The sequence below is a fragment of the Pseudomonas sp. 1152_12 genome (assembly GCF_052850675.1).
The window spans coordinates 1-57201 of sequence record NZ_VXCW01000018.1 but is presented as its reverse complement, the minus strand read 5'-3'; the positions used below and the strand labels follow the sequence as shown (position 1 = coordinate 57201).

At 59.4% G+C, this 57201-nt stretch carries 51 protein-coding genes (1 of these 51 only partly in view); 24 read left to right on the top strand and 27 right to left on the bottom strand.

All coding sequences use genetic code 11. The features are described from left to right. The 4 genes from FW764_RS25575 to rpsU form a co-directional block, all read right to left on the bottom strand. Positions 1 to 2791, bottom strand: the 5' portion of a protein-coding gene (locus tag FW764_RS25575; protein ID WP_446436312.1) for an EAL domain-containing protein. Its footprint begins 953 nt before the window's first position; the window shows 2791 of its 3744 coding nt (coding positions 1-2791); its start codon is at positions 2789 to 2791; the stop codon falls past the left edge of the window. A gap of 135 nt (positions 2792 to 2926) precedes the next feature. Then, the gene (gene rpoD / locus FW764_RS25570; protein ID WP_446436311.1) at positions 2927 to 4777 is read right to left on the bottom strand and encodes an RNA polymerase sigma factor RpoD; all 1851 of its coding nucleotides are present in this window, start codon (positions 4775 to 4777) and stop codon (positions 2927 to 2929) included. Between the two features lie 67 nt (positions 4778 to 4844). Further along, the gene (dnaG, locus tag FW764_RS25565; protein WP_446436310.1) at positions 4845 to 6815 is read right to left on the bottom strand and encodes a DNA primase; all 1971 of its coding nucleotides are present in this window, start codon (positions 6813 to 6815) and stop codon (positions 4845 to 4847) included. Positions 6816 to 7258: 443 nt separating this feature from the next. Then, positions 7259 to 7474 (bottom strand): 30S ribosomal protein S21, encoded by a 216-nt coding sequence (gene rpsU / locus FW764_RS25560; RefSeq protein ID WP_002551877.1) that lies wholly within the window; start codon positions 7472 to 7474, stop codon positions 7259 to 7261. Between the two features lie 203 nt (positions 7475 to 7677). Between rpsU and tsaD the strand changes: the two genes are divergently transcribed. Then, positions 7678 to 8703, top strand: coding sequence for a tRNA (adenosine(37)-N6)-threonylcarbamoyltransferase complex transferase subunit TsaD (tsaD, locus tag FW764_RS25555; protein WP_083356477.1), 1026 nt, complete (start codon positions 7678 to 7680; stop codon positions 8701 to 8703). A gap of 32 nt (positions 8704 to 8735) precedes the next feature. Here tsaD and plsY read toward each other — a convergent pair whose 3' ends face one another. Beyond that, on the bottom strand, positions 8736 to 9305 hold the full coding sequence (gene plsY / locus FW764_RS25550) for a glycerol-3-phosphate 1-O-acyltransferase PlsY (protein WP_446436309.1): 570 nt from the start codon (positions 9303 to 9305) through the stop codon (positions 8736 to 8738). Positions 9306 to 9377: 72 nt separating this feature from the next. Between plsY and folB the strand changes: the two genes are divergently transcribed. Together folB and folK are read left to right on the top strand one after the other, a co-directional pair. Further along, on the top strand, positions 9378 to 9731 hold the full coding sequence (gene folB / locus FW764_RS25545) for a dihydroneopterin aldolase (protein ID WP_446436308.1): 354 nt from the start codon (positions 9378 to 9380) through the stop codon (positions 9729 to 9731). Continuing rightward, the gene (folK, locus tag FW764_RS25540; protein WP_446436307.1) at positions 9722 to 10240 is read left to right on the top strand and encodes a 2-amino-4-hydroxy-6-hydroxymethyldihydropteridine diphosphokinase; all 519 of its coding nucleotides are present in this window, start codon (positions 9722 to 9724) and stop codon (positions 10238 to 10240) included. The genes folB and folK overlap by 10 nt, the downstream gene beginning before the upstream one ends. A gap of 31 nt (positions 10241 to 10271) precedes the next feature. Here the strand turns inward: folK and FW764_RS25535 are convergent, their stop codons facing one another. The 11 genes from FW764_RS25535 to FW764_RS25485 form a co-directional block, all read right to left on the bottom strand. Next, the gene (locus tag FW764_RS25535; RefSeq protein WP_446436306.1) at positions 10272 to 11501 is read right to left on the bottom strand and encodes a multifunctional CCA addition/repair protein; all 1230 of its coding nucleotides are present in this window, start codon (positions 11499 to 11501) and stop codon (positions 10272 to 10274) included. A gap of 63 nt (positions 11502 to 11564) precedes the next feature. Beyond that, positions 11565 to 13130 carry a SpoVR family protein gene (locus FW764_RS25530; protein WP_446436305.1) on the bottom strand — a complete coding sequence of 522 codons (1566 nt, stop codon included), beginning with the start codon at positions 13128 to 13130 and terminating at the stop codon, positions 11565 to 11567. Continuing rightward, positions 13127 to 14398: a YeaH/YhbH family protein gene (locus FW764_RS25525; RefSeq protein WP_003194735.1), complete on the bottom strand. Its 1272-nt coding sequence runs from the start codon at positions 14396 to 14398 to the stop codon at positions 13127 to 13129. Before FW764_RS25525 ends, FW764_RS25530 begins: the two co-directional genes overlap by 4 nt. A gap of 113 nt (positions 14399 to 14511) precedes the next feature. Next, positions 14512 to 16434, bottom strand: a complete 1923-nt coding sequence (locus tag FW764_RS25520) for a PrkA family serine protein kinase (RefSeq protein WP_003194732.1) — start codon at positions 16432 to 16434, stop codon at positions 14512 to 14514. A gap of 285 nt (positions 16435 to 16719) precedes the next feature. Further along, on the bottom strand, positions 16720 to 17049 hold the full coding sequence (gene glpE, locus FW764_RS25515) for a thiosulfate sulfurtransferase GlpE (RefSeq protein WP_446436304.1): 330 nt from the start codon (positions 17047 to 17049) through the stop codon (positions 16720 to 16722). Positions 17050 to 17058: 9 nt separating this feature from the next. Further along, complete coding sequence (locus FW764_RS25510) at positions 17059 to 17907, bottom strand: symmetrical bis(5'-nucleosyl)-tetraphosphatase (RefSeq protein ID WP_446436303.1); 849 nt, start codon at positions 17905 to 17907, stop codon at positions 17059 to 17061. Beyond that, the gene (gene apaG, locus FW764_RS25505) at positions 17907 to 18287 is read right to left on the bottom strand and encodes a Co2+/Mg2+ efflux protein ApaG (RefSeq protein WP_446436302.1); all 381 of its coding nucleotides are present in this window, start codon (positions 18285 to 18287) and stop codon (positions 17907 to 17909) included. Before apaG ends, FW764_RS25510 begins: the two co-directional genes overlap by 1 nt. A 106-nt stretch (positions 18288 to 18393) precedes the next feature. After that, a complete protein-coding gene (gene rsmA, locus FW764_RS25500) occupies positions 18394 to 19206 on the bottom strand; it encodes a 16S rRNA (adenine(1518)-N(6)/adenine(1519)-N(6))-dimethyltransferase RsmA (RefSeq protein ID WP_099585669.1) in 813 nt (270 codons plus the stop codon). Next, complete coding sequence (pdxA, locus tag FW764_RS25495; protein ID WP_446436301.1) at positions 19203 to 20192, bottom strand: 4-hydroxythreonine-4-phosphate dehydrogenase PdxA; 990 nt, start codon at positions 20190 to 20192, stop codon at positions 19203 to 19205. Before pdxA ends, rsmA begins: the two co-directional genes overlap by 4 nt. Continuing rightward, complete coding sequence (locus FW764_RS25490; protein WP_446436300.1) at positions 20189 to 21523, bottom strand: peptidylprolyl isomerase; 1335 nt, start codon at positions 21521 to 21523, stop codon at positions 20189 to 20191. The genes pdxA and FW764_RS25490 overlap by 4 nt, the downstream gene beginning before the upstream one ends. Continuing rightward, positions 21504 to 24347, bottom strand: coding sequence for an LPS-assembly protein LptD (locus FW764_RS25485; RefSeq protein ID WP_446436299.1), 2844 nt, complete (start codon positions 24345 to 24347; stop codon positions 21504 to 21506). Before FW764_RS25485 ends, FW764_RS25490 begins: the two co-directional genes overlap by 20 nt. 130 nt (positions 24348 to 24477) lie before the next feature. Here FW764_RS25485 and FW764_RS25480 point away from each other — a divergent pair, with 130 nt between their 5' ends. Genes FW764_RS25480 through FW764_RS25470 form a run of 3 tightly spaced genes read left to right on the top strand, consistent with a single transcriptional unit; the run spans position 24478 to position 26943 of the window. Further along, positions 24478 to 25503 (top strand): aminoglycoside phosphotransferase family protein, encoded by a 1026-nt coding sequence (locus FW764_RS25480; protein WP_446436298.1) that lies wholly within the window; start codon positions 24478 to 24480, stop codon positions 25501 to 25503. Continuing rightward, positions 25500 to 26174, top strand: coding sequence for an N-acetylmuramate alpha-1-phosphate uridylyltransferase MurU (gene murU / locus FW764_RS25475; RefSeq protein ID WP_446436297.1), 675 nt, complete (start codon positions 25500 to 25502; stop codon positions 26172 to 26174). Before FW764_RS25480 ends, murU begins: the two co-directional genes overlap by 4 nt. A 1-nt stretch (position 26175) precedes the next feature. Continuing rightward, positions 26176 to 26943 carry a TerB family tellurite resistance protein gene (locus tag FW764_RS25470; protein WP_446436296.1) on the top strand — a complete coding sequence of 256 codons (768 nt, stop codon included), beginning with the start codon at positions 26176 to 26178 and terminating at the stop codon, positions 26941 to 26943. 154 nt (positions 26944 to 27097) lie between these two features. Here FW764_RS25470 and FW764_RS25465 read toward each other — a convergent pair whose 3' ends face one another. Then, positions 27098 to 28072 (bottom strand): alpha/beta hydrolase family protein, encoded by a 975-nt coding sequence (locus FW764_RS25465; RefSeq protein ID WP_446436295.1) that lies wholly within the window; start codon positions 28070 to 28072, stop codon positions 27098 to 27100. Positions 28073 to 28149: 77 nt separating this feature from the next. Between FW764_RS25465 and FW764_RS25460 the strand changes: the two genes are divergently transcribed. From FW764_RS25460 to trpE, 10 genes are all read left to right on the top strand, one after another. Then, a complete protein-coding gene (locus FW764_RS25460; RefSeq protein ID WP_446436294.1) occupies positions 28150 to 30144 on the top strand; it encodes a histidine kinase in 1995 nt (664 codons plus the stop codon). Positions 30145 to 30162: 18 nt separating this feature from the next. Further along, complete coding sequence (locus tag FW764_RS25455) at positions 30163 to 30792, top strand: response regulator (RefSeq protein ID WP_446436293.1); 630 nt, start codon at positions 30163 to 30165, stop codon at positions 30790 to 30792. A 282-nt stretch (positions 30793 to 31074) separates the two neighbouring features. Then, entirely contained in the window at positions 31075 to 32187 is a 1113-nt protein-coding gene (locus FW764_RS25450; RefSeq protein ID WP_446436292.1) for an ABC transporter ATP-binding protein, read from the top strand. A gap of 43 nt (positions 32188 to 32230) precedes the next feature. Next, positions 32231 to 33271, top strand: a complete 1041-nt coding sequence (locus FW764_RS25445) for an ABC transporter substrate-binding protein (RefSeq protein ID WP_446436291.1) — start codon at positions 32231 to 32233, stop codon at positions 33269 to 33271. Positions 33272 to 33353: 82 nt separating this feature from the next. Continuing rightward, a complete protein-coding gene (locus FW764_RS25440; RefSeq protein ID WP_446436290.1) occupies positions 33354 to 34601 on the top strand; it encodes an ABC transporter permease in 1248 nt (415 codons plus the stop codon). Between the two features lie 12 nt (positions 34602 to 34613). Continuing rightward, positions 34614 to 35438 (top strand): ABC transporter permease, encoded by an 825-nt coding sequence (locus FW764_RS25435; protein WP_446436289.1) that lies wholly within the window; start codon positions 34614 to 34616, stop codon positions 35436 to 35438. 140 nt (positions 35439 to 35578) lie between these two features. After that, on the top strand, positions 35579 to 36727 hold the full coding sequence (locus FW764_RS25430; protein WP_446436288.1) for an iron-containing alcohol dehydrogenase: 1149 nt from the start codon (positions 35579 to 35581) through the stop codon (positions 36725 to 36727). 84 nt (positions 36728 to 36811) lie between these two features. Then, on the top strand, positions 36812 to 37486 hold the full coding sequence (gene rpe, locus FW764_RS25425) for a ribulose-phosphate 3-epimerase (RefSeq protein ID WP_446436287.1): 675 nt from the start codon (positions 36812 to 36814) through the stop codon (positions 37484 to 37486). Continuing rightward, a complete protein-coding gene (locus tag FW764_RS25420; RefSeq protein ID WP_446436286.1) occupies positions 37483 to 38301 on the top strand; it encodes a phosphoglycolate phosphatase in 819 nt (272 codons plus the stop codon). Before rpe ends, FW764_RS25420 begins: the two co-directional genes overlap by 4 nt. Before the next feature lie 68 nt (positions 38302 to 38369). After that, positions 38370 to 39851, top strand: a complete 1482-nt coding sequence (gene trpE, locus FW764_RS25415) for an anthranilate synthase component I (RefSeq protein ID WP_446436285.1) — start codon at positions 38370 to 38372, stop codon at positions 39849 to 39851. Positions 39852 to 39926: 75 nt separating this feature from the next. On the opposite strand, the gene estP is transcribed toward trpE, so the two are convergent. After that, positions 39927 to 41852, bottom strand: a complete 1926-nt coding sequence (estP, locus tag FW764_RS25410) for an esterase EstP (RefSeq protein ID WP_446436284.1) — start codon at positions 41850 to 41852, stop codon at positions 39927 to 39929. A gap of 421 nt (positions 41853 to 42273) precedes the next feature. Between estP and FW764_RS25405 the strand changes: the two genes are divergently transcribed. From FW764_RS25405 to FW764_RS25390, 4 genes are all read left to right on the top strand, one after another. Then, positions 42274 to 42867 carry an aminodeoxychorismate/anthranilate synthase component II gene (locus FW764_RS25405; RefSeq protein ID WP_446436283.1) on the top strand — a complete coding sequence of 198 codons (594 nt, stop codon included), beginning with the start codon at positions 42274 to 42276 and terminating at the stop codon, positions 42865 to 42867. A 9-nt stretch (positions 42868 to 42876) separates the two neighbouring features. Next, positions 42877 to 43926, top strand: a complete 1050-nt coding sequence (trpD, locus tag FW764_RS25400; protein ID WP_083356503.1) for an anthranilate phosphoribosyltransferase — start codon at positions 42877 to 42879, stop codon at positions 43924 to 43926. Beyond that, on the top strand, positions 43923 to 44759 hold the full coding sequence (gene trpC / locus FW764_RS25395; protein WP_446436282.1) for an indole-3-glycerol phosphate synthase TrpC: 837 nt from the start codon (positions 43923 to 43925) through the stop codon (positions 44757 to 44759). The genes trpD and trpC overlap by 4 nt, the downstream gene beginning before the upstream one ends. A gap of 144 nt (positions 44760 to 44903) precedes the next feature. Next, entirely contained in the window at positions 44904 to 45599 is a 696-nt protein-coding gene (locus FW764_RS25390; protein WP_446436281.1) for a lipoate--protein ligase family protein, read from the top strand. On the opposite strand, the gene crp is transcribed toward FW764_RS25390, so the two are convergent. After that, positions 45596 to 46240 (bottom strand): cAMP-activated global transcriptional regulator CRP, encoded by a 645-nt coding sequence (gene crp, locus FW764_RS25385; RefSeq protein WP_083356506.1) that lies wholly within the window; start codon positions 46238 to 46240, stop codon positions 45596 to 45598. The two genes, FW764_RS25390 and crp, sit on opposite strands and share 4 nt — an antisense overlap. 247 nt (positions 46241 to 46487) lie before the next feature. Here crp and FW764_RS25380 point away from each other — a divergent pair, with 247 nt between their 5' ends. Then, entirely contained in the window at positions 46488 to 46910 is a 423-nt protein-coding gene (locus FW764_RS25380; RefSeq protein ID WP_003194686.1) for an OsmC family protein, read from the top strand. 66 nt (positions 46911 to 46976) lie between these two features. Here FW764_RS25380 and coq7 read toward each other — a convergent pair whose 3' ends face one another. From coq7 to hemJ, 6 genes are all read right to left on the bottom strand, one after another. Beyond that, on the bottom strand, positions 46977 to 47624 hold the full coding sequence (gene coq7 / locus FW764_RS25375) for a 2-polyprenyl-3-methyl-6-methoxy-1,4-benzoquinone monooxygenase (protein ID WP_446436280.1): 648 nt from the start codon (positions 47622 to 47624) through the stop codon (positions 46977 to 46979). Between the two features lie 116 nt (positions 47625 to 47740). Further along, the gene (locus tag FW764_RS25370) at positions 47741 to 48079 is read right to left on the bottom strand and encodes a histidine triad nucleotide-binding protein (protein ID WP_446436279.1); all 339 of its coding nucleotides are present in this window, start codon (positions 48077 to 48079) and stop codon (positions 47741 to 47743) included. 46 nt (positions 48080 to 48125) lie between these two features. Further along, the gene (locus FW764_RS25365) at positions 48126 to 48914 is read right to left on the bottom strand and encodes an SDR family NAD(P)-dependent oxidoreductase (RefSeq protein ID WP_446436278.1); all 789 of its coding nucleotides are present in this window, start codon (positions 48912 to 48914) and stop codon (positions 48126 to 48128) included. 63 nt (positions 48915 to 48977) lie between these two features. After that, positions 48978 to 49943, bottom strand: a complete 966-nt coding sequence (locus tag FW764_RS25360) for a DUF805 domain-containing protein (protein ID WP_446436277.1) — start codon at positions 49941 to 49943, stop codon at positions 48978 to 48980. 65 nt (positions 49944 to 50008) lie between these two features. Next, a complete protein-coding gene (locus FW764_RS25355; protein WP_446436276.1) occupies positions 50009 to 50971 on the bottom strand; it encodes an NAD(P)H-dependent flavin oxidoreductase in 963 nt (320 codons plus the stop codon). 24 nt (positions 50972 to 50995) lie between these two features. Then, a complete protein-coding gene (gene hemJ / locus FW764_RS25350; RefSeq protein WP_446436275.1) occupies positions 50996 to 51424 on the bottom strand; it encodes a protoporphyrinogen oxidase HemJ in 429 nt (142 codons plus the stop codon). A 136-nt stretch (positions 51425 to 51560) separates the two neighbouring features. Between hemJ and argC the strand changes: the two genes are divergently transcribed. Then, positions 51561 to 52595 (top strand): N-acetyl-gamma-glutamyl-phosphate reductase, encoded by a 1035-nt coding sequence (gene argC / locus FW764_RS25345; RefSeq protein ID WP_446436274.1) that lies wholly within the window; start codon positions 51561 to 51563, stop codon positions 52593 to 52595. A gap of 164 nt (positions 52596 to 52759) precedes the next feature. Beyond that, on the top strand, positions 52760 to 53110 hold the full coding sequence (erpA, locus tag FW764_RS25340; RefSeq protein ID WP_003176443.1) for an iron-sulfur cluster insertion protein ErpA: 351 nt from the start codon (positions 52760 to 52762) through the stop codon (positions 53108 to 53110). A 76-nt stretch (positions 53111 to 53186) separates the two neighbouring features. Here erpA and FW764_RS25335 read toward each other — a convergent pair whose 3' ends face one another. Beyond that, the gene (locus FW764_RS25335; protein ID WP_446436273.1) at positions 53187 to 54278 is read right to left on the bottom strand and encodes an anhydro-N-acetylmuramic acid kinase; all 1092 of its coding nucleotides are present in this window, start codon (positions 54276 to 54278) and stop codon (positions 53187 to 53189) included. 3 nt (positions 54279 to 54281) lie between these two features. Continuing rightward, positions 54282 to 55682, bottom strand: coding sequence for a peptidoglycan DD-metalloendopeptidase family protein (locus tag FW764_RS25330; protein WP_446436272.1), 1401 nt, complete (start codon positions 55680 to 55682; stop codon positions 54282 to 54284). Between the two features lie 209 nt (positions 55683 to 55891). On the opposite strand from FW764_RS25330, the gene tyrS reads away from it, so the two are divergent. Beyond that, positions 55892 to 57091 carry a tyrosine--tRNA ligase gene (tyrS, locus tag FW764_RS25325; protein WP_446436271.1) on the top strand — a complete coding sequence of 400 codons (1200 nt, stop codon included), beginning with the start codon at positions 55892 to 55894 and terminating at the stop codon, positions 57089 to 57091. Positions 57092 to 57201: the final 110 nt, after the last annotated feature.

Below are 57201 nucleotides of genomic sequence, written 5' to 3'. Positions count from 1 at the left end.
TACTGGCGCTGATAAAGAACTCGTGCTCGCCAGCCTGGAACGGTGGGGTAAAACAGGCGAGAAGTTTATTGGCGAGGTGTTCGGCATCGTTGGCGTGTTGCAGGCCGGGCAGCAAGATGATGAATTCGTCGCCACCCAGGCGGGCCACGGTGTCGACGTCGCGTAGTTGCTCCTTGAGGCGCACGGCGATGTCCTTGAGTAGCAGGTCGCCGACGGGGTGGCCGAGGCTGTCGTTGATGTGTTTGAAGCGGTCGAGGTCCAGGAACAGCACCGCACCTTGGTTGCCACTTTCCTGCTGGCCATTAAGTGCCGCTTGCAAGCGGCTTTCAAACAGCGTGCGGTTGGGTAGGCCGGTCAGTGGATCATGATGTGCCTGGTAGTCGAGGCGCGCCTGGGCATGTTTGAGGCTGGAGATGTCGGCAAACACGGCGACAAAGTGGGTGATCAGTTGCTCGCGGTTGCGCACGGCACTGATGGTCAGCCAGCTGGGGTATAACTCGCCGTTCTTGCGACGGTTGCAGATCTCGCCCTGCCAGTGGCCCTGGGCTGTCAACTGGTGCCACATGGCCGCATAGAACGCGCTGTCATGCTGGCCGGAGGCGAGCAGGCGCGGCGTACTGCCGAGCGCTTCGGCTTCGCTGTAGCCGGTGATTTCGCTGAAGGCGCGGTTGACGGCGCTGATGTTTTGCCGGGTGTCGGTGATCAATACGCCTTCGGCCGTGCTTTCGAACACCGTCGCGGCCTGTTGCAGCTTTTCCTGCATGAATTGGCGTTCGGTGATGTCTCGGGCAATGGTCAGCATGCAATCTTCATCGCCGATGGGCAGTAGGCGGCTGGACACTTCGCAGAGGCGAATTTGGCCGTCGTTGCGGCGTATGTGGCAGACGAAATCGCGGACAAACCCGTCGCGTTGCATCAGTTCCAGCATGTGCTTACGTTCGTTGAGGTCGACCCAGATGCCCAGGTCCAAGGTGGATTGGTCGAGCGACGTTGCGCTGGCGAACCCGGTAAGACGGCTGAAGCCGTCATTCACTTCAATCAGCAGCCCATCGCGCTGGCGGCTGAGCAGCAAGCCATCGGGTGAGGCGTGGAAGGCCTTGGCGAATTTCTCTTCGGAGGTTTGCAGCTGTTGCTGGGTTTCCTTGAGCTGGGTGATGTCACGCACCACCACCACCAAGGCCTCGGTGGTGTCGAGTTGGAACGGCTCTGCTGAGATCAATCCGGTAAAGGTTTGGCCGTTGCTGCGCCGAAAAGGCATCTCCAGGTTGCGGATGCTGGTGGTCTGCACCCGTTGCAGCAGGTCGGGGCCGGCGCCTTGAATGCCCCAGATATTCAATTCGGTGGCGGTTTTACCCACGACGTCTGCGGCGCTCAGGCCGATCTGGTCCTCAAACGCTTTGTTAACCTCCAGCAGGCAGCCATCGGACAGGCGCGCAATCACCAGGATGTCCGGGCATTGCTGGAACACCGAGGCAAATTTCTGCTCCGACAGCTGCAAGGCTTCTTCGGTGCGCTTGGCTTCGCTGATATCTATCATCAGGCCGCGCAGTACTGGCTCATGCCCGTGCTCGATGAGGCTGACAATGTCGCGTACCCATAAGCAGCGGCCGTCGGCGGTGATCACCCGATAGTCGACGCTGTAATCACGGTTGGCGCGGGTTTCCTGGTAGCAGTAGGCCTCGGCGCGGGTCAGGTCGCAGGGGTGGATGATGTTGCGCCAGAAGCCTGGAATCAACCAATGCGCGCGCGGGTAGCCGAGCAAGTCTTCGGCATGGGGCGACACGTAGCTGTAGGTGAAATCGGTGATGCTGGCTTCCCAGGCGATGGCGGACAGGCTCTCCACCAGGCCTCGATAGTGGTATTCGCTGCTGCGCAGTTCTTGTTCAAGCGCGACTCGCCGGGAGATTTCCGAGCTGAGCCGGCGATTGATCCTAATCACGATGGCCAGCACCGTGCTTAGCAGCAGCACCGCTGGCAAACCGTACATCAGCAAGTCAGCCCAAAAGGTGCGGTGATCGGTGAGGCTGCCCACCCAGTGTTGCTGGACCGCGTCGGTTTCGTCTGAACTGAGGTCGGCGAGCACCTTGTCCAGGATTCCGACCAGCATTTTCTCATCGCGCGGTACGCCCATCGCCAGCTGATAGCGGTAGGGTGTTTCGCCGCTGACGTATAAGCCATCGAGCTTGAGTTCGCGCAGGCTCCAGACGCTGGAGGCAAGATCACTGATCACGGCATCCACTTCATCGGTTGCCAGCGCCTGTAGTGTCGAGCTGACATTAGGCATGGCCACCAGGTTGAGGTCCGGATGGTGGGTGCGCAGCAATTCGTGAGGCGCGTAGTTTTCTACCACGGCGATCTTCAGGCCGTACAGGTCTTTGAGATTGCGTGGTTTCGCGCCGCCTTCATGCGCGAGGATAACGATAGGGAAGTCGAGATAGGGGCGTGTGAAGGCCAGGAAACCCTGGCGCTCCGGGGTGGACATAATGCCAGGCAGCAGGTCGAGTTGGTTGTTTTTGGCCTGTTCGAGCACGGCGGTCCAGTTGACGGGCTCGATCAGTTTGATCCTCACGCCCAGGCGGTCCTGGATCAGGCGCACGTAGTCGGCGGCCAGGCCTTGATAGCGGCCATTCTCGTCACGGTATTCGAAGGGTGGCCAAGAGGCATCAACCCCCAGGCGCAGCTCCTGATGGTCCGCCAGCCAGCCACGCTCTTCATCGGTGAGAGTCAACGCGCCAGCCGTCGCGGTCCAGGTGAGCAGCGACAGCAGTATCACGGTCGGCAGTCTGGGCATAACGGTCTCGTTATGGCACGGGGAATGTTTCGAGTGTAGACGGGCATTGCGGGGGGAGGGGCGCGCGTGGGCGTTAATCTATAGAAAGTAATCTGTAGAAAGCAAAACCCCCGGCCTGGGCCGGGGGTTCTGGTATCACTCGTCGAGGAAGGAGCGCAGATGCTCGCTTCTCGTCGGGTGGCGCAACTTGCGCAGCGCCTTGGCTTCGATCTGGCGGATCCGCTCACGGGTCACGTCAAACTGCTTACCGACTTCCTCAAGGGTGTGGTCGGTATTCATGTCGATGCCGAAACGCATGCGCAGTACCTTGGCTTCACGGGCAGTGAGGCCGGACAGTACGTCACGCGTCGCTTCTTTAAGGCTCTCAACAGTGGCGACATCGATTGGCGACTGCATGGTCGAGTCTTCGATGAAGTCACCCAGATGGGAGTCTTCGTCATCACCAATCGGCGTTTCCATGGAGATCGGCTCTTTAGCGATCTTCAATACCTTACGGATTTTATCCTCAGGCATTTCCATGCGTTCGCCCAACTCTTCCGGGGTCGGTTCGCGACCCATTTCCTGCAACATCTGCCGGGAAATACGGTTGAGTTTGTTGATCGTCTCGATCATGTGCACCGGAATACGGATGGTGCGGGCCTGGTCGGCGATCGAGCGAGTGATCGCCTGACGGATCCACCAGGTGGCATACGTCGAGAACTTGTAACCGCGACGGTATTCGAACTTGTCCACAGCCTTCATCAAGCCGATGTTGCCTTCCTGGATCAGATCGAGGAATTGCAGGCCGCGGTTGGTGTACTTCTTGGCGATGGAGATCACCAGACGCAAGTTCGCTTCAACCATCTCTTTCTTCGCGCGGCGGGCCTTGGCCTCACCGATCGACATGCGACGGTTGATGTCCTTGATCTCGGCAATCGTCAGACCGGTTTCAGTCTGCAATGCGGTCAGCTTCTGCTGGCAACGAATGATGTCCGGCTGCAGACGACCAATGGCTTCAGCGTATTTCGCCTTGCCTTTGGCCAGTGCATCGGTCCAGCTTTCGTCAACTTCGTTGCCCGGGAACTGGCGCAGGAAGTCAGTACGCGGCATGCGCGCATCACGTACACAGAGCTGCATGATTGCGCGCTCTTGGGCACGCAGACGCTCAAGGGCACTGCGAACACGCTCAACCAGGCCTTCGAATTGCTTCGGCACCAGTTTGATTGGCATGAACAGCTCAGCCAGGGCTACCAGCTCGGCGATTGCCAGCTTGTTGCCACGACCGTGCTTTTTCAGAGCCTTGCGGGTGATTTCCATTTGATCGGAAACCGCACCGAAGCGCTGGGCAGCGACGATTGGATCGGGGCCGCTTTCAACTTCATCTTCGTCGTCGGTGCTGGCTTCAGCATCGTCGTCGTCAGTCTCGTCGTCGGCTTTAACAGCCTTCGGATCAACTGGCGGCGGTACTTCGGCGGCAGGCGGCGCAATGCCATCGTCCGGGTCGATGTAACCGCTCAGGACGTCGGACAGGCGACCGCCTTCGGTGGTGACGCGGGTGTACTCGGACAGAATATGGTCAACCGTGCCTGGGAAGTGCGCAATTGCGCCCATCACTTCACGGATGCCTTCTTCGATACGCTTGGCGATTTCAATTTCGCCTTCGCGTGTCAGCAACTCGACCGTACCCATTTCACGCATATACATGCGCACAGGGTCCGTCGTGCGACCGATGTCGGTCTCCACTGCTGCCAACGCTGCTGCTGCCTCTTCGGCCGCAGCCTCGTCAGTATCGGCGTCGGCCAGCATAAGGGAATCCTTATCTGGCGCAGTTTCGAATACGTTGATCCCCATGTCGTTAATCATGCGGATGATGTCTTCCACCTGCTCTGGATCTGAAATATCCTCAGGCAGATGGTCGTTGACCTCCGCGTAAGTCAGGTAACCCTGCTCACGACCTAGTGTGATCAACTCTTTGATACGAGACTGCTGTTGCGCTTTTCCGGACATAACACCCTATCCACTGAAGGTCTTGGCGGGCAAAAAACAAGCCGAGGATTATACCCGAGCTATGACCTCACACGCCAGCTGAGGTCGGGTTTGATGCGGAAACATTCTGTTTTAAGAGGTCGCGCATCTGTTTTGCTATCTGAATCTGCTCTTCAGCCGACAATCCCGGCTGCCTTGCTCTCTTTATGAGCTCATCGAGGGTCTGCGTGTGCTGACCCGCGGATAACCTAGTAATGGTGTCTAAAAACTGTTGTTCAAGGTTATCGCCGTCAATTAGCCACTCCTTTTCTGCGAGTGCTTTCAAGAGGCGTCCTTGTTCGGTGCCGTGCCAACGAGCCATCAATTGAATTGAGTTTAGCTTAGGATTTTTCTGTACCGCCTCGATCAAGGCGATCAGGACCTGGGCATAAGTGTTGCTTTCGTTGGCAAAGTGATCGGCGCTTTCAACTTTTTTGGCCAGTTGCGGGTGGTGGATTAGCGTGCGTAACGCAATAAGCGTCGGCGCTTCCACCGCCACTGGCGTGCGTGGCGCATAGGGCTCATCGCGATCACCGCGCTTGCCGTTCTTGTTCCAGGGTTTCTTGTCCCATTTCTTGCCGCCGGCCCCGGGCTTCTTCGCTGTCCACTCTGGCTGGGGCGTGTAGGCCTCCTGCGGTTGGTGGAAGTCGGAGTAGTCCGGCATGGCGTCGTAATCCATACCCGGATCGTACGCGGGCGGTGCACCTTGCGGCGCGCTGTGCACCAGTTGGCTGACGGCTTCGCCACTCAAGCCAGTGATTTCCAGCAGGCGCATGCGCATCAGTGATTTCAGGTTGGCGCCCGGTACTTTGTCGATCAGCGGTGCTGCGAGGGTGGCCATGTGGGCCTTGCCCTCGAGGGAGCGCGGATCGGCTTCTTCGGTCAATTGCTGGAAGAAATAATCCGCCAGCGGTTGCGCGTGTTGGTTGATGCGCGCGCGGAACGCGTCGGTGCCTTCGGAGCGCACCAGAGTGTCCGGGTCTTCGCCTTCAGGTAGGAACAGAAAGCGTGCACGGCGCCCATCCTGCAGGCTCGACAGCGTGGCTTCGAGCGCGCGCCAGGCGGCGTTGCGGCCGGCCTGGTCGCCGTCGAAGCAGAACAATACGCTGGGCACCACGCGGAACAGGCGCTTCATGTGTTCTTCGCTGGTGGCAGTGCCCAGGGTGGCTACTGCGTTACGCAGGCCTTGCTGTGCAAGGGCAATCACGTCCATGTAGCCTTCAACCACGATGATTTCATCGAGATTGCGGTTGTTTTTGCGCGCTTCGAACAGGCCGTAAAGTTCCTGGCCTTTGTGGAACACCGGAGTTTCCGGAGAGTTCAGGTACTTGGGTTTGTCGTCTCCGAGTACTCGACCACCAAAAGCGATGATCCGACCCCGGCTGTCGCGGATCGGAAACATCACGCGGTCGCGGAAACGGTCATAGCGCTTGCCGGTCTCGGCATTTTCCACCAGAAGGCCGGCGTCGATCATGGCTTTCTGCTGCAGGGTGTCGCTGCTTAGATGCTTGTACAGGTTGTCCCAGCCTGGCGGAGCGAAACCCAGGCCGAAGTCTCGGGCGATCTCACCCGTGAGGCCGCGGCCCTTTAGGTAGTCAACGGCGGCCTTGCGCTGCGGATGGCTTTTAAGTGCCTGACGATAGAAGTCGGCAGCGGCCGTCAGCAGCGGGTACAACGGTGAGTCGGTGGGTTGCCGCGGTTTGTGCGCACGTCCACTTTCTTCCCGGGGGACTTCCATGCCAGCGGCTTTGGCCAGGTCCTCGATAGCCTGGGGGAAGTCCAGGTTGTCGTGGTCCATGAGGAAGCCGAGGGCATTGCCGCCCGCGCCGCAGCCGAAGCAGTAGTAGAACTGCTTGTCGGGGCTGACGCTGAACGAGGGAGTTTTCTCTTTGTGGAACGGGCAGCAGGCGGTGTAGTTTTTGCCGGCCTTCTTTAATTGCACGCGCGAGCTGACAACATCGACGATGTCGGTGCGGTTCAGAAGGTCGTCAATAAAGCTCTGGGGAATTAGCCCGGCCATGGCGTTCTCGTCATCACTGCGTGTCAATGAGGCCCGCGAAGTGTTCAGGCGCGCAAATTTGCGGCTCGATCAACTGTCGTCTGCTTGGGCTGTCAGGGAGTGTATCTGCCGAACATTCACTGACGTTAATTTCTATCAGTGTTCGGCGTGGAAATGTTGCCCGGGCGTCCGGTGTTGGCCAATGGCAGGCCTCGGAAGTGCGTCGTTGGGCACAGCCGACACAGTTGATCGTCTGCTTAAAAGAATGAGTGTGCTCGTCAGTAGCCTTGTTAGGCTCGTCAGAAGAGACGTGCACCGCTGGCAAAAGAGCCAGTCCTGACGTGTGAAGCAGTGTTTCGGTCGCATGTGCGGCGTCAACGGTGAAGCATCAAGCGATATCCGCAAATGCCAATAGCCCGGCTGAGGGCCGGGCTTGGCAGAAGCTTGCTACGTAAGTCTGCGTATTAGTACAGACGAACGGCGCGGCGCTGCTCGCGCTGAACTTTCTTAGCGTGACGCTTAACAGCGGCTGCTGCTTTGCGCTTACGCTCAGAAGTTGGCTTCTCATAAAATTCGCGGCTACGAACTTCAGCCAGAACACCGGCTTTTTCGCAGGAGCGCTTGAAACGACGCAGAGCTACGTCGAAGGGTTCGTTCTCTTTTACTTTGACGGCTGGCATCCAGAGCTACCTTCTTTCATTACCGGGAATCAACGTTCTCGTCGCAAAAAATTCGCGGCTGAGGTCGTCGGTTTTTAAGGGTTGCGGATGTTAACCCCTCATTGCCCGGAATGCAAAGCCTCTGATCGAAAACCGCTAGTCGGGAGGGGGAGTGGCGACTATTATGCGCGCCTTCGAATTCAGCCTCTACAAGGCGCAAACCCATGCTAGTACTGGGACTTGAAACCTCCTGCGACGAAACCGGTGTCGCACTTTACGACAGTGAACGCGGGCTTTTGGCCGATGCACTGTTCAGTCAGATCGACCTGCACCGTGCCTATGGCGGCGTGGTGCCGGAGCTTGCCAGCCGCGATCACGTCAAGCGCATGCTGCCGTTGATTCGCCAGGTGTTGGACGAGGCTGGCTGCGTGCCAACCGAGATCGACGCGATTGCGTACACCGCCGGTCCCGGATTGGTCGGAGCCCTGCTGGTTGGGGCCTCTTGTGCTCAGGCGCTGGCGTTTGCCTGGGGTATTCCGGCTCTTGGCGTGCACCATATGGAAGGCCATTTACTGGCGCCCATGCTGGAAAAAACACCGCCACAGTTCCCGTTCGTCGCTTTGTTGGTTTCGGGTGGGCATACGCAGCTGGTTCAGGTCGATGGAATCGGCCAATACACGCTGTTGGGCGAGTCTCTGGACGATGCCGCAGGCGAAGCATTCGACAAGACCGCGAAGATGATGGGGCTCAATTATCCGGGCGGTCCGGAAATCGCTCGTCTCGCCGAAACAGGCGTGCCGGGGCGCTACACCTTCCCGCGTCCGATGTGTGATCGCCCAGGTTTGATGTTCAGCTTCAGCGGCTTGAAAACCTCCGCACTGAACACCTGGCAGCAGAGCGTCAGCGCCGGGGACGACAGTGAGCAAGCCCGTTGCGACATCGCTCTGGCGTTCCAGCAGGCCGTGGTGGAGACTTTGACCATCAAGTGCAAGCGCGCCCTGAAACAGGCAGGCATGAAGCGCCTGGTGATCGCTGGCGGCGTCAGCGCTAACAAAGCCTTGCGCACCTCGCTGGAAAAAATGCTCGGTGGCATGCAGGGTGATGTGTTTTATGCGCGCCCTGAGTTTTGCACCGACAACGGCGCAATGATCGCGTATGCCGGTTGCCAGCGCCTGCAGGCGGGTCAGCATGAAAGCCTGGCGATCAGCGTGCAGGCACGTTGGCCGATGGAGCAGTTATCGCCGTTGTGAGGGCCGACGTGAGCCGGGCTCATCGGACGCATTTAAAAATGCCGTTCGCGCCCGGCAAACAGGTCGCGTAAATTGCCACGGTGGCGCCACACGATCAGCAGTGTCAGCACGCTCATCGGCAATAGCGCTGCAGGCTCCTGCCATGCCAGCAATGGCAGGGTGAGGGGGGTGGCGATCAGTGCGGCCAGGGAGCTGGTGCGGCTCAGGTAGAAGGTCAGCAGCCAGGCCAGCACGGCCAGCAATGCTGCCGGAGGGTAAATTCCCAGCAACATGCCGGCTGCCGTGGCGACGCCCTTGCCCCCGCGAAAGCGGAAGTACAACGGGAACAGATGGCCCAGGACGGCGCATACGCCCACCCAGGCCTGCTGTTGCAGGGAAAGGCTGGCTAGATTGGCGATGAGTACGGGCAACAGGCCCTTGCAGATGTCACCCAGCAGCGTCAGGACGGCGAGTTTCTTGCCAGCCAGGCGCAACATGTTGGTTGCGCCGGCATTGCCTGAGCCACTCATTCGCGGGTCGGGGTTTCCCGTCAGGCGGCTGAGCAAAATGGCGAAGGACAGCGAGCCGAGCAGGTAGGCGAGAATCGCCAGTGACCAAAACATGCTAACTATTCCGGGCGAGGACGCCCTGATTCTAACGGGGCATCGCGCCCTTGTCGTGCTGCGGAGAAGAGCTTGGACAGAGTGTTTATCGAAGGCCTGGAAGTCGACACCGTGATCGGGGCCTACGACTGGGAGCGCGGCATCAAGCAATGCCTGCGCCTGGACCTGAGTTTCGCCTGGGACAATCGCCCGGCCGCGGCCGGTGATGACCTGACCCTGGCGCTCGATTACGCCAGCGTGTCCGCGCGTATTCAAGGCTTTGCCGAGCAGTCCCAATACCAGTTGGTGGAAACCTTTGCCGAACGCCTGGCGGAAGTGTTGATGAGCGAATTTCAGATTCCCTGGCTGCACCTCAAGTTGACCAAGCCCGGCGCCGTGCCGGCCGCCAAAGGCGTGGGCGTGGAGATCGAGCGCGGATGTCGCTAACTCAGGTTTACCTTGGCCTTGGCAGCAATATCGAGCGCGAGCGCCATCTACGCGCTGGCCTGGATGCACTGGCGAGTTTCTTGACCGATGTGCGCTGCTCGCCCGTGTTCGAAAGCCAGCCGGTGGGCATCAAGAGCGGGCCGTTCTTCAATCTGGTGGTGTCGGCCTATACCGACCTGCCGCTGATGGAGTTGGATCGCCGGCTGAAGTTCATCGAGGCTGACAATGGCCGTTATGCGCCCGATCGCAAAGGGTTGCCACTGGACATCGACGTGTTGCTGTATGGCGAGTTGGTGGGGAATTTCGATGGTTTGATCCTGCCGCGGGCAGAGATCCTGAAAAATGCCTTTGTGCTGTGGCCGTTGTCCTTGATGGCACCCGACCGTGTGCATCCTGAGGTGGGCAAGGCATTGGCCGCGCTGTGGCGCGACGCGCAGATCGATCAAGTGCTGGCGCCCGTCGGCTTCGAATGGCGGGGCCAGCAACTGACACCGACGGGTCTTCTGTAGCCGCCGCTAATTCTGTGGCGAAGGCTGGCGTTCAGACATTGTGCTGTTCCTTGTAAGCTTTCAACGCCTTCAGCCTTTCGCGCTTGAGCGCCTCGCCAAGTTCCGGGCCTTTGAAGCCTTTCTCCAGCAAGGGCGCCACCGCTACTTCGCGCGCGACCTTGGCTGCGCCGCGCAAATAATCCGCCTGTGGATAACTTCGCTGCTCAAATCCTTTTCGCCCGCGTGAGTCCATTTCACACGCCACCACAAACTCTTCAAAGCGCTGCGGTCGTCGATATACGTCAAAACTCTGCAGCAACTCCAGCAGTATTGACGCTTTCAACTCCAGCGCCCGATGGCCATGAGTGTGATATTGGCAGACCAACAGCGCCAGTTCCTGGCAGTCTTTCGGCACCTTAAAGCGTTCGTTGACCGCCTTGATCAGCTTCAGGCCGGTATGTTCGTGAGCAATATGTTGTGGCAACTTATCCACAGGCGTCAGGCCTTTGCCCACGTCGTGCAGCAGGCAGGCCCAGCGCACAGTGAGTGGCTGTTTATGCAGGGCGGCCTGCTCCAGTACGCTCAACGTGTGAAGGCCGGTGTCGATTTCAGGGTGGTGAAGTTCCGGCTGCGGCACGCCGAAGAGTGTGTTCACTTCCGGCATTAAAGTGTTTAGCGCGTTACAGTCACGCAGTACCCGGATAAACACCTGAGGCGAATCCTCCATCAATGCGCGGGAAATTTCTTTCCAGCTACGCTCCGGTGTCAGGGCTTCCAGCTCGCCGGATTGGCTGAGCTGACGCATCAGCTCCAACGTTTCGGGCGCGACCGTGAAACCCAAGTGCGCATAACGCGCCGCAAAGCGTGCAACGCGCAGCACGCGCAATGGATCTTCGGCAAACGCCGGGGAAACGTGTCGAAGAATACGCGCTTCCAGATCGCGCTGGCCCTGGTAGGGATCGGTGAGGTTGCCGTCATCGTCTTGAGCCATGGCGTTTATGGTCAGGTCGCGACGAATCAGGTCTTCTTCCAGCGTAACTTCGGGGCTGGCATGAAACACAAAGCCGCCGTACCCCCGGCCACTCTTGCGCTCGGTGCGGGCCAGGGCGTATTCGTCGCCGTTTTTCGGGTCCAGGAATACCGGGAAGTCAGCGCCCACCGGCTTGTAACCCTTGGCGAGCATTTCTTCAGTGCTCGCACCGACGACAACGCGGTCTATGTCGGCGACCTTGATGCCGAGTAGGCGATCACGCACCGCGCCGCCGACTGTGTAGATTTTCATGAAAAAGCCTCCATTAGCAGGACAGGATAACGCCTGTGCCTGACCAATGGAGGCTTTGCTGTTTCAGAGATGAACGACGGCCAAGTCCAAGCGGCCGTAGTCGTTGTCGTTGTGATCGCTGCGCGGTGGGACGTGGTGAGTCTTCATCACCTGGTCGCCCTGCAGGGTTTCGAGGTGAATGTCGAACCCCCACAGTCGATGCAGGTGCTTGAGGACCTCCTCAGTGGATTCGCCCAAGGGTTTGCGGTCGTGCTGTTGGTGACGCAGGGTCAGCGAGCGATCACCGCGCACATCGATGCTGTAGATCTGCACATTAGGCTCACGGTTGCCTAAATTGTATTGCGCCGCCAGGGTCTCGCGGATAGTGCGGTAGCCGGGCTCATCGTGAATCGCCGGCACCACCAGATCATCCTTGAGGTCGTCATCCATGATGCTGAACAGCTTGAGGTCGCGGATTACTTGGGGGGACAAGTACTGCAGGATGAAACTCTCGTCCTTGAAGCTGCTCATGGCGAACTTGATGGTCGACAACCAATCGCTGCCGGCGATTTCCGGAAACCAGCGGCGGTCCTCATCGGTGGGGTGTTCGCACATGCGGCGGATGTCGCGGTACATCGCAAAGCCCAGCGCGTAGGGGTTGATGCCGCTGTAGTACGGGCTGTCGAAGCCGGGTTGAAACACCACACTGGTGTGGGAAGTGAGGAACTCCATCATGAAGCCGTCGGTGACCAAACCCTCGTCGTACAGGTCATTCATCAACGTGTAGTGCCAGAACGTCGCCCAGCCCTCGTTCATCACCTGGGTCTGGCGCTGTGGATAAAAGTACTGGGCGATCTTGCGCACAATACGTACGATTTCCCGCTGCCACGGCTCCAGCAGTGGCGCGTGTTTTTCCAGGAAATATAGGATGTTTTCCTGAGGTTCGGCGGGGAAGCGTGCATTGTCCTTATCGCTGTTCTTGCCAGCGCGCTTTGGAATGGTGCGCCACAGGTCGTTGATCTGTTTCTGCAGGTGCTCCTCTCGCTCCTTCTGACGCAGGCGTTCTTCCTCGGCAGAAATCGGATACGGGCGCTTGTAGCGGTCGACTCCGTAGTTCATCAGTGCATGGCAGGAGTCGAGCAGATCTTCTACCGCGTCGATGCCGTGGCGTTCCTCGCATTGCATGATGTACTGCTTGGCGAACACCAGGTAATCGATGATCGAGCTGGCATCGGTCCATGTGCGGAACAGGTAATTGCCCTTGAAGAAGCTGTTATGCCCGTAGCAGGCATGAGCGACTACCAACGCCTGCATGCAGATGGTGTTTTCTTCCATCAGGTAGGCGATGCACGGGTCGGAGTTAATGACGATCTCGTAGGCCAGCCCCATCTGGCCACGCGTGTAGGACTTCTCAGTGCTGAGAAAGTGTTTGCCGTAGGACCAATGGTGATAGCCCAAGGGCATGCCCACTGAGGCATAGGCATCCATCATCTGTTCGGCAGTGATCACTTCGATCTGGTTGGGGTAGGTGTCCAGGGCATAACCCGCCGCGATACGGCTGATTTCCCGGTCATAGGCTTGGATCAGTTCAAAGGTCCACTCGGAGCCGGTGGAAATGGGTTGGCGCTTATGCTCTTTTTTGGCGGTCATGTCACTAACCTGCGCTGGAAGAGTTCACGGAAGACCGGGTAGATATCGCCGGCCGAGACCAGTTGCTGCTGGGCGAATGTATCGGCAAAGGCTTCACCGATGCGTTCGTATTCAAACCACAGGGCCTGGTGCTCACGGGGGGTAATCTCGACGTACGTGTAGTACTGCACGAACGGCATGATTTGGTTGATCAGGATGTCGCGGCAAATCGGCGAGTCGTCGTTCCAGTTGTCGCCGTCGGAAGCCTGGGCGGCGTAGATATTCCACTCGTTGGCCGGGTAGCGCTCGGCCATGATCTCCTGCATCAGTTTCAAGGCGCTGGACACGATGGTGCCGCCGGTTTCTCGAGAGTAAAAGAACTCCTCTTCGTCGACTTCTCGTGCGCTGGTGTGATGGCGGATGAAAACCACGTCGATCTTGTCGTAGTTCCGTTTCAGGAACAGGTACAACAGGATGAAGAAGCGCTTGGCGATGTCTTTGGTCGCCTGGGTCATCGAGCCGGACACATCCATCAGGCAGAACATCACGGCCTTGGAGCTTGGGTTGGGTTGTTTGACCAGCAGGTTGTATTTCAAGTCGAAGGTGTCGAGGAATGGCACGCGGTGAATTCGCGCGCTGAGTTTCTCGATTTCCGCCTCGATTTCCTGGATATCGCCGAAGTTGTCTGGCTCTTCGCGTTTTAAGCGCGCCAGCTCTTCTTTTGCCTGCTTAAGCTTGGCGCGGCTGCTGCCCGACAGGGCGATACGTCTGGCATGGGCCGAGCGTAGCGTACGGATGATGTTGATCCGCGACGGGTTGCCCTCGTTGCTGATCCCGGCGCGCACGGTCTTGAAGGTGTCGGTGCCGGTCAGGTTGCGCTTGACCAGGTTGGGCAGTTCCAAGTCCTCGAACATGAACTCGAGGAATTCTTCCTGGGTGATCTGGAACACGAACTCATCCATGCCTTCGCCGGAATTGCCCGCCTTGCCAGGGCCTTTACCGCCGCCACCGCCTTGTGGGCGCTGGATATGTTCGCCGGTGGTGAATTCCTTGTTGCCCGGGTGCACGACGGTCTGCTTGCCGCCGCGTCCGTGGTGCAACACCGGTTCGTCAATGTCGCGCCCGGGAATACTTATTTGCTCGCCATGCTCCATGTCGGTAATTGAGCGGCGGCTGACGGCCTCTTCAACGGCCTTTTTGATGTGGTCACGGTAGCGCCGCAGGAAACGCTGGCGGTTTACCGTGCTCTTGTTCTTGCCATTGAGGCGTCGGTCGATCACATAGCTCATGGGGAGCCCTCCGGGCAGCTTCACGTTACAAGCTTCAAGCCGCGAGCTGGAAGCTTAGAGACAAGCGGTCAGCTGCCAGGCCAAAGGCCCGGCAGCACGCGCCTGTCGCTGCCTTACTGTGATTTACGAACCCGCAGGTACCACTCGGAGAGCAGCCGTACCTGTTTGTCGGTGTAGCCTCGCTCGACCATTCGAGTAACGAAGTCGTTGTGTTTTTGCTGGTCCTCCTTGCTGGCCTTGGCGTTGAAGCTGATGACCGGCAGCAGATCCTCGGTGTTGGAGAACATTTTCTTCTCGATGACCACCCGCAGCTTCTCGTAGCTGAGCCAGGTAGGGTTCTTGCCGTTGTTGTTGGCGCGGGCACGCAGCACGAAGTTGACGATTTCGTTGCGGAAATCCTTCGGATTGCTGATGCCGGCCGGTTTTTCGATCTTTTCCAGCTCCTCGTTGAGGGCCACACGGTTGAGGATTTCTCCGGTTTCCGGGTCGCGGTATTCCTGGTCCTGAATCCAGAAGTCGGCGTACAGCACGTAGCGGTCGAAGATGTTCTGGCCGTACTCGCTGTAAGACTCCAGGTACGCGGTCTGGATTTCCTTGCCGATGAACTCGATGTAGCGCGGCGCCAGGTATTCCTTGAGGAAGCGCAGGTAGCGCTCGCGTGTCTCGGCCTGGAATTGCTCTTGTTCGATTTGCTGCTCCAGCACATAGAGCAAGTGCACCGGGTTGGCGGCGATTTCGTGCGGGTCGAAGTTGAAAACCTTGGAAAGGATCTTGAATGCAAAGCGTGTCGACAGGCCGTTCATGCCTTCATCCACGCCTGCTGTGTCGCGGTATTCCTGAATCGACTTGGCCTTGGGATCGGTGTCCTTGAGGTTTTCGCCGTCGTACACGCGCATCTTCGAGTAGATATTCGAGTTCTCCGGCTCCTTGAGGCGCGACAGCACGGTGAACTGGGCGAGCATCTTCAAGGTGTCAGGCGCGCAGTGGGCCTTGGCCAGCGAGCTGTTGAACAGCAGCTTGTCGTAGATCTTGATCTCGTCGCTGACCCGCAGGCAGTACGGCACCTTAACGATGTAAATCCGGTCGATAAAGGCTTCGTTGTTCTTGTTGTTGCGGAAGGTGTGCCATTCCGATTCGTTGGAGTGGGCCAGCAGGATCCCGGTGAACGGAATCGCGCCCAAGCCTTCGGTGCTGTTGTAGTTACCTTCCTGGGTAGCAGTGAGCAGTGGGTGCAGCACCTTGATCGGCGCTTTGAACATCTCCACGAATTCCATCAGGCCCTGGTTGGCCCGGCAAAGCGCGCCCGAGTAGCTGTAGGCGTCGGCGTCGTTCTGTGGGAATTCTTCGAGTTTACGAATATCAACCTTGCCTACCAATGCCGAGATGTCCTGGTTGTTCTCGTCACCCGGTTCGGTTTTTGCCACACCGATCTGGTTGAGAATCGACGGGTAGAGTTTCACCACACGGAACTGGCTGATATCCCCGCCAAACTCGGCCAGGCGTTTGGTGGCCCACGGCGACATGATGGTATTGAGGTAGCGCCGTGGGATGCCAAAGTCCTCTTCGAGGATCGCGCCATCTTCCGTGGCGTTGAACAGGCCCAATGGCGACTCGAAGACCGGTGAACCCTTGATCGCGTAGAAGGGCACCTTCTCGATCAGTTGTTTGAGTTTTTCGGCCAAGGACGACTTGCCGCCACCAACGGGGCCGAGCAGGTAGAGGATTTGTTTCTTCTCTTCCAGGCCTTGGGCGGCATGGCGGAAGTAGGAAACGATCTGGTCGATGCATTCCTCCATGCCGTGGAAGTCTTCAAAGGCCGGGTAGCGGCGGATCACCTTGTTGGAAAATATTCGCGACAGGCGCGAATTGTTGGCGGTTTCCACCAGCTCCGGTTCACCAATTGCCAATAGCAGACGTTCGGCGGCAGACGCGTAGGTGCTGCGGTCTTGTTTGCACAGCTCAAGATACTCTTGCAGCGTGAGTTCTTCTTGCTGTGTGGACGCGAAGCGTTGTTGGAAGTGGCTAAATATACTCATGACGTCGTCACCTCGCTCGATACGTGGAGCCGACGCCGGGTCAATCAGTCGATGCTGGCAGTCATTGGTGATCAACCAATGACCGTTTTCCCCCCAAACATCCTGAAACGCTACCGATGACCCGTACGCCGGTGTACCGGCTCTCCCCTGATTCGGATGGCCTGCGCTTAAGGATAGTTCGGAATCGGGGAGGTCAAGGCGGGATACGTAATTAGTTTGGCTGCGCCGTTCGTCAGAAACGACGCGAGCCCAAGCGTCACGTGGGGTAGCGGGGTGTGAAAAAAATTATTGCGAATCGCTGGAGGCAATTTCTGCAGGATAGGTCGCACGCCACAGCTCGAAGCCGCCGTCCAGGCTATACACGTCTGAGAAGCCCTGGCTGATCAGATAGGCTGCTGCACTCTGGCTGGAGTTGCCGTGGTAGCAGGCGACGATCACCGGCGCGTCGAGGTCGGCGGCGCGGATGAAGTCCGCGATGTTGACGTTATCTAAGTGCTTGGCGCCGGTGATGTGGGCCGCTGCGTAAGTTGGCTGGTCGCGGATGTCGACCACTACTGCACCTTTCTCACGCAGGGCTTGGGCTTGTTCGGGAGGGATACGTTTGAATTCGCTCATGGCGGGCTCCTATGGCTTGGCGGCCGGCAGTGTCATGGAAAGAGGGGGCTGGCACTGGCAGCTCAGGCGCTCGCCGGTGTCGATATTCATCAGGGTCATACTAGCGCCCCACACGCAGCCAGTATCGAGGGCGAACACGCCGGGCTCGTCGCACTTGCCTTCAAGGGCTGCCCAGTGGCCAAAGATGATCTTCGTGTCACGGGTCTTGCGTTCCTTATGAGCGAACCACGGCTTATAGCCGGGCTGCGCGGTGTCGGCGCCTTCTTTGCTCTTGAGGTCGAGCTTGCCTTCGACGGTGCAGAAGCGCATGCGGGTGAAGTAGTTGGTGATCACGCGTAGGCGGGTCACACCGCTAAGGTCGTTGTCCCACTTGACTGGCTCGTTGCCGTACATGCCTTCGAGGTAGGCGATGTATAGGTTGTCATCGGCCAGCGCACTCTCGACTTCGGCGGCGCACTTGAGGGCTTTTTTCAGCGTCCACTGTGGCGGGATGCCCGCATGGACCAGCGCCATGTTGCGGCCTTCGTCGTAATGCATCAGTTTCTGCCTACGCAGCCACTCCAGCAGCTCAACGCGATCCGGCGCTTCAAGGATCTCACGCAGGGTGTCGCCCTTTTTCAGGCGCTCGATGTTATTGCTGGCGGCCAACAGGTGCAGGTCGTGGTTGCCCAGTACGCACACCAGCGAATCACGCAGGCTATATAAGTAGCGCAAGGTTTCCAGAGACTCGGGGCCGCGATTGACCAAGTCACCCACCAGCCACAGGCGGTCGCTGGCCGGGTTGAAGGTCATTCGTTCCAGCAAGCGCTTGAGGGGCTGCAGGCAGCCTTGCAGATCGCCGACCGCGTAAGTCGCCATCAGTGTAGGGCTCCAGGCACCGCGAGGCGGAACGGCGCGATAATGGCATCGAACAACTTACCGTCGGTGGCCTTCATCTGATACGAGCCCTGCATGGTGCCGACTTTGGAGGTCATCACCGTGCCGCTGCTGTAGGTATGGCTGGCGCCAACGTCGATCAACGGCTGCTGGCCAACCACACCGGCGCCGCGCACTTCTTCGACCTGGCCGTCACCGTCGGTGATCACCCAGTGCCGCGACAGCAGCTTGGCCGGCAGTTCGCCGTTGTTCTTCACCGTAATGGTGTAGGCAAAGGCGAAACGGTTGTGTTCGGGTTGCGATTGGTCCGCGAGGAAGCGGGTGACGACGCTGACGTCGATCAGGTAGCGAGGATCGGACATGCAAGAGGCCTTAAAAGCAAAAGCGGAGGACAGCAGATGCGGATCAGTCTAGGCCATGAGCAGGGCACTAGGCCAGACATGCCGTCTGGCCCGTGCATGGCAGGCTTCAGTCCGCGGCTGGCGCAGGCTGGATGGCAAGCTGGTCAGCCAGGCGTACGAATGCGGCCAGGTCCAGTTGCTCGGGGCGCAGGCTGCCATCGACACCCGCGGCTTCGATTTCAGCGTTGCTCAACAACGCCTTCAGCGTGTTGCGCAGGGTTTTTCGACGCTGGTTGAACGCTTCGCGCACCACGCGCTCGAGCAACTTGTGATCCTTGGCCGGGTGCGGCAATACCGCGTGAGGCACCAGGCGCACGATGGCCGAGTCGACCTTCGGTGGCGGGTTGAACGCACCCGGGCCGACGTTGAACAGGTGTTCCACGCGGCAATGGTACTGGACCATGATCGATAGGCGGCCCCAATCACCACCACCAGGCCCTGCCGCCAAGCGCTCAACCACTTCTTTTTGCAGCATGAAGTGCATGTCGCGGATGATCCCTGCGTTGTTCAGCAGGTGGAAAATCAGCGGCGTGGAGATGTTGTACGGCAGGTTGCCCACAACCCGCAGGCTGTTGGGTGCGGCATTGAGGCTATTGAAGTCGAACTTCAGCGCATCGCCCTGGTGCAGATTGAAGTTGGATTTACCGGCGAACTGCTGATTCAGGATCGGGATCAGGTCCTTGTCCAGTTCAACCACATCCAGTTGACCGCCACTGGCCAGCAGGCCTTGGGTCAGTGCGCCCTGGCCCGGGCCGATTTCCAGCAAGCGGTCTTCCGGCTTGGCATGGATGGAGCGCAGGATGCGGTCGATTACGCCGGCGTCGTGCAGGAAGTTTTGCCCGAAGCGCTTTCGCGCCCGGTGTTGGTAATGCTCAGTCATATACGGGTCTCGGCCATCTGATAGGCGGTTTCCAGGGCCACGTGCAGGCTGCCGGTATCGATCTTGCCGCTGCTCGCCAGGTCCAGGGCGGTGCCATGGTCGACGGAGGTGCGGATGATCGGCAGGCCCAGTGTCACATTGACTGCAGCGCCGAAGCCTATGTATTTCAGCACGGGCAGCCCCTGGTCATGGTACATCGCCAGCACTGCGTCGCAGTGCTCCAGATACTTGGGGGTAAACAGAGTGTCCGCAGGCAGTGGGCCACGCAGGTCCATGCCTTCTTGGCGCAGACGCTCTAATGTCGGTTCAATAATGTCTATTTCTTCATGGCCCAAATGGCCGCCTTCGCCGGCGTGCGGGTTAAGCCCACAGACCAGGATGCGCGGTTGGGCGATGCCGAATTTCTGTTGCAGGTCGGCGTGCAGGATGCGCGTGACGCGCTCCACGCGCTCGGCGGTGATGGCATCGGCGATATCGCGCAAGGGCAGGTGCGTGGTCACCAAGGCAACCCGCAGACCGCGCGTAGCCAGCATCATCACAACTTGGGCGGTATTGGTCAGTTCGGCGAGGAATTCTGTGTGCCCGGAAAAGGCGATGCCGGATTCGTTGATCACGCCCTTATGCACTGGGCCGGTGATCATGCCGGCGAAGTCGCCGTCGATGCAGCCCTGGCCCGCACGGGTCAAGGTTTCCAACACAAACGCGGCATTAGCCTTGTTCAGTTGCCCGGCCACCACGTTGGCTGCAAGCGGTGTATCCCACACATACAGGCTGCCCGCGGGTGCCGGCAGGTCAGGCCAGTTGCCCGGCACCACGTCCAGCAGGTTGACAGCCACACCGAGCTGCGCGGCCCGCTCAAGGAGCAGGTCGCGGCTGGTAATGGCAATCAGGGGGTGTGGCTGAGGTTGCGAGGCGAGCAGCAGGCACAGGTCTGGACCAATGCCGGCCGGCTCGCCGGGTGTTACCGCGAAACGCTGGGGTTTCACTGTTTTGCCTGGTCGGTGCCTGTTTGCTCGGCGCCTGGCAGCTTGTTTTCTACGTAGGCTTCGTCACGGATCTGACGCAACCAGGTTTGCAGCTCTTCGTCGTACTTGCGGTTACGCAATACGGTCAGTGCTTGCTGCTCACGGGCCTGGGTGGTGTTGTCGGTGGCGCGACGGCCAAGGACTTCCAGCACATGCCAGCCGTATTGGGTCTTGAACGGCTTGGACAGCACGCCTTGTGGGGTAGCGGCCATCACTTGCTGGAACTCAGGCACCAAGGCTTTAGGGTCGATCCAGTTCAGGTCGCCACCGTTGAGAGCTGAACCCGGGTCTTCGGAGAAGCTCTTGGCCAGGGTTGCGAAGTCTTCACCGCCTTCAATGCGGTCATAGATCTTCTGGGCCAGTTCCTTGGTTTGCGCCTCGGTACGGATTTCGCTTGGTTTGACCAAGATGTGACGAACATGCACTTCGTCTTTCAGCGAGGTCTCGCCGCCACGTTTTGCCAGCAACTTGAGGATGATGAAGCCGCCCGGCGTGCGTGCAGGCTGAGTGATTTCACCCGGCTGCATGGCGCTCAGTTCACGGTCAAACGGTGGTGGCAATTGAGCAGCTTTACGCCAGCCCATGTCGCCGCCGTCCAGGGCGTTGTCGCTGCCGGAAACGGCTATCGCCGTCTGGGCAAAGTCAGCACCGGCCTTCAGGCGGTCATAAATAGCCTGGGTTTTTGCGGCGGCGGCATTGAGCTGCTCAGCGTTGGCGCTGTCCGGTGTCGGGATCAGGATATTGGCCAGGTGCAGCTCTTCGGAGAGCTGCATCTTGCCAAGGTCTGACGCCAGGAAGTTCTTCACCTCCTGCTCGGAAACCTGGACCCGTTCGGCCACACGGCGCTGACGCACACGGCTGATGATCATTTCGCGGCGGATCTGGTCACGGGCGTCCTCATAGGACAGGCCGTCGTGAGCCAAGGCAGCCCGGAACTGGTCAATGCTCATGTTGTTGCGTTGAGCGATGGTGCCAACGGCCTGGTTAAGCTCTTCGTCCGAAATACGGATGCCGGAACGATCGCCGATCTGCAGTTGCAGGTTTTCAACGATCAGGCGTTCCAGCACCTGTGGGTCCAGTACGCTGGTAGGTGGCACGCCGCCGCCACGCTTGGCGATGGTTTGCTGAACTTCCTTGACCCTTTGGTCCAGTTGGCTCTGCATGATCACGTCGTTATCGACGATGGCCACTACCTTGTCCAGCTGTTGAACCGCCGCGTGTGCCGATGCGGTCCCCAGGAACAGCGCGCCCAGCACTAGCGGGCGCAAGCAATCAGAAAGCTTGATCTTCACGTTCACGATAACCTTGAATGCCTTTGTCGAGGAAGCTCTCTACCTTGGCGCCAGTCAGGCCGCCGAGTCCTTTAAGGACGATTTGGAAGAAGAGCCCGTGGTCACCCTTTTCGTTGAGCGGGGCGATCTGGCTGTATTCGTCGTTGGAAACCCAGTAACGGTTGATAACGCGCAGTTTCCAGCAGCAGTTGTCGTACTCGAAACCACCGAAGGCTTCCAGGGTACGGTTGCGGGCATAGTCATACTGCCAGCGGGTGATCAGGTTCCACTGCGGAATGATCGGCCACATCATCGAGAAGTCGTGTTGCTGGATTTTGTAGTAATCCTTCACGAAGTTTGCATCGCCAGGTTGACCATAATCACCACCGAACTGCCATTTGCCGGTCAGCTGGTTGTAGACAACCTGGTCGTTACGATAGCGGTAGCCGACGTTGATGATCTTGTTCGGGTTGTCTTCCGGCTGGTAGTGGAGCATTGCGCTGCCGGAGCGAGGGCTGTGTTCCTCGGTGTCCCAGTTGTAATCGGCAGTGGCGCGCCAGTCGCGGTTGAAGCGGAACTCGTATTCCAGGGCAACTGGCGATACGTCAGACTGTGCATCGGCACGGTCAGCGGCGAGAATGCCCGGCAGTTGAACCTGGCGATCCTTGAAGTACACCGCTTGGCCTATGGACGCGCGCTGACGCTCGAAGCCATTCTCTTCGATCCAGCGGCTGGTCAAGCCCAGGGAAAGCTTGTTCTCGTCGCCGATCCGGTCGGAGCCGCTGAAGCGGTTATCACGGAACAACGAGGCATAGCTGAACGAGTATTCGCTGGTGTCGAATACCGGGATATCACTCTGGTCCTTGTTCGGGACATAGAGGTAGAAGGCCCGCGGTTCCAGGGTTTGGCGATAGTCTTTGCCGAACCAGTTGGTATCGCGGTCGAAGTACAGGCCGCTGTCTACGCTGGCGATTGGGATTGCGCGGTCTTGGGAGCTTTTGAATACGCCGCCGGCGTATGGAGATGCACCCGGCTTGGTAGCAGCCAACTGAGCATCAACAATATCTTGCTTGCCCTTGGTATCAAGGTCCAGATCGTACTTGGTGTAGACATACTTGAGCTTCGGCGTGATAAAACCGTAAGTCCAGTTCATCGGGTATTCGACGGCTGGCGCAACGTTCAGGCGAGTACCGTTTGCACGGGTCAGGCCTGTTACGTAGTCATCCAGACGTTTTTCACCTATAGCAACACCCCTCGCATCGAACGGGCCACCTTCCTTGTCGAAAATGGTGCCGCTCCTGAGGTCCCGGTCAAACCGAACAGCCTCAGTCTCATACGTAAAGTTCACACCGCCCGGATGGTAAGGCAGCATACCGTTGAAGGTGATCTGCGGCAGCCGGTCATACGGGGTGATCTGGGAAATCGTCGCCAGTTGATAAGCCTGAACGTTCAGACGCGCCTGGTAGCTGTCACCGCGGTAGGTGAGGGAACCCTGCTGGTTTACGAAGTCCCGAGCCTGGATACCTTCCTGATAGGCCTTCAAGTCCTGGAAGTAGAACGGGTCGCTGATCTTGGTGTAGTCGACCTGGGTCGACAGGCGCGAATCGAGCCCGCCCTTATGCTGCCAGTTGAGCATGTAGCGAGTTTTTTCGTAGTCGGTCTGTTTTTTCCGCTCGTCGCTGTCGTCGTTCAGGTACGCGCCGCCGAACTGACCTTCGCTGGATTTGGTGAGGTAGCGGAATTCGCCTTCCATCAACAAACCGCGCTTGGTCATGTACTGCGGGTACAACGTGGCATCGTAGTTTGGCGCCAGGTTGAAGTAGTACGGCGTTACCAGCGTGAAGCCGGTTTCGCTGCCGGTGCTGAAGCTCGGCGGCAGGAAGCCGGATTGACGACGATCGTCGATCGGGAAATAGATGTACGGGGTGTACAGGATCGGAATGTTCTTGATCCGCAACGTCGCGTTGGTCGCCGTACCGAAGCCGGTGGCCGGGTTCAACGTGATGTTGTTGCCTTTGAGCTGCCAGGCGTTGCTGTCCGGCTCGCAGGTGGTGTATGTACCGTCCTTGAGACGGATAATCGCGTTCTCGGCACGTTTGGCGTACAGCGCGTTACCGCGAATGCGCGATTTGTGCAGCACGTATTCGGCATTGTCGATCTGGGCAGCGCCCGTATCGAGCTGAACCTCGGCATGGTCACCGACGATCAGGGCGCCCTTGTCGCGCAGTCGAACGTTGCCGTTCAGCTCGCCACGGTTCTCGGCTTGATACAGGCTGGCTTCTTGCGACTCCATCTGCATGCTGCCCTGGCGCATGACGACGTCGCCAGCCAGGGTTGCGATTTGTTGTTCCTGCTCGTAACGAGAGACCTTGGCACCGATAAAAGTCGGCGCATCGCTCTTGTCCGTCTTGTCGTTCATGCCAGGACGCATCGGCTCGATGTACGCGCCAGCGCAATAAGGACCTGTTTCAGCCAACTGGGCTGCGGTCAGCTTCTCGCGAGGCACCCAGTCCAAGTGGCTGTAGTCGGCGCTGCGCGAACGCAGGCCCCGGCCCTTGGCTTGGGTGACCAGCGCGGTCTTCGGTTCGGCCTCGGCGCTGCCGCCAGCCTCGGCTTGCGCCGTGCTGTTGGCCGAGCTGACGGCTGCGCCGTCATGCACCGGGCGTGGTGGCAATGGGGCGGCGGCGGTTTTTGGCGCGCAATCCCAGGCACCCGAAGCAGAGACTGAGCAGTCATACTGTTCCGCGGCGACCACGAATGAGGTGGCGAAAGGTTGCATGGCCAGCAGACTGCCGGTTACCAGCAACGGAAATTTTCTACGAAACGCGGGGGATTTCAATGCCATCTTATTAGTCCGGGCTTCCTGCGTGCCATCTGCCCGCGGTTTGGGCCGCACGCCTCTCGATGGTCTGAAAAAGATGCGTGATAATAAAGCATGACCCGCTTGACGGCTAGCGCCGTCGGAGACCCTTGTAATGCCCGAGCAAGATCTACGTTTACAACAGCTGAAAGTCTGGCTGGATGAGCAGTTGCCGATCCTTTTCAACGCTCAGGACTGGGGTGCCGTACCACCGGCCACATTGACCGCAGCCAGCAGCGACGCGAGTTTCAGGCGTTATTTTCGGTGGGAGGGCGGCGGTCGAACCTTCGTCGTAATGGACGCGCCACCCCCCCAGGAAAACTGCAAACCTTTCGTCGATATCGCTGATTTACTCGCGAAATCAGGAATAAATGTGCCAAAAATTTATGCAGAAGATTTGCCGCGCGGCTTTCTTTTGCTTAATGACCTGGGCAGAAAAACCTATCTGGACGTGATTGACGAGCAAAACGCCGACCAATTGTTCGCCGATGCCATCGATGCGCTACTGGCTTTTCAGCAATTGCCGATGGACGCGCCGCTGCCCAGCTATGACGTCGCGTTGCTGCGCCGTGAGCTGGAACTGTTTCCGGAATGGTACGTTCGCCGGCATTTGGGTATCGAGTTTGATGCACAGCAGCAGGCTATGTGGCAGCGCGTCAGCGATCACTTGATCGACAGCGCCCTGGCCCAGCCTAAAGTGCTGGTGCATCGCGACTATATGCCGCGCAACCTGATGATCAGCGAGCCGAACCCTGGGGTGCTGGATTTCCAGGACGCGGTCTACGGCCCGGTCACCTACGACATCACCTGCCTGTTCAAGGACGCGTTCCTCAGCTGGCCGAAAGCGCGCGTACGCGAGTGGCAACGTGGCTATTGGGAACGTGCCGGGCAACTGGGCATTCCCGTGCAGGCCGATTTCGAAGAGTTCCAGCGTGCCAGCGACCTGATGGGCGTGCAGCGTCACCTCAAGGTCATCGGCATTTTCGCGCGCATCTGCCATCGCGACGGCAAGCCACGCTACCTGGCTGACGTACCGCGCTTCTTTGCTTATATAGAAGCAGTGCTGGCAGACCGCCCTGAGTTGGCTGAGCTGGGCGAACTGTTTGCCAGCCTGGGCGAACCCGTCGAGGCGGGCGTATGAAGGCCATGATCCTGGCGGCGGGCAAGGGCGAGCGGATGCGTCCGCTCACGCTGCACACGCCCAAGCCGCTGGTACAGGCGGGCGGCAAGCGGCTGATCGAGTATCACCTTGAAGCGCTGGCCAAGGCCGGTTTCAGCGAAATCGTGATCAACCATGCCTGGCTCGGCCAGCAGATCGAAAGCTACTTGGGCGACGGTGCGCAGTTTGGCCTGCGTATCCAGTATTCGGCCGAAGGCGAACCGTTGGAAACCGGCGGCGGGATCTTCCAGGCCTTGCCTTTGCTGGGCGACGAACCGTTCCTGGTGGTCAATGGCGATATCTGGACCGACTACGACTTCACCCAGCTGCGCGGGCCGCTTCAAGGCCTGGCCCATCTGGTGATGGTCGATAACCCGGCGCATCACCCTTCAGGCGGCGATTTCTACCTGGACCAAGGGTTGCTTCATGATGCAGCGCCCGGTGCCGATAACCTGACCTTCAGTGGCATTTCAGTGCTCGACCCGCAATTGTTCGCGGGTTGCAGTGCCGGTGCCTTCAAGCTGGCGCCGCTGTTGCGGGCGGCGATGGCCAAAGGTCTGGTAACGGGGGAACACATGGCGGGACGCTGGATTGATGTCGGCACGCTGGAGCGCCTGGCGCAGGTCGAAACCTTGCTGACTGCGGAGCAATAAGATGTTGTGGCCAGGGACACTGATTGGTGCCGGGGCTGGCTTTGCCATTGCCAGTATTCCGGGGGCCTTGTTAGGCGCATTGCTGGGGCAGGCGCTGGATCGCCGCCTTCAGTTGCAAAGCTGGGCGCAATTGCGCGAGCGCCTGGGCGGGCGCCCGGCGTTGCGCAATGACGAACTGCTGTTCGTGCTGTTGGGGCGCCTGGCCAAGAGTAATGGCCGGGTAGTGGATGGGCATATCCAGCAGGCGCGCCAGGAAATGCGCGCGTTGGACATGACCGAGTCGGCCCAGCGTCGGGCGATTACGGCGTTCAACCGCGGTAAGTCCGGCTCTGACCGGGTACGCAACTATTTGCGCGTGCTCAAGGCTCAGCCCCATGCTGCCGAAGGTGTGTTGCGTGCGTGTTGGCGCATGGCCTGGGCGGACGGCAAGGCGGATAACGCCGAACGCGATTTGATCGGCCTGTGGGGCAAGTGGCTCGGCTGGACGCCGCAACAGCTGCAGGCGCTGGCGGCCGATTACGTGCAGGAGCGCAAGCCGTTGGCCAATCGTAGCGGCGGCTATCAGGACGCGATGCGCATTCTGGGAGTGACCTCCACCACTGAGCCGACTGCGATCAAACGCGCCTATCGCCGCCTGCTCAGCCGCCACCACCCGGATAAAGTTGCCGGTACCGGCGCCAGCCCTGCGCAAGTGCGCGAAGCGACCGAGCGAACCCGTGAGTTGCATAACGCCTACACGTTGATTCGCGAGCGGCGGGATTTCAGATAGCCACCACCCTTTGGAAGTGAGCACCCAATTCAATGTGGGAGCGGGCTTACTCGCGAATGCGGTGGATCAGCCGATGAATCTGCCGACGGACACACCCTATTCGCGAGCAAGCCCGCTCCCCACATTAGGTCTACGGCGCTTTTGAGATAGGCGGTCAGCCCTCTTTCGGCTCCGGGCTCAACCACCCGCGAACCCGCCGATACAACTGCTCTTGCTCAGTCGAACTGTTGCCGGGCAAGGCCTTGAGTGACACCTGTTTATAGCCGTCATTTTTCCCACGCTTGGCCGCCTGGATGCGCGCCAGTGCATTTTTGCGCTCCAGGGCGGCGTCTTTATAGAAGACATCCGCCGTTGGCACTTTCAGCGCGGGGGCCAGTTGTTGCAGGTCCGGCTGTCGACCGGCAGGCGTCTTGCCAGCCACCATGACCAACTTCTGCACCTGAGACGGTTGTTTCTCGCCCAGGTAGCGCGCGGCCCACCAGGCGCCGGTGCCATGGCCGAGCAGCACCACGCTGCGGGCGCTTTGTGTTTGGGCAAAGGCGACCGCAGCGTCGATGCGGTCGAAGATGCGCTTGGCGTCGGTTTTGTCCTGCTCATCGGCGCCCGGCACCACCGCCGGGTCGGTGCCTTCGGCTTCGGCGCTGGCGGCCTGTTCGATAGGTTTGGCGGCGGTGCTGCCGTCCTTGCTGCTGGTGTCGACGGCAGCCTTGGGCGATTCCATGACGCGCGGTGGCATGGTGTCGAGGTTCACGTCCGGCAGCGACAGGCTGAGCGTGCCCCACTTGGCGTCGGGTAATTTATGCCGCAACGGTGCGATTACTTGCGGCCAGTCAGCACTTTCGCCGGCGCCCGGTACGATAATTACCACGCCTTCGGGCTCGGCGCTGTTGGCTGGTTTCCATAAGGCCAGGAATGTGTCGCTGCCAGCCTGCAGTTGTTGCTGTTCCTGTTGCGGAAGTTGTCGCTCGAGGGCGCTGGCGTCCTCCTGGCTGCGCTCGGGCAGGGGTTGGCGTTCAACCGGTTTTTCGGCGACGGGCGCAGGGGTGTCGGCAGCCTGAACAGAAAAGGCGCTGGTAAATAGCAGCGATAGGCACAATGCTGGCAGTGCCGAACGGTGGGTAAAGGGCATCGTTAATTCCCGGCCAGAAGTGATTCCAGCAGCCTAATGGGTTGGTCAGTGTTTGTCAGTGATGTGAGGCGTGGATCATGGGTTATCGCTGTCTGCTGGTTATCGGCTGTCTGTGCATTGCCTTGATGGCGAATGCCGCGCCTGCGCCTGCTTCACCGCAGGCGCAGCTCAATGCACAGCAGCGTGAGTGGCTGGCCCAGCACCCGGAGCTGCGCGTGGGCCTGGTTTTGCAGGCACCGTACGCGCAATACGATCGGCGCCTGCAGCGCTTATCCGGGGCCAACGTCGAATTGATGCATTGGCTGGCCAAGGCGCTGAATATCGAGCTGACCTGGCGCAACTTCCCCAGCCAGGAGCAGTTGGAAGCCGCTGTGCGCGACGGCGAGGTGGATATTGCCCCGGGCCTGCAACAAACCCCGGCCGGCTTGCGGCTGTGGTTATTCAGCGACCCTTATATGCGCGTGCCCCAGCATATCGTCGGCATCCGCGAAGGCGGTGGCGCGGTGGAGCTGGAGAAGCTCGACGAACTGTCCCGCGTTGCCGTGCGTATGCCCAGCGCCGTGGCCGATTACCTGCGCAGCAATTATCCCAACCTCAACTTGCAAGGCGTGCCCATGGAGCGCCAGGCCCTGCAGTTATTGGTGAGCCAACAGGCGCGTTATGCCGTGGTGGATGAGGCGCAATTGAGCCGGTTGTCCGGCGAGGCAGAGTTTGCCGGGCTGGCGGTGGTCGGCGATATCGGCCTGCCGCAATTGCTGCGTGTGGCCACCCGCCGTGAGTGGCCGGAACTGGCGAGCATCATGCAAAGTGCCTTGCGCGCGATACCCGCCCGCGACCTTGATCAATTGCACAACCGCTGGCTGCAACCCAAATACCCACGGTTCACCGAATCGCCGGGCCTGTGGCAAAACCTCAGCTTGCTCTTGGCGATGTTCTTGCTCGCCAGCCTTGCCGTGGTGGTCTGGCAGCGCCGTCATCAGCGCGTGCTGGAACATAACTTGCTGGCCGCTCGGGAAGAAAGCGCCGCGCGTGCGGCCGGTGCCGAAGCGTTGCGGCTGACGCAGTTCTCCATCGATCAAAGCACGGTCGGCATTCTTTGGGTCAATTGGGACAGCCATGTGCGTTACGCCAACCGCGCCGCCGAGACCATGCTGGGCTACGCCGCAGGCGCGCTGATCGAGCGACCGCTGATCGATGTTGACCCGACCTTGAACATGGACCGTTGGCTCAACCTGTGGAAGCGTGCGCGTGCCAGCGAAGAAGGCCCGCAAACCTTCGCCGCCGATTGTGTGCGCGCTGACGGCAGCATCTTGCCAGCGGATGTGTCGTTGAGTTTTCTACGTTTTGCCGAGGGCGAATACCTGGTGGTTTATCTCAACGACGTCACCGAACGTCGTCGTTACGTGGCCGCTTTGCAGCAAAGCGAAACACAGCTGCGCGAGCTCTCTGCCCACCTGGAAACCGTGCGCGAAGAGGAAAAGGCACGTATCGCCCGTGAAGTGCATGACGAGCTGGGCCAGATGCTCACAGTGCTCAAGCTGGAAACCTCAATGTGTGAGCTGGCCTATGCGCAACTGGACCCGGGCCTGACCGAGCGCCTGAACAGTATGAAGCGCCTGATCGCCCAGCTGTTTCAGCTTGTCCGGGATGTGGCGACCGCGCTACGCCCGCCGATTCTCGACGCCGGGATTGCCTCGGCCATCGAATGGCAAGCGCGCCGCTTCGAGGCCCGCACGCAAATCCCTTGCCTGGTCCAAGTCCCGGATAACCTGCCGGCCCTGAGCGATGCCAAGGCTATTGGCCTGTTCCGCATCCTGCAGGAGGCGCTGACCAATGTGATGCGCCATGCCCAGGCGCATACTGTCGAGCTGACCTTGACCGTAGAGGGCGCCGACCTGCGGCTGACCATCAGCGATGACGGCGTCGGCTTCGTCGAGGCCCAGGGCCGACCGGTGTCCTTTGGCGTCGTCGGCATGCGCGAGCGTGTGCTGATGATGGGCGGGCAATTGAGCCTGCACAGCGAACTGGGCGAGGGCACCACTTTAAGTGTCACGGTGCCGTTGGATGCATAACTAGAGGAGCAAGCCCCTGTGATTCGCGTATTGGTAGCCGAAGACCACACCATCGTCCGTGAAGGCATCAAGCAACTGATCGGCCTGGCCAAAGACTTGCTGGTGGTCGGCGAGGCCAGCAATGGCGAGCAACTGCTGGAAATATTGCGCCATGTGCCCTGCGAGGTGGTGTTGCTGGATATCTCGATGCCGGGCGTGAATGGTCTGGAAGCCATCGCGCGCATCCGTGCACTGAACCATCCGCCGGCGATCCTGGTGCTGTCCATGCACGATGAAGCGCAAATGGCTGCCCGCGCGCTGAAAGTCGGGGCGGCGGGGTATGCCACCAAGGACAGTGACCCGGCGCTGTTGCTGACGGCGATTCGCAAGGTGGCGGCGGGCGGGCGTTACATCGACCCGGACCTGGCTGACCGCATGGTCTTTGAAGTGGGCCTCACTGATACACAGCCGCTGCATTCGTTATTGTCAGAGCGCGAGTTTTCGGTATTCGAGCGCCTGGCCCAAGGCGCCAACGTCAATGACATCGCCCAGCAGCTGGCGCTGAGCAGCAAGACCATCAGCACCCACAAGGCGCGGCTGATGCAAAAGCTCAATATCACTTCATTGGCTGAATTGGTGAGGTACGCGATGGAGCACAAGCTGTTGTGACCGCATGAGCATTCCCCCGCATTGCGTGGGAATGCCTCGTGTGTCGTTCTGCGTCACGCTTTGTTGGCGGCATGCCTGTTTACGACACCCTTTGAACCCCGTCGTAGCCATCCCAGGCGCATGTCGCCTTGACACTGTCCCATCCCCGCCATCCGTGTAGGGCAATCCCTACCCCTAACCTTCCATCCTGCTGATGCGATTCTCTCCTGGCCCCCGATTTCCGGGGCCTCGCGCCTGGACTACGCTTTGTGTCACAGCAGTCCAAAACACAAAGGTGCGGGTATGAGCGAGGTGGATTCAAATGATGTGCTGGTCAGCTTTCGTGGCGTGCAGAAGAGCTACGACGGCGAGAACCTGATCGTCAAAGACCTCAACCTGGAGATTCGCAAGGGCGAGTTCCTCACCCTGCTCGGGCCGTCCGGTTCGGGCAAGACCACCAGCCTGATGATGCTCGCCGGTTTCGAGACGCCGACCGCCGGGGAAATCCTGCTGGCCGGGCGCGCCATTAACCACGTGCCGCCGCACAAGCGCGACATCGGCATGGTGTTCCAGAATTACGCGCTGTTCCCGCACATGACGGTGGCAGAGAACCTGGCATTCCCCTTGTCGGTGCGCGGCTTGAGCAAGACTGATATCAGCGAGCGGGTCAAACGCGTGCTGAGCATGGTCCAGCTCGATGCCTTCGCCCAGCGTTACCCGGCGCAACTCTCTGGCGGCCAGCAACAGCGCGTGGCCCTGGCCCGGGCGTTGGTGTTCGAACCGCAACTGGTGCTGATGGACGAGCCCCTCGGCGCGCTCGACAAGCAACTGCGCGAACACATGCAGATGGAGATCAAGCACCTGCACCAGCGCCTCGGCGTGACCGTGGTGTACGTGACCCACGATCAAGGCGAAGCCTTGACCATGTCCGACCGCGTGGCGGTGTTCCATCAGGGCGAGATCCAGCAAATCGCCGCGCCCCGCACCTTGTATGAAGAGCCAAAAAACACCTTTGTCGCCAACTTCATCGGCGAGAACAACCGCCTCAATGGCCGCCTGCACAGCCACACTGGCGAGCGCTGCGTGGTGGAGCTGGGGCGCGGTGAAAAGGTCGAGGCGCTGGCGGTGAATGTTGGCCAGCTCGGTGGCCCGGTGACGTTGTCGGTTCGCCCGGAGCGCGTCAGCCTCAATGGCTCCAGCGAATCCTGCGTCAACCGCTTCTCCGGGCGCGTGGCCGAATTTATCTACCTGGGCGACCACGTGCGCGTGCGCCTGGAAGTCTGCGGCAAGGCCGATTTTTTTGTGAAACAACCGATTGCCGAGCTGGACCCGGCCCTGGCGGTCGGCGACGTGGTACCGATTGGCTGGCAAGTCGAGCACGTTCGCGCACTCGACCCACTTCTAGAGGCGAATTAATCGCCCCATGGCTTCACCAACCCTGCACGTGGAGAGAACAACAATGTTGAGATCCCTTAGATATTCCGCCCTGGCCATCGGCTTGATGGGTGCGACACAGGCCATGGCAGGCCCGGACCTGACGGTCGTGTCCTTCGGTGGCGCGAACAAGGCGGCCCAGGTCAAAGCCTTTTATGCTCCGTGGGAAAACGCGGGCAACGGCAAGATCATCGCCGGCGAATACAACGGTGAAATGGCCAAGGTCAAAGCCATGGTCGACACCAAGAGCGTGTCTTGGGATTTGGTGGAAGTGGAGTCGCCGGAACTGTCCCGTGGTTGTGACGAAGACATGTTCGAGCCGCTCGACCCGAAACTGTTCGGCAATAGCGCCGATTACGTGAAAGGCGCGATCCAGCCATGCGGCGTGGGCTTCTTTGTGTGGTCGACCGTGCTGGCGTACAACGCCGACAAGTTGACCACTGCACCGACCAGTTGGGCGGATTTCTGGGACACCAAGAAATTCCCGGGCAAGCGTGGCTTGCGCAAGGGCGCCAAGTACACCCTGGAATTCGCCTTGATGGCGGACGGCGTGGCGCCGAAGGACGTGTACAAAGTGCTGGCCGGCAAAGACGGCCAGGACCGTGCGTTCAAGAAGCTGGATGAACTCAAGCCGTCGATCCAATGGTGGGAAGCCGGTGCACAACCGCCGCAGTACCTCGCCTCGGGTGACGTAGTGATGAGCTCGGCCTACAACGGCCGCATTGCTGCCGTGCAGAAAGAAAGCAATCTAAAAGTGGTGTGGAACGGCGGCATTTATGACTTTGATGCATGGGCCATTCCTAAAGGCCTGGCCAAGGACCGCGCTGAAGCGGCGAAGAAATTCATCGCTTTCTCGGTGCAGCCACAGCAGCAGAAGACCTACTCGGAAAACATCGCCTACGGCCCGGCCAACACCCAAGCCGTACCGTTGCTGGCCAAGGATGTGCTCAAGGACATGCCGACCACGCCGGAGAACATCGCTAACCAGGTGCAGATCGACGTGAGCTTCTGGGCGGATAACGGCGAGCAGCTCGAGCAGCGTTTCAATTCCTGGGCGGCCAAGTAACACCGCATAACCCCCTGTGAGCGCCGGCTCCCATAAAAAGCCCGGCCCACAGGGGATTCTTAGAAGATTTCCGGAGTCCGCCATGGCCATCGCCGTTTCCTCCAACGAGGTCAACAGCCCCACCCTCAAGCAGCGCCTGGCGCGTGCCGAGCGGCTCAACCGCTGGAAGGCCCAGGCCTTGATTGCGCCGCTCGTGCTGTTTTTGCTGCTGGTGTTCCTGGTGCCGATTGTTGCGCTGCTTTACAAAAGCGTCGGCAACCCGGAAGTGGTGGGCGGTTTGCCGCGTACCGTGGTGGCGGTCAAGACGTGGGACGGACGCGGCCTGCCGGGTGAGCCGGTGTACCAGGCGCTCAGCGAAGACCTGGGCGAGGCACGCAAAAACCAGACCCTGGGTGACCTGTCCAAGCGCTTGAACATGGAACTGGCCGGCTACCGTAGCCTGCTGACTAAAACCGCGCGGGCGCTGCCGTTTACCGAAGCGCCTGCCTCTTATAAAGAAGCGTTGGAAAGCCTCGACGAACGCTGGGGCGACCCGGCGTACTGGCAGGCGATCCGGCGCAATACCAGCAGCCTCACGCCGTATTATTTACTGGCCGCCGTCGATCACCGCATCGATGATCTTGGCGAAGTGGCCCCGGCCACACCCGATCAGGCGATCTACCTGGACATCTTCGCCCGCACGTTCTGGATGGGCTTGGTGATTACCTTCATCTGCCTGCTGCTGGCCTATCCACTTGCGTACCTGCTGGCCAACCTGCCAGCACGCAAAAGCAACCTGCTGATGATTCTGGTGTTGCTGCCGTTCTGGACCTCGATTCTGGTGCGAGTGGCGGCATGGATCGTGTTGCTGCAATCCGGCGGGCTGATCAACAGCGCGTTGATGGGCATGGGCCTGATCGATAAACCCATGGAGCTGGTGTTCAACCGCACCGGGGTTTACATCTCGATGGTGCACATTCTGTTGCCGTTCATGATTTTGCCGATCTACAGCGTGATGAAAGGTATCTCGCCCACGTACATGCGCGCAGCGATTTCCCTGGGCTGCCATCCGTTCGCCAGCTTCTGGCGAGTGTACCTCCCGCAGACCTATGCCGGTGTCGGCGCCGGTTGCCTGCTGGTGTTCATCCTGGCGATTGGTTACTACATCACCCCGGCGTTGCTCGGCAGCCCGAACGACCAGATGGTCAGCTACTTCGTGGCGTTCTACACCAACACCAGCATCAATTGGGGCATGGCCACAGCGCTGGGCGGCCTGTTGTTGCTGGCGACGGTGGTTTTGTACCTGATCTACAACCGGCTGGTGGGCGCCAGTCGCCTGCGCCTGAGCTAAGGAGACCTTGCGATGCTGAGCCCTTATATGTCACTGGTGGAACGGGTGTGGTTCTACAGCTTGCGGATCCTGTGCGGCTTGATCCTGCTGTTCCTGATATTGCCGGTGTTGGTGATTATTCCGCTGTCGTTCAACAGCGGCAGTTTCCTGGTGTACCCGCTGCAAGGTTTTTCGCTGCATTGGTACCAAGACTTTTTCGCCTCGGCCGAGTGGATGCGTGCGTTGAAGAACAGCATTATCGTGGCACCGGCAGCTACGGTGTTGGCCATGGTGTTCGGCACCCTGGCAGCGATTGGGCTGACGCGTGGCAACTTCCCTGGCAAGGCGCTGGTCATGGCCTTGGTCATTTCGCCGATGGTGGTGCCGGTGGTGATTATCGGTGTGGCCAGTTATTTGTTCTTCGCGCCGCTGGGTCTGGGCAACAGCTTCTTTTCGCTGATCGTGGTGCATGCGGTGCTGGGAGTGCCATTTGTGATCATCACCGTGTCGGCGACGTTGCAGGGGTTCAACCATAACTTGGTACGAGCGGCGGCCAGCCTCGGCGCCTCGCCGCTGACCGCGTTTCGCCGGGTGACCTTGCCGCTGATCGCGCCTGGGGTGATTTCCGGCGCGCTGTTTGCCTTTTCCACCTCGTTTGATGAAGTGGTGGTGACGCTGTTTCTCGCCGGGCCCGAGCAAGTGACCTTGCCGCGCCAGATGTTCAGCGGCATCCGCGAAAACCTCAGTCCGACCATCGCGGCGGCGGCCACGTTGCTGATTGCCTTCTCGGTGCTGCTGTTGCTGACCCTTGAATGGCTGCGAGGCCGCAGCGAGAAACTGCGCACCGCCCAGATCTAAAGCCAAGTTAAGATCAAAATGTGGGAGGGCGCTTGGTTTCGTGTCCATTCAGATAACGACCATTCAGCGGCTCAATGGCAGACAACCCATTTGCCTCAGCTACTCTTGTGCCAGCCCATCATTAATAAGAGGTCGCGCACATGAGTACCTCCTCATTCAAGATCGCCCACAAACTGCTGACCGGTGCTGGCGCCATCGAACAGCTCGCCTTTGAGCTCACCCGACTGGATGTGGATAACCCGCTGATCGTCACCGACGCCGCGCTGGTCAAGTCCGGCACGGTGGCGCTGGCGCTGGAACACTTGGGCGAGCGGAGTTACGAAATCTTTGACCGCGTATTGCCCGACCCGGAAATTGCCATCGTCGAAGACTGCATGCGCGCGTACCGTGAAGGCGGACATGACGGCCTGATCGGCGTCGGTGGCGGCAGTGCCATCGACATTGCCAAGAGCGTCGCGGCCTATGCCGGTTACCACGGCGCGCTGGCGGACTTGTTCGGCGTCGACCAGGTGCCGCGCAAAGGGCCGCCGTTGATCGCCATCCCGACCACGGCCGGCACTGGTTCGGAGGTGACCAATGTGGCGATCCTCTCCGACAAGGCCGCACAGTTAAAAAAAGGCATTGTCAGCGATTACCTGCTGCCGGATGTCGCGCTGATCAGCCCGCAAATGACCCTCACGTGCCCGCGCAGCGTCACCGCCGCCAGTGGTGTGGATGCCATGGTGCATGCCATCGAGTCCTACTTGTCATTGAATGCCTCGCCGATCACCGATGCCCTGGCCATTGGCGCGATCAAGCTGATCGCCAAGGCGCTGCCTAAGGCTTACGCCAACCCGGCCAACCTGCAGGCCCGCGACGACATGGCCACCGCCAGCCTGATGGCTGGCATGGCGTTCGGCAATGCCGGGGTCGGCGCGGTGCATGCGTTGGCGTACCCGCTGGGCGGGCGTTTCAATGTCGCCCACGGCGTGAGCAATGCGCTGTTGCTGCCCTACGTGATGCACTGGAACAAGCTGGCGTGTGTGGAGCGCATGCGCGACATTGGCGAGGCCATGGGCGTGAATGTCAGTGGTTTAAGCGTTAATGATGCCGCCGACCAGGCGGTCGAAGCGATGACGCGACTGTGTGCCGCAGTGGAGATCCCGTCAGGCCTGCGCAGCTTCGGTATTCCCGAGGACGCGATCCCGGCCATGGCCACGGAAGCGGCGGGCATTGAGCGCCTGATGCGCAACAACCCGCGCAAGCTCAGCGCGGCGGATATCGAGAAAATCTACCGGGCGGCTTACTAACCATTGAGTCAGGTCACGGTGCGCGCAACAAAGCATGAGGTATACAATGCGCGCCATCGTGATTTAGCTCAAAAAAGGTGCGTCATGCAGCCCTTCGTTATCGCTCCATCGATTCTCTCCGCCGATTTCGCCCGCCTGGGTGAGGAAGTGGACAAGGTGTTGGCCTCCGGCGCCGACTTCGTGCACTTCGATGTCATGGACAACCACTATGTGCCTAACTTGACCATCGGCCCGATGGTCTGCGCGGCACTGCGTAAGTACGGCATCACTGCGCCGATTGATGCGCACCTGATGGTCAGCCCGGTAGACCGTATCGTCGGTGACTTCATCGAGGCCGGTGCGACCTACATCACCTTCCACCCGGAAGCCACGCTGCACGTCGACCGCACCCTGCAACTGATCCGCGAAGGCGGTTGCAAGGCGGGCCTGGTGTTCAACCCGGCCACCCCACTGAGCGTGCTTGAGTACGTGATGGACAAGGTTGATATGGTCTTGCTGATGAGCGTCAACCCAGGTTTCGGCGGGCAGAAATTCATCCCTGGCACGCTCAACAAGCTGCGCGAAGCCCGCGCGCTGATCGATGCGTCGGGGCGTGATATCCGCCTGGAAATCGACGGCGGGGTCAACGTCAACAATATCCGCGAAATCGCCGCTGCGGGTGCCGATACCTTCGTGGCCGGCTCGGCGATCTTCAATGCCCCGGATTACCAGGAGGTTATCGACAATATGCGTGCCGAACTGGCGCTGGCGCGTCCATGAGCGGCTTTGAGCAGCTGTTCCCCGGCAAACTGCCACGGCTGGTGATGTTCGATCTGGACGGTACCTTGATCGACTCGGTGCCGGACCTGGCGGCGGCGGTGAACCAGATGCTGCTCAAGCTGGGGCGCAAGCCTGCGGGTGTCGAGTCGGTGCGTGAGTGGGTCGGCAACGGCGTGCAGATGTTGGTGCGCCGGGCTCTGGCCAACCACATCGATGCCGAAGATGTCGACGATGTGGAGGCCGAACACGCCCTGCAATTGTTCAACGCCGCCTACGAGGACGGCCACGAGTTGACCGTGGTATACCCCGGCGTGCGCGATACCCTCAAATGGCTGCACAAGCAAGGCGTGGAAATGGCCTTGATCACCAACAAGCCGGAACGCTTCGTCGCGCCTTTGTTGGACCATATGAAGATCGGCCGGTATTTCCGCTGGATTATCGGTGGCGATACCTTGCCGCAGAAGAAACCCGACCCGGCGGCGCTGTTTTTCGTAATGAAAATGGCCAATATCCCAGCCTCCCAATCGTTGTTTGTCGGTGATTCGCGCAGTGACGTGCTGGCCGCCAAAGCGGCGGGCGTGAAGTGCGTGGCCTTGAGCTACGGCTATAACCATGGCCGGCCGATTGCCGAAGAATCGCCGGCACTGGTGATTGATGACCTGCGACTGCTAATCCCCGGTTGCTTGGGAGCGGGCGCTGAGATAACGTTGCCCGACATCGAACCGTCCCCTTCTGGAAACGCTATCGTGGTGGTCACTCGCAAACTGTGGATGAAAGTCATCAAGGCCCTGGCCCGCTGGCGTTGGCGCGCCTGACTGATCCTGGCCGCGCTGCGGCACGTTTGCACACCTGACCGTTTGACCCTCATGCCACGAGGCACCTCATGATCCGCGAAGAATTCCTGCGTTTGGCCGCTGCCGGCTATAACCGTATCCCCTTGGCCTGCGAAACCTTGGCCGACTTCGATACGCCGCTGTCGATCTATTTGAAGCTGGCCGACGAGCCCAACTCCTACCTGCTGGAATCGGTACAGGGCGGCGAGAAGTGGGGCCGTTACTCGATCATCGGCCTGCCGTGCCGCACCGTGATGCGCGTGCATGATCATCATGTGAGCATCACGCTGGATGGCGTCGAGATCGAAAGCCACGATGTTGAAGACCCGCTGGCCTTCGTCGAGGCATTCAAAGCGCGTTACAACGTGCCGACCATCGCTGGCCTGCCGCGCTTCAACGGTGGTCTGGTGGGGTATTTCGGCTACGATTGCGTGCGCTACGTGGAAAAACGCCTGGGCAAATGCCCGAACCCGGACCCGCTGGGCGTGCCGGACATTCTGTTGATGGTCTCTGACGCGGTGGTGGTGTTCGACAACCTCGCCGGCAAGATGCACGCAATTGTCCTCGCTGACCCGGCCCAGGCCGATGCCTTCGAGCAAGGTCAGGCCTGCCTCGAAGCGCTGCTGGACAAACTGCGCCAGCCGATCACCCCGCGCCGTGGCCTGGACCTCAGCCGCCCACCGGCCGCCGACCCGGTGTTCCGTTCCAGCTTTACCCAGGATGACTACGAGCGTGCCGTCGATACGATCAAGGAATACATCCTCGCCGGTGACTGCATGCAGGTGGTGCCGTCGCAACGCATGTCCATCGATTTCAAGGCCGCGCCGATTGACCTTTACCGTGCGCTGCGTTGCTTCAACCCGACGCCGTATATGTACTTCTTCAACTTCGGTGACTTCCACGTCGTGGGCAGCTCGCCGGAAGTGCTGGTTCGCGTCGAAGACAACCTGATCACCGTGCGCCCGATCGCCGGTACTCGCCCACGTGGCGCGACCGAAGAAGCTGATTTGGCGCTGGAAGAAGACCTGCTGAGCGACGACAAGGAAATTGCCGAGCACTTGATGCTCATCGACCTGGGACGTAACGACACTGGGCGCGTTTCGGAAATCGGCTCGGTGAAGCTCACCGAGAAGATGGTCATCGAGCGGTATTCCAACGTGATGCACATTGTGTCCAACGTCACCGGCGAGCTGAAAGCCGGTTTGACCGCGATGGATGCTCTGCGAGCGATTCTGCCTGCGGGCACCTTGTCGGGTGCGCCGAAGATTCGCGCGATGGAAATCATCGACGAGCTGGAGCCGGTCAAACGTGGCGTCTACGGCGGTGCCGTGGGGTATTTCGCCTGGAACGGCAACATGGACACCGCGATTGCGATCCGTACTGCGGTGATCAAGGACGGCGAACTGCATGTGCAGGCCGGTGGCGGGATTGTGGCTGACTCGGTGCCGGCGCTGGAATGGGAAGAGACCCTGAACAAGCGCCGCGCGATGTTCCGTGCGGTGGCGCTGGCCGAGCAAACGCCGCAGGGCTGAAGCCAGATGTAGATCAAAATGTGGGAGGGGGCTTGCTCCCTCCCACATGGGTTTTGCGCTGGCCTTATGACCGGTTTAGAAATCCAGGCTAACCCCGACACTCACGCCTTGTTGGGTCAGGTTGTCATCCTTCCTCAAGTTATATGCCGCCCGCAACGCCAGTTCCTGAGTCAGCCTGTGGCTGACGCCCATACTCAAACGGTCCGAGTTGCTGCGGGGCGTGTAGCCGTCCAGTTTGAAATCGATCCCCTGCACGCTGTTGAGCGACATCTTCACCTTTTGCGTGTCGTTTTCGAACTCATGCTCGTGGGCCACTTCGCCAAACACTTGAGTTTGCGGCGTGACACGGTAGCTGCCCTGCAAGCCAGCACCAAGACGCTTTGAGTCGCGTTGCTGATCATCAAACGTCAGCGCGGTCGAGCGGTTGTCTTTTTCCGAGTAGCCGTTCACTTCGACCCGCGCATAGTCGGCGCTGATGAACGGTGACAGATGCCAGTCGCTACCGGGGCCGGCGATGTCATAGCCTACTCGGCCGCTCAATGCCCACAGCCAGCCATCGGTGTCGCCTTTTTCCGAGCCTTCGCTGACGCCCAGGGCGAACTTACGCTTGAGGCTGTCGAAGTCCAGCTTGCCGCCGGTCAGCGCGGCATCGGCCCACCAGTGATTTTGCTGGTATTGCGCGAATGCGCTACCCATGTAGCTGTTGAGCCTGTAGTCCGAATCGCTGGCGCCGGCTTCGAGTGTCTGGCGATACAGGCCGGCTGCAACGCCGACGCGCCAGTTTTCGTCGAGCCGGTAGCTGCCGCCGATATTCAGATTGTAGCCACTGCCGTCTCCACTGGCCGAGCTACGTTGGTCATCGAAATCCAGATGCTGGCCACCACCGGCGACAATGGCGCGCCACTGGCCGATTGCTTGCCATTGGCCGTTGTCAGTCTGCCATTGGCCGCGCAGTTCATCTTGATGGGCGCGCAAGGTGCCTTGGGCCATCTCCGGCAGCAAAGTGAGTTCCCATGGCGCCGCGAGCAGTGAGTAGGCGTAGTCGGCGATCAACCGTTGCCCGGCGATAGTCGGATGGACCGAGTCGTTGTAGATCAGCTTGGTCGGGTCCGGGTTAGTGCCACCAATGCCGTAGGTCGGGTTGGCCGTGCAGCTGTTACCGCTGAAACAGGTGCCGGTAAGGTTCTGGCCGGTGGCCAGGCCAAAGCGCGCCGGATCGGCGAAGGTTTCCTTCAACAGCAGCGGGATATTCAACGCAATGATCTGTGCATCGATCTGTGACAGGCGCTGCACCAGTGATTGGTTGAAGACAGTGCTCAGGGCTGAGCTCGACGCCTGCAGTGGCGTGCCGTTAATCGCGGGCGTCAGGCCCAGGTCGGGCAGCATCCACACCATGATGTAGCGCGCGCCGGCTTGTTGCAGCACTTGGGCGCTGTCAGCCAGGCGCCCGCCGGCGGCAACGGCTTGGCCGGGGCTGAGCACGCGCCCTTGCAGGAAGTCATTGCCACCACCGGACAGGAAATACAGCGCGTTGGGGTCGGCCCGCCCGCTGTTTGCCGGAAGATAACCCTGGCGACTGCGCAGGACGGTGCCGCCACCGGGGTTGCCAGGTGGGATCGCCGCATCGGAGATCGAGGTGATGGAGTCCAGGATATTGTCGGTACGGTAACCGCCGACAGCCCAGTTGTTGCCGTCAGGCAAACCTTGGGACGCGCGAACCGGCGAGGTGGAGGCGTTCAGGTCGTTTGGCGCTACACCGAGTTTGGAGCCCAGCAAGGTCGAAGACACCAGCCCATAGTCGCCCTGGAACGTAGGCCCGGTACGGTTGGTAAAACGCAACGTCGCGCCGGACGAACCATCGGGAAATGTGCCAGCGTCGGCCAGGCTGTCGCCAAAAACGATCATGGTTGAGTACGGCGACGGGGCCGCAAGCGCCTGCGCACAGGCCAGTGACAGGAGGAAACCGGCAGCCAAAGGCGCGAAAAACGGTGGTCTGAGCATGCGAAATTCCATTTAGTTGTTTTTGTATCGGAAGCGAAACACTAGCAATGTAGTGAGGGATCTTTGCGAAGAAAATAGTTTTTTCCTACAAAGGCTCTGCCGCAGCCCGCGTATGTGCTGCTCCATATTGCACCGCTGGCGAGGCTACGTTACTGTGCCTGAACGTATGAATGAGACCCTTCCCGTGTTGATCATCAGCAAACTCTTGATGCGAGTAGTCAAGGCACACGCCCGTTGGCGTTGGCGCGCCTGACATTTTTCTCTGCCGGCCTGGCCGGACCTGTACCGATTTGCCTTCTTCACCCGTTGTTTGACGCCCCTTGCCCGCTAACCCTGGCAACCGGAAAGTGCGTCTGGCAGCGGGTCACACGCTTGGAAGGCGGTCATTTGAAATCAGTGAATTCAAGAGGTTTGAACCCACATGTTGCTGATGATTGATAACTACGACTCCTTTACTTACAACGTTGTGCAGTACCTGGGAGAACTCGGTGCCGAGGTCAAGGTGGTGCGCAACGATGAACTGACCGTCGCCGAAATCGCCGCCTTGAACCCGGAGCGCATTGTGGTTTCGCCTGGCCCTTGCACGCCAACCGAAGCCGGCGTGTCCCTGGAAGCGATCAAATATTTCGCCGGTAAGTTGCCGATCCTGGGCGTGTGCCTGGGCCACCAATCCATTGGGCAAGCCTTTGGCGGTGATGTGGTACGCGCGCGTCAGGTGATGCATGGCAAGACCAGTCCGGTGTTCCACAGAGACGTGGGCGTGTTCCACGGTCTGAACCTTCCGGTGACGGTAACCCGCTACCACTCGCTGGTGGTCAAGCGTGAGACCTTACCGGAGTGCCTCGAGCTGACGGCCTGGACCCAACTGGAAGATGGATCGGTCGATGAGATCATGGGCCTGCGCCACAAAACACTGAATATCGAAGGGGTGCAATTTCACCCCGAGTCGATCCTGACCGAGCAGGGCTACGAGCTGTTCGCTAACTTTCTCAAGCAGAGCGGCGGCACGCGCTAAGGACTTTCCATGGATATCAAGACTGCCCTGGGCCGTATCGTCGGCCACCTGGACCTGAGCACCGCTGAAATGAGCGATGTGATGCGCGAAATCATGACCGGTCAATGCACCGACGCGCAGATTGGCGCGTTCATGATGGCAATGCGTATGAAGAGCGAAAGCATCGACGAAATCGTCGGTGCCGTGTCGGTCATGCGTGAGCTGGCCGACAAGGTCGAACTCAAGACCCTCGACGGTGTGGTCGATGTGGTCGGCACCGGCGGTGACGGTGCAAATATCTTCAACGTGTCGACGGCTTCCTCCTTTGTGGTCGCCGCGGCCGGTTGCACTGTGGCCAAGCATGGTAACCGTGCGGTCTCCGGCAAAAGCGGCAGCGCCGATTTGCTGGAAGCGGCCGGGATCTACCTGAACCTGACGCCGGTACAAGTGGCGCGCTGCATCGACAGCGTCGGCATTGGCTTTATGTTTGCCCAGTCCCACCACGGCGCGATGAAACACGCCGCTGGCCCGCGCAAGGACCTTGGCCTGCGCACCTTGTTCAACATGCTCGGCCCGCTTACGAATCCGGCCGGTGTGAAACATCAGGTGGTCGGCGTGTTCAGCCAGGCACTGTGTCGTCCGCTGGCTGAAGTCTTGCAACGGCTGGGCAGCAAGCATGTGCTGGTGGTGCATTCCAAAGACGGCCTGGACGAATTCAGCCTGGCGGCGCCGACCTTTGTGGCGGAGCTTAAGAACGACCAAGTCACTGAGTATTGGGTTGAACCCGAAGACCTCGGCATGAAAAGCCAGAGCTTGCATGGCCTGTCGGTGGAAAGCCCGGCGGCCTCGCTGGAGCTGATTCGTGATGCCCTGGGGCGTCGCAAAACAGAAAATGGCCAGAAAGCTGCCGAGATGATCGTACTGAATGCCGGTGCGGCACTGTATGCCGCCGATCACGCTTACAGTCTTAAAGAGGGCGTTGCCCTCGCACATGACGCATTGCATACCGGGCTCGCTCGCGAGAAGCTCGAAGAACTGGGTGCCTTTACTGCGGTGTTCAAGATGGAGAATGAAGGATGAGTGTGCCGACCGTTCTGGAAAAGATCCTGGCCCGCAAGGCAGAAGAAGTCGCTGAGCGCCGCGCCCGTGTCAGCCTGGCCGAGTTGGAAGCCCTGGCGAAGATTGCCGATGCGCCGCGTGGTTTCGCCAATGCCTTGATTGCCCAGGCCAAGCTCAAGCAGCCGGCGGTGATCGCCGAGGTCAAGAAGGCCTCGCCGAGCAAAGGCGTGATCCGCGAGCACTTCGTGCCGGCTGACATTGCCGTCAGCTATGAGAAGGGCGGCGCAACCTGCCTGTCGGTACTGACCGACATCGACTTCTTCCAGGGTTGCGACCTGTTCCTGCAACAGGCCCGCGCTGCGTGCAAGTTGCCGGTAATCCGCAAGGACTTCATGGTCGACCCCTATCAAATCGTCGAAGCCCGTGCCCTGGGCGCCGATTGCGTGCTGCTGATCGTCTCCGCACTGGATGACGTGAAGATGGCTGAGCTTGCGGCCGTGGCCAAAAGCGTCGGCCTGGATGTGCTGGTGGAAGTGCACGACGGCGATGAGCTGGAGCGAGCACTGAAAACCCTCGACACACCGTTGGTGGGGGTCAATAACCGTAACCTGCACACGTTTGAAGTCAGCCTGGAAAACACTTTGGACCTGCTGCCGCGTATTCCACGTGACCGCCTGGTAATTACCGAGAGTGGCATCGTCAACCGCGCTGATGTTGAACTGATGGAAATCAGCGGCGTGTACTCGTTCCTGGTCGGCGAAACCTTCATGCGCGCCGAAAACCCGGGGGCGGAACTGCAGCGTTTGTTCTTCCCGGAGCGCGGAGCGGTGGTCAGCGGTTCGACATTAGACTGATTTGGAGTGCGGTTAAAAATGTGGGAGGGGGCTTGCTCCCGATAGCGGTACTTCAGTTACAGATGTTCTGGCTGATCCACCGCAATCGGGAGCAAGCCCCCTCACACATTTGGTTTCGTGTTTATTCAGATAGGCAGGTGTTTGATGACTCAACCCGTATCGATGACCGTCGAAGCAGGCCTCGCCGCTGAGCAAGACCTGCTGGCGGCGGTTTGCGCCGGTGAGCAGGCGTTCGGGCTGCTGTTCTGGCAGCCCAGCGATCAAGCACTGGTCATGCCGCGCCGATTGAGCCGTTTGCCGGCTTTTGAAGCAGCCAGCCAGGTCTCGACCGATGCCGGTTGGCCGGTGTTACTGCGTGAAACGGGCGGTGAACCGGTGCCGCAGTCTGCCGCGACTATCAATATTGCCTTGGTTTACGCGCCGCCGCGCAGCGAAGGCGATCAGGGCCGCATCGAAACCGGTTACCAGCGCTTGTGCCAGCCGATTTGCGACGTGTTGATCGAACTGGGTGGCGATGCATCCGTCGGTGAAATCGACGGTGCTTTCTGCGACGGTCGCTATAACGTCAACCTCAACGGTCGCAAGATGGTGGGCACTGCCCAGCGCTGGCGGCAGAGCGGTGGCCGCCCCGTGGGCTTGGTGCACGGGGCTTTGCTGCTGGATAACGACCGCGAGGAGTTGATTGCGGCGGTCAACCGCTTCAATGAAGCTTGTGGCCTTGACCAGCGGGTACGTGCCGATAGCCATATCGCGTTGCACGAAGCCTTTCCCGCACCGGATGCGATCAACCGTCTGGATACGTTGTACCGGCAGATGCTGGCGGAGTTCCTACCGGGTTAACGCGTACCGAACACCACCATCGTTTTGCCTTTGACGTGCACCAGGTTGCGTTCTTCCAGGTCTTTGAGCACGCGACCGACCATTTCCCGTGAGCAGCCGACAATGCGCCCGATTTCCTGGCGTGTGACTTTGATCTGCATGCCATCCGGGTGGGTCATGGCGTCAGGTTGTTTGCACAGTTCCAGCAGGCAACGGGCTACACGGCCGGTGACGTCAAAGAACGCCAGGTCGCCGACTTTGCGTGTGGTGTCGCGCAGTCGCTGGGCAATCTGACCGCTCAGGGCGTAAAGGATGTCGGGATCATGCTGGGCTAATTCGCGAAATTTCGCGTAACTGATTTCGGCGACTTCGCATTCAACCTTGGCTCGTACCCAGGCGCTGCGTTCCTGCTCTTTGCCAGCCTGTTCAAATAGCCCCAGCTCGCCGAAGAAATCACCGGTATTTAAATACGCGATGATCATTTCGCGGCCGTCTTCATCCTCAATCAGGATGGTGACCGAACCCTTGATAATGAAGAACAGTGTTTCGGAGCGTTCGCCCGCGCAGATGATGTTGTGCTTGGCCGGATAACGCCGGCGCTGGCAGTGCATCAACAGCTTGTCGAGGTTCTTGATCTTGGGTGTGGGAGTAAGAGCAACCATGGTTGTATCCCGAAAAGACTGCACGGTGTGGTTGGATTTATTTTTATCCAGCGGCGTCAGCATTGATACACGCTGCACAAAAGATGGCAATGCGCCATTGAATTGGCGCCAGCTTACCAGACACATTCTGCCCCGATTGAGGAATTTACCGGGCAAATGCTGTCATTGTTCGTTTTCAGGAAGAAAGCTGCTGTTTCCAGGCCCTGTGCTAAGCTGGCGACCCTTTTTTAGCAGTGGAGTCTGGGCGATGAAGGCACGCATCCAATGGGCGGGCGAGGCCATGTTCCTCGGTGAATCGGGCAGTGGCCATGTCGTGGTCATGGACGGCCCGCCGGAAGCTGGTGGCCGTAACCTGGGCGTACGCCCGATGGAAATGCTCCTGCTGGGTGTAGGCGGTTGCAGCAATTTCGACGTGGTCAGCATCCTTAAGAAATCCCGTCAGGCCGTGGAAAGCTGCGAAGCCTTTCTGGAAGCCGAGCGCGCCACTGAAGACCCCAAGGTGTTTACCAAGATCCACATGCATTTCGTGGTGAAGGGGCGGGCGCTGAAGGAAGCCCAGGTCAAGCGCGCCATCGAGCTGTCGGCCGAGAAGTATTGCTCGGCGTCAATCATGCTCGGCGCGGCCGGTGTGGTCATCACTCATGATTACGAGATCATCGAGTTGGGTTGACCGCCAGTCGGCAAAAAAGAAGGGCGCCTTGATGGCGCCCTTCTTTGTGGCTCAGATTTTATGCATCTATATTCGGTAGGTGCTGTTGGTCATGACCTTGGCCAAAAGGCTCATGCCAAACCTGACCGGTGCCGGAAAGCGGAAACCGCCTGCATCTAATGCGCTGTCTGCGTGGTGTTCTTCATCAATGCGCATCTGCTCCAGAATCGCCCGGGACTTCTCGTCTTCGGCCGGCAGTTGCTCCAGATGTTCATCCAGGTGCTTGCACACCTGATGCTCCGTCGCGGCAACAAACCCAAGGCTGACTTTGTCGCTGATCAGGCCTGCAGCTGCACCGATACCAAACGACAAACCGTAAAACAGTGGGTTCAGCACACTGGGATGGCTGCCCAGTTGGCGAATACGTTGCTCGCACCAAGCCAGGTGGTCGATTTCTTCCTCGGCCGCATGCTCCATCGCTGCGCGTACTTGCGGCAGCTTGGCGGTCAGCGCCTGGCCTTGGTACAGCGCCTGGGCACAGACTTCGCCGGTATGGTTGATGCGCATCAGGCCGGCGACATGGCGGGTGTCGGTCTCGTTCATCTTTGCGTCCGGTTGCACGATTGCAGGCGATGGGCGGTACGGTTGGCCGCTGAACGGCAACAGTGTGCGCATGGCCATGTCGGCTTGCAGCAACAGACGGTCAATCGGCGAGTAGTGACGTTGGGTAGTCATGCTGACCTCCGGGAAGAATCTCGGCGGCCAGTTTACCGCAAGAGAGGGCGAAGCGTTTGCGCTGAGTCAAGGGCATGCGTCGCAGCCTGGAGCCACGACCTATGCCTCAAGGCAGATCAGCCCGGTGGCCAGTTCATCTGGCGCTGACCCAGCACGTGCATATGAATGTGATAAACGGTCTGACCGCCTTCTTCATTGCAGTTCATTACGACGCGAAAACCTTTCTCGCAGCCTTGTTCTACTGCCAGCCGCTGAGCGGTGAACAGAATGTGGCCAGCCAGTGCCTTGTCTTCTTCAGTGAGGTCGTTGAGTGTGCGAATCGGCTTTTTTGGAATGACCAGAAAATGCACGGGCGCCATAGGGGCAATATCGTGGAACGCGAGGACCTGGTCATCTTCGTAGATGATATTCGCCGGTATTTCCCTGTTGATGATCTTGGTGAACAGAGTATCCACAGCTGTTTCTCCATGGTGAAAGTGCAAGGGGAGTGTACCCAGGCTGTCAGCGAGGGCAATAGGCCTTATTGATGGCGCCGGCTATCTTGCGTGTCAGCCAGCGTGGACTGAAACGCGGGCTAAATGACAGCCAGCGGTTACGTCGCCCAGGAATGATGATGGCTTTGTTTTTTTCCAATGCGCGCACGGTGTGGAGCGCGACTTCTTCCGCGCTCATCAGTTGTCCGCTGCGAGCTAACTTGGCGGTGTCCATTTGCGCGGTGCCGAAGAACGCAGTTTGCGTAGGGCCAGGGCACAGCACTGAAACCTTGATGCCACAGGCCTTCAATTCTTCGCGCAGGCCTTCGGAGAAATGCAACACATACGCCTTGCTGGCGTAGTAGCTGCTCATCCAAGGGCCGGGTTGAAAGGCGGCCACCGAGGCAACGTTGAGAATCTGTCCGCCACCTTGCAACGCCATGGCATTGCCCAAAGCATGGCACATGCGGGTCAGGGCGAGGATGTTGACTTCGATCAGGTCTTGTTCGGTCATCCAGTCCTGGGCCAGGAATGGCCCACTGGTGCCGATGCCGGCGCAGTTGACCAGCAGATCGATCTGCCGCTCACCTTCTTCAAGCTCCAGCAAAAAACCGGACAAGCGTAAGGGCTCGCCCAGGTCGCAGGCCCGAAACAGCACCTCGACGCCGAAGCGTTGATTCAATTCGATTGCAATGCTTTCCAACTGATCACGCTGGCGGGCCACCAGAATCAAGCTGCGGCCGCGACGCGCCAGTGCTTCGGCCAAGGCCAGGCCAATACCGCTGGAGGCACCGGTGATCAGAGCGTAACGGGTCATGCCTTTCTCCATCGCAACGCCGCCGGACCTGTGACAGAGGCATCACAGGCGGCGGGCGTTTCTTCACTGTTCTGGAGAGTCTACAGGTTCGGCCGTGTCGTCAGCACTTTGCACGGCTTCTTCTTCATCAACGGTGACGCTTTGATCGGTGGCGTCATCGGAGGTGATCGAGCTGTTTTCGTAACTGCTGTCCACGTTGGCTTCGAGCTGATTCAAGTAGCCGTTCATGCTGAGTGTGACCACGATGGCGAGCATCACTGGAATGAATGCCAGCCACAGCGTGGCCAACACTTTTACCGCTGTTGAGTTGCGCGGTGGCGGCGGGCCGTACTGATTGGCGCCGGTATTACCCGGCAGCACCATCAGCAGAAGTGGGAAGATGCTGTTTACGAATGGCACAAGGTTCAGAAAGTACAGCCAGCCTGACCAGCCGAGGTCGTGCAGGCGCTGTACGCCGATTTGTACGCTGACCCAAACGAGTGCGACGAACAGCACGAGCCCCAGCAGCACCCCTAGAATCATGCCCGCCGTCGGCGAGGCGGTTGCCACGGCGAAGCTCGCCGTACTGATGATGCCCCCTGCGACCAGCAGTGCGAGGGTCAATACCAGCGTCCAGGCCAGATAGCGCAGGCGACCGATGCGTCCGTGGATGGTGAAGACCTTGAGCGTTGAGAACTCTGCAGTGTGTTCACCCACGGCAGCACGCGGCGGTGCGTAGGGCGAAGCCGCAGGGCGCGAGAAGTCGGAGGCGCCGGGATCGGTCTCGTGCGCTTCGGCCAGGCTGAAGGCCACGGGTTGCTCAGGCTCGATGCGTGCATCGACACCGGCGTTTTTCAGCGCGATGAGGTAGGTTTCGGCATCGGAATGTGACAGGTCACGCTTGAGCGCGACCGGGCGGCCGGTGAAGAGTTTTTCGATGGCTTGCACATCGCTCTTGAACAGCTCGGCGAGGTTCAATTTGGCAGTGGTGCTTTCGACACCCGGGAGCAAGGCTCCGTCAAACACTATCTTGAAACGGTTGTCGCTCATGCAGGCATCCTTGTCACTTAATCAGGAAGGGGCAGGCGGGCTTCAATCAGCAAACCTGGCGGTTATCAGCGTGGCCATTGTAACTGGACGGCGTGCTCGCGCGCTTTGCGATATTCGGCATCCAGGCGCGCAATCAGTTCATCGACGCTGGGCAAATCATTAATCTCACCGACACCTTGGCCGGCTGACCATACAGTCTTCCAGGCCTTGGCCTCGTCGCCCAACGGCTTGAGCTTGGAGCCAAAGTTGACTTCACCTTTGCCCTGTAGAGCGGCAAGGTCGAAACCGGCGTTTTCCAGGCTCTGGCGCATAAAGCTGGCGGGTACGCCGGAGACTGCGGGAGTGTGCACGATGTCGGCAGCGCGCGATGTGAGCAGCATCTCTTTATACGCATCCGGGGCGTGGCTTTCCGTGGTGCCGATAAAGCGCGTGCCGAAATAGGCGAGGTCTGCGCCCAGCAACTGGGCGGCAAGGATCTCGTGGCCATGGTTGAGGCAGCCAGCCAGCAGCAGGGTTTTGTCGAAGAACTGACGTATCTCGGCAATCAGTGCGAACGGGCTCCACGTGCCGGCATGGCCCCCGGCGCCTGCAGCCACTGCAATCAGGCCGTCAACACCCGCTTCTGCAGCTTTCTCGGCATGGCGCCGAGTGGTGACATCGTGGAACACGAGGCCACCATAGCTGTGTACGGCATCGACCAGTTCCTTCACCGCACCGAGGCTGGTAATCACGATCGGCACCTTGTGCTCGACGCAGATCGCCAGGTCGGCTTCCAGGCGCGGGTTGCTGTTGTGCACGATCAGGTTTACGGCATAGGGCGCGGGGCTGTCCTGTTGTGCCAAGCCCGCTTCGATTTCTTCCAGCCAGGCTTTGAAGCCGCTGCTTTCGCGCTGGTTGAGCGCCGGAAAACTCCCGACCACGCCATTGCGACAGCATGCCAGGACCAACTGCGGGTTGGAAATCAGGAACATCGGCGCAGCCACTACGGGCAGGCGCAGACGTTGTTCAAGCAAAGCGGGCAGCGACATTGGAGGTACCCCGAGTGATTGAAGTTAAAACGGTTTGACCACGACCAAAATTACGATAGCCAGCAATATCAGAACCGGCACTTCATTGAACCAGCGATAAAAGACATGGCTGCGGGTGTTTTCGCCACGGGCAAAGCGTTTTACCTGCGCGCCGCACATATGGTGGTAGCCGATCAGAAGCACGACCAATGTGAGCTTGGCGTGGATCCAGGCGCCGGATTGAAAGATGGCAGGGTTGAGGTAGATCAGCCAGCCGCCGAATATAAGGCTGGCGATCATCGCCGGGCCCATGATGCCGCGATAGAGTTTGCGCTCCATGATGCTGAAGCGTTCTTTGCTGACGGTGTCTTCACTTTGCGCGTGATAGACGAACAGGCGTGGCAGGTAGAACAGCCCGGCAAACCAGCAGACGATGCTGACGATGTGGAAGGCTTTGATCCATAGATAGAGCATTTCTAATTATTCCCAGGTTCACGGTAACTGAAGATAGTAGTGGCTCATGCGCCCGTACGTCACGTTGGCGGTTGTCGCAGGACGATACGGCCCCTATTATCGACGGCTTTCCAGTGGGTTCGTTGAGGGCAGGTTTATGGTCAAGGTCGGTATCGTCGGCGGCACGGGTTACACCGGTGTCGAATTGCTGCGTCTGTTGGCTCAGCATCCGCAAGCTGAGGTGGTGGTCATCACTTCCCGATCCGAGGCCGGGCTGGCCGTGGCCGATATGTACCCGAACCTGCGAGGCCACTATGACGGCCTGGCGTTCAGCGTGCCGGACATCAAAACCCTTGGCGCCTGTGATGTGGTGTTCTTTGCCACGCCGCATGGAGTGGCTCATGCACTGGCCGGTGAACTGCTAGCGGCCGGCACCAAGGTCATTGACCTGTCGGCGGACTTCCGTCTGCAGGACGCTGATGAGTGGGCCAAGTGGTACGGCCAACCACACGGCGCGCCAGAGTTGTTGGAAGAGGCGGTGTACGGCCTGCCGGAAGTCAATCGTGAGCAGATCAAGCAAGCGCGGCTGATCGCCGTGCCGGGTTGCTATCCAACCGCGACGCAGCTGGGTTTCCTGCCATTGCTCGAAGCCGGCTTGGCGGACACTTCGCGCCTGATTGCAGACTGCAAGTCTGGCGTCAGCGGCGCCGGTCGCGGCGCGGCGGTGGGTTCGTTGTACTCCGAGACGTCGGAAAGCATGAAGGCCTATGCGGTAAAAGGGCATCGTCACTTGCCGGAGATCCGCCAGGGGCTGCGTCGCGCCGCCGGTAAAGACGTGGGCCTGACCTTCGTGCCGCACCTGACGCCGATGATTCGTGGTATTCACTCCACGTTGTACGCAACCGTTGTCGATCGCTCGGTAGACTTGCAAGCCTTATTTGAAAAACGCTACGCCAACGAACCGTTCGTCGATGTAATGCCAGCCGGCAGCCACCCGGAAACCCGCAGCGTACGCGGTGCCAACGTGTGCCGGATTGCAGTGCATCGTCCGCAGGAGGGCGACCTGGTGGTGGTGTTGTCGGTGATCGACAATCTGGTCAAGGGCGCGTCGGGCCAGGCCGTGCAGAACATGAACATCCTGTTCGGCCTGGATGAGAAGCTGGGCTTGTCCCACGCAGGCATGTTGCCGTAAGGCTCAGCGGCTGATTACAAAAGGCCCGTTGATCGGGCCTTTTGTGTTTTTAAGGGCGGCAGCGCAGATTGATATACCATAACAATAGTTGACCGCTTTTCTAGGAGAAGCGGATAATGCCCGCCATTACGCATATGGCGGCGGTACGCCGGGAGATTATCAGCATGAGCGTTGAATCCTTCACCCCCACGGCTTTGCAATTCACCCACGGTGCTGCGCACAAGGTGAAGAGCCTGGTCGATGAAGAGGGTAATGATCGCTTGAAGCTGCGCGTATTTGTTACGGGCGGCGGTTGTTCAGGGTTTCAGTACGGTTTTACCTTTGATGAAGATGTGGCCGATGACGACACCATCGTCGAGCGCGAGGGCGTCAGCCTGGTCGTGGACCCGATGAGCTTCCAGTACCTGGCAGGTGCCGAGGTTGATTACCAGGAAGGTCTGGAAGGTTCGCGTTTCGTGATCAAGAACCCTAATGCCACCACGACGTGTGGTTGCGGTTCTTCGTTCTCGATCTGATCGATAGCCTGATTTAGGGCGCATAAAAAACGCCGCTTGGTTTTGATAAGCCAAGCGGCGTTTTGCTGTCCGGGGTTCAAGCCGGGTAGATCGCGCCCAACACCCGAAGCCCACGTGCACCAGTGACGCTGGGGCGGTTGGCGGCGATGCCTTCCAGGCAGCAATGTGCCAGCCAGGCAAAGGCCATGGCTTCGACCCAGTCGGGCGCAACACCAAAAGTGGCGGTGCTGCTGACTTGAGTGGACGGCAGTAACGCCGCCAGACGACTCATCATTGTGGCGTTATGAGCGCCGCCGCCACAGATCAGCAACGTCTCAGTCTGCGGCTGTGCAGTCTGCAAGGACTCAACAATAGTCTGCGCCGTCAGCTCAAGCAGCGTCGCTTGTACATCCTGAGGCTGTAGCGCAGGTAGCGTGCGCAGATGTTGTTGCAGCCATCCCAGGTTGAAGACTTCACGCCCGGTACTTTTCGGGCCTTTGGTTTGGAAGAACGGGTCACTGAGCAGGGTTTTGAGCAGTTGAGGCTCAACTTTGCCACTGGCTGCCCATTGGCCGTCACGGTCAAAGTGTTCGCCTCGTTGCTGGTGAATCCACGCATCCAACAAGACGTTGCCGGGGCCGCAGTCGAAGCCGGCGACCGGTTTGCCGGTCTCGATCAGGCTGAGATTGCTGAACCCACCGACGTTTAATACGGCACGGTTGCCGGTATGTTCACCGAACAGCGCTTCATGAAAGGCAGGTACTAGCGGGGCTCCCTGGCCACCGGCAGCAACGTCGCGGCTGCGGAAGTCGCTGACCACGGTGATGCTGGTCAGCTCGGTGAGCAGTGCGGGGTTACCGATCTGTACGGTAAAGCCCCGGGCAGGTTCGTGGCGGACAGTCTGCCCGTGGCTGCCAATGGCGCGAATGTCTTGGGGGGTAAGGTTCTGCTGTTGCAGTAAGGTATGAACGCCTTGGGCGGCGAGGGTCACCCAGTGTTGCTGGGCCACGCATGACCGGGCGATCTCGTCCGGGCCGCTGGCGCATAGGCTTAGCAGTTCGGCGCGCAGGGTTTCAGGCATAGGGATGTAGTGCGTGGCGATCAGGTTAATCGCCGGGCCTTGTTCGATCAGGGCGATGTCCAGGCCATCAAGGCTGGTTCCGGACATCACGCCTATATAGAGCGGCATACTTTAACGCTTCGCCGAGGCCAGCAGGGTAGAGCGCTCCTGGTCCATGCGTGCCATCAATGGCTGGCTTTGCTGCAGGAAGCGTGTGCGCTCGGCTTTGGCGATCGGGTCGGCCATTGGCAGCTTCTGGCCGAGTGGATCGACATGGACGCCGTTAACCTGGAACTCATAGTGCAAGTGCGGGCCAGTGGACAGACCGGTGGTGCCGATATAGCCGATTACCTGGCCTTGCTTCACGTTGCTGCCAGTCGAAACGCCTTTGGCGAAGCCTTGCATGTGGCCATACAGCGTGCGGTAGGTATTGCCGTGCTGGATGATCACGGTATTGCCATAGCCGCCGCGACGTCCTGCGAGCAGAACCTTGCCGTCACCGGCTGCTTTGATTGGCGTGCCGCGCGGGGCGGCATAGTCCACGCCTTTGTGGGCGCGGATCTTGTTCAGGATTGGATGTTTGCGGCCCATCGAGAAGCGCGAGCTGATGCGTGCGAAGTCCACCGGGGTGCGGATGAAAGCCTTGCGCATGCTGTTGCCATCAGCCGTGTAGTAGCTGCTAATGCCTTGTTTGTTGGTGTAGCGAACGGCGGTGTAAGTTTTGCCACGGTTGGTGAAGCGCGCGGAAAGGATATTGCCGGTGCCGACGACTTTGCCGTTGGCGACTTTCTGCTCGTAGATCACGTCGAATTCGTCACCCTGGCGAATGTCCTGGGCGAAGTCGATGTCGTAGCCAAACACACGGGCCATGTCCATGGTCATGCTGTGGGACAAGCCGGCGCGGGCGGCAGATTGCGACAGCGAACTGTTTATCACGCCGTGTACGTAGGCGGAGCGCATCACCGGCTTTGTGGTAATGCGGTTGAAGGCAAAGCCTCTGGCGCTTTTGGTCAGGGTAATGCTTTCGAGGTCGCTGACACGGCTGTGCAGCCAGTTCAACTGGCCGTTGGGCGTCAACTCAAACTCAAGCTTTTGGCCATGTTTGAGCTGAGTGAACTGCTTGGCTTGTTTATCGCTGGCCAGCACCTCATTAACAGTTGCAGCGGGTAGGCCAACCTTCTCGAACAGCGTTGAGAGCGTGTCGCCCTTAGCCACGATCACTTCGCGGTGCAGGGGGTTCTTGGTCGCGATTGCTGCAGGCTGCTCTTGAGTGTCTTCGGACGTGCTTTCGATCTGTGCGAACGGCGATTCAATAGCTGCATTTGTGGCTTGTTGCGCGTCGGCAGCGTCTTGATCTTGTGTCAGTTGTTCAGTTGGACTTTCCAGGTCAAGGCTCAGGGATGTCCGTTTGGCTTCTACGTCACTGGAAGGGAATACCAGGAGTGCCAGGCTGAGAAGGGCGGCGATACCACTTGCGGCGAGCAGGTGGGTCTTCGGGTAAAGCGGCGGCGCTTTAGACGGTTCTGTGGTCATAAGTAATTTTGACTTTGAAGATGAAATGGAAAAGATGAATGACATGATGAAGATGAAATAACTGTATAAAATATAACCAAATCATCTGTGGCGCAAGCTCGCGAACGCTGGGCTTGCTGAACGGTGTCCGTGCGCAGGGCAAAACTTGTAATTAGTCCCTGATCTTGTATGGTTGGTTCCCTTTTGAATCTGAGCCTTGCGGGTCTGTTATGAAGTCGGTTGAAGAGCAGCTAGCGCTGATAAAACGTGGTGCGGAAGAACTGTTGGTCGAGGCCGAGCTGGTCGAAAAGCTCAAGCGTGGCCAGCCCCTGCGTATTAAGGCTGGCTTCGATCCGACCGCGCCGGATTTACACCTGGGCCATACCGTGCTTATTAATAAGCTGCGTCAGTTCCAGGAGCTGGGGCATCAGGTCATCTTCCTTATAGGTGACTTCACTGGGATGATCGGTGATCCAAGCGGCAAAAGCGCGACGCGTCCGCCGCTGACCCGTGAGCAAGTTCTCGACAATGCCGAGACCTACAAGACCCAGGTGTTCAAGATTCTCGACCCTGCCAAGACCGAGGTGGCGTTCAACTCCACCTGGATGGATCAGATGGGGCCGGCGGATTTCATTCGCCTGACGTCTCAGTACACCGTGGCGCGCATGCTTGAGCGTGATGACTTTGATAAGCGCTACTCCACCAATCAGCCGATTGCGATTCACGAGTTTCTATACCCGCTGGTTCAAGGGTATGACTCGGTGGCGTTGCGGGCGGATGTTGAGCTGGGTGGCACTGATCAGAAATTCAACCTGTTGATGGGGCGCGAGCTGCAGCGTGCGTATGGGCAAGAGGCTCAGTGTATTCTGACTATGCCGTTGTTGGAGGGGTTGGACGGCGTCAAGAAAATGTCCAAGTCTCTGGGTAACTATGTGGGTATCCAAGAAGCGCCGGGTGTGATGTACGGCAAGCTGGTTTCGATTCCAGATGCGTTGATGTGGCGTTACTTCGAGCTGTTGAGCTTCCGTTCGATGGACGAGATCAACGCATTGCGCGCTGAGGTTGAGGCGGGTGCTAATCCGCGTGACGTTAAGATCAAGCTGGCGGAAGAGATCGTTGCGCGCTTCCATGGTGAAGAGGCTGCGGCGAGTGCTCACCGTGCGGCAGGTAATCGGATGAAAGATGGCGAGTTGCCCGATGATCTGCCGGAGATCGAATTATTGGCAACTGAGGCAATGCCGATTGCTGCTGTCCTTAATAAGGCGGGCTTGGTGAAAAACTCGGCGGTTGCGCGTGACCTGTTGGGGTCCGGTGGCGTGCGTATAGATGGTGAGGTTGTAGATCGCACCTTTATATACGAACTGGGTGCCACTCACGTTTGCCAGGCCGGGAAGAAGGCTTTTGCGCGAATTACGCTCAAATCCGAATAAACCTGAAATTAAGTGTTGACGGCGTTTTATATCTGTCTATAATTCGCCCCACTTCCGGCGCAGTCGAAACGGAAAACTCCTTGGTAAACAAAGAGTTACGCAAGATTCGG

What these genes read in the sequence shown, in the direction of transcription:
- rpoD (WP_446436311.1), bottom strand. Translation starts at nt 4,777, where the DNA reads ATGTCCGGAAAAGCGCAACAGCAGTCTCGTATCAAAGAGTTGATCACA.
- dnaG (WP_446436310.1), bottom strand. Translation starts at nt 6,815, where the DNA reads ATGGCCGGGCTAATTCCCCAGAGCTTTATTGACGACCTTCTGAACCGC.
- rpsU (WP_002551877.1), bottom strand. Translation starts at nt 7,474, where the DNA reads ATGCCAGCCGTCAAAGTAAAAGAGAACGAACCCTTCGACGTAGCTCTG.
- tsaD (WP_083356477.1), top strand. Translation starts at nt 7,678, where the DNA reads ATGCTAGTACTGGGACTTGAAACCTCCTGCGACGAAACCGGTGTCGCA.
- plsY (WP_446436309.1), bottom strand. Translation starts at nt 9,305, where the DNA reads ATGTTTTGGTCACTGGCGATTCTCGCCTACCTGCTCGGCTCGCTGTCC.
- folK (WP_446436307.1), top strand. Translation starts at nt 9,722, where the DNA reads ATGTCGCTAACTCAGGTTTACCTTGGCCTTGGCAGCAATATCGAGCGC.
- FW764_RS25535 (WP_446436306.1), bottom strand. Translation starts at nt 11,501, where the DNA reads ATGAAAATCTACACAGTCGGCGGCGCGGTGCGTGATCGCCTACTCGGC.
- FW764_RS25530 (WP_446436305.1), bottom strand. Translation starts at nt 13,130, where the DNA reads ATGACCGCCAAAAAAGAGCATAAGCGCCAACCCATTTCCACCGGCTCC.
- FW764_RS25525 (WP_003194735.1), bottom strand. Translation starts at nt 14,398, where the DNA reads ATGAGCTATGTGATCGACCGACGCCTCAATGGCAAGAACAAGAGCACG.
- FW764_RS25520 (WP_003194732.1), bottom strand. Translation starts at nt 16,434, where the DNA reads ATGAGTATATTTAGCCACTTCCAACAACGCTTCGCGTCCACACAGCAA.
- glpE (WP_446436304.1), bottom strand. Translation starts at nt 17,049, where the DNA reads ATGAGCGAATTCAAACGTATCCCTCCCGAACAAGCCCAAGCCCTGCGT.
- FW764_RS25510 (WP_446436303.1), bottom strand. Translation starts at nt 17,907, where the DNA reads ATGGCGACTTACGCGGTCGGCGATCTGCAAGGCTGCCTGCAGCCCCTC.
- apaG (WP_446436302.1), bottom strand. Translation starts at nt 18,287, where the DNA reads ATGTCCGATCCTCGCTACCTGATCGACGTCAGCGTCGTCACCCGCTTC.
- rsmA (WP_099585669.1), bottom strand. Translation starts at nt 19,206, where the DNA reads ATGACTGAGCATTACCAACACCGGGCGCGAAAGCGCTTCGGGCAAAAC.
- FW764_RS25485 (WP_446436299.1), bottom strand. Translation starts at nt 24,347, where the DNA reads ATGGCATTGAAATCCCCCGCGTTTCGTAGAAAATTTCCGTTGCTGGTA.
- FW764_RS25480 (WP_446436298.1), top strand. Translation starts at nt 24,478, where the DNA reads ATGCCCGAGCAAGATCTACGTTTACAACAGCTGAAAGTCTGGCTGGAT.
- murU (WP_446436297.1), top strand. Translation starts at nt 25,500, where the DNA reads ATGAAGGCCATGATCCTGGCGGCGGGCAAGGGCGAGCGGATGCGTCCG.
- FW764_RS25470 (WP_446436296.1), top strand. Translation starts at nt 26,176, where the DNA reads ATGTTGTGGCCAGGGACACTGATTGGTGCCGGGGCTGGCTTTGCCATT.
- FW764_RS25465 (WP_446436295.1), bottom strand. Translation starts at nt 28,072, where the DNA reads ATGCCCTTTACCCACCGTTCGGCACTGCCAGCATTGTGCCTATCGCTG.
- FW764_RS25460 (WP_446436294.1), top strand. Translation starts at nt 28,150, where the DNA reads ATGGGTTATCGCTGTCTGCTGGTTATCGGCTGTCTGTGCATTGCCTTG.
- FW764_RS25450 (WP_446436292.1), top strand. Translation starts at nt 31,075, where the DNA reads ATGAGCGAGGTGGATTCAAATGATGTGCTGGTCAGCTTTCGTGGCGTG.
- FW764_RS25445 (WP_446436291.1), top strand. Translation starts at nt 32,231, where the DNA reads ATGTTGAGATCCCTTAGATATTCCGCCCTGGCCATCGGCTTGATGGGT.
- FW764_RS25440 (WP_446436290.1), top strand. Translation starts at nt 33,354, where the DNA reads ATGGCCATCGCCGTTTCCTCCAACGAGGTCAACAGCCCCACCCTCAAG.
- FW764_RS25435 (WP_446436289.1), top strand. Translation starts at nt 34,614, where the DNA reads ATGCTGAGCCCTTATATGTCACTGGTGGAACGGGTGTGGTTCTACAGC.
- FW764_RS25430 (WP_446436288.1), top strand. Translation starts at nt 35,579, where the DNA reads ATGAGTACCTCCTCATTCAAGATCGCCCACAAACTGCTGACCGGTGCT.
- rpe (WP_446436287.1), top strand. Translation starts at nt 36,812, where the DNA reads ATGCAGCCCTTCGTTATCGCTCCATCGATTCTCTCCGCCGATTTCGCC.
- FW764_RS25420 (WP_446436286.1), top strand. Translation starts at nt 37,483, where the DNA reads ATGAGCGGCTTTGAGCAGCTGTTCCCCGGCAAACTGCCACGGCTGGTG.
- trpE (WP_446436285.1), top strand. Translation starts at nt 38,370, where the DNA reads ATGATCCGCGAAGAATTCCTGCGTTTGGCCGCTGCCGGCTATAACCGT.
- estP (WP_446436284.1), bottom strand. Translation starts at nt 41,852, where the DNA reads ATGCTCAGACCACCGTTTTTCGCGCCTTTGGCTGCCGGTTTCCTCCTG.
- FW764_RS25405 (WP_446436283.1), top strand. Translation starts at nt 42,274, where the DNA reads ATGTTGCTGATGATTGATAACTACGACTCCTTTACTTACAACGTTGTG.
- trpD (WP_083356503.1), top strand. Translation starts at nt 42,877, where the DNA reads ATGGATATCAAGACTGCCCTGGGCCGTATCGTCGGCCACCTGGACCTG.
- trpC (WP_446436282.1), top strand. Translation starts at nt 43,923, where the DNA reads ATGAGTGTGCCGACCGTTCTGGAAAAGATCCTGGCCCGCAAGGCAGAA.
- FW764_RS25390 (WP_446436281.1), top strand. Translation starts at nt 44,904, where the DNA reads ATGACTCAACCCGTATCGATGACCGTCGAAGCAGGCCTCGCCGCTGAG.
- crp (WP_083356506.1), bottom strand. Translation starts at nt 46,240, where the DNA reads ATGGTTGCTCTTACTCCCACACCCAAGATCAAGAACCTCGACAAGCTG.
- FW764_RS25380 (WP_003194686.1), top strand. Translation starts at nt 46,488, where the DNA reads ATGAAGGCACGCATCCAATGGGCGGGCGAGGCCATGTTCCTCGGTGAA.
- coq7 (WP_446436280.1), bottom strand. Translation starts at nt 47,624, where the DNA reads ATGACTACCCAACGTCACTACTCGCCGATTGACCGTCTGTTGCTGCAA.
- FW764_RS25365 (WP_446436278.1), bottom strand. Translation starts at nt 48,914, where the DNA reads ATGACCCGTTACGCTCTGATCACCGGTGCCTCCAGCGGTATTGGCCTG.
- FW764_RS25360 (WP_446436277.1), bottom strand. Translation starts at nt 49,943, where the DNA reads ATGAGCGACAACCGTTTCAAGATAGTGTTTGACGGAGCCTTGCTCCCG.
- FW764_RS25355 (WP_446436276.1), bottom strand. Translation starts at nt 50,971, where the DNA reads ATGTCGCTGCCCGCTTTGCTTGAACAACGTCTGCGCCTGCCCGTAGTG.
- hemJ (WP_446436275.1), bottom strand. Translation starts at nt 51,424, where the DNA reads ATGCTCTATCTATGGATCAAAGCCTTCCACATCGTCAGCATCGTCTGC.
- argC (WP_446436274.1), top strand. Translation starts at nt 51,561, where the DNA reads ATGGTCAAGGTCGGTATCGTCGGCGGCACGGGTTACACCGGTGTCGAA.
- erpA (WP_003176443.1), top strand. Translation starts at nt 52,760, where the DNA reads ATGAGCGTTGAATCCTTCACCCCCACGGCTTTGCAATTCACCCACGGT.
- FW764_RS25335 (WP_446436273.1), bottom strand. Translation starts at nt 54,278, where the DNA reads ATGCCGCTCTATATAGGCGTGATGTCCGGAACCAGCCTTGATGGCCTG.
- FW764_RS25330 (WP_446436272.1), bottom strand. Translation starts at nt 55,682, where the DNA reads ATGACCACAGAACCGTCTAAAGCGCCGCCGCTTTACCCGAAGACCCAC.
- tyrS (WP_446436271.1), top strand. Translation starts at nt 55,892, where the DNA reads ATGAAGTCGGTTGAAGAGCAGCTAGCGCTGATAAAACGTGGTGCGGAA.